We start from the raw sequence: 52,008 nt of genomic DNA, 5'->3' as shown, positions 1-52,008 counted from the left end.
GCTCCTGCGGAGACGGGGGCGGTGATGGTGGAGAAGACGGAGAGGACCTTCTGGACCTCGGTGAAGGGGGCGTTGGAGACGTAGACGAGGTCGCGGTTGCGCATGCGGAAGGCCTGGGTCAGGAACAGGCTGTTGGGATCGCGCATGTTGATGCGGTAGACCACCGGCACCAGGGGGGTGCCGAGCAGGGGGCTGCCGGGCTTGAGGCGGCGCACCACCGCGGCGGGCTCGAAGCGGAAGATGAAGGTGCCGGAGGGATCGGCCTGGAAGTCGGACAGGCCGCGCGCCTTGGCCAGCGCCTGGGCCAGCGTGATGCCCTCGGCCTGGAACGGGATCTCGGTGGAGTTGCCCAGGGCGCCCACCGCCAGGAAGGTCTGGGGATCGCGCACCAGGGTCAGGGTGTCGCCCGGGCGCAGGAAGATGTTCTCGGCCGGGTTCGACACCACCGTGGTCAGCGGCACCGTGGCGGTCTGCTGGCCGCGCGAGAGGCGCACGAAGGTCTCGTTGACGGCTGCGCGCACGCCGCCGGCGGTGGCCACCACGTCGAGCAGGCGGTCGCCCTTGCCCGAGAGCGGCACGCGGGCGCCGGCCACGACCTCGCCGGTGACGGTCACCGTCTGCGACACCGCCTTGGTGACCGAGACCAGCACCTGGGGCTGGATCGCCTTGCCGGCGAGTTCGGTCTCGATGAGGGCCTGCACGTCCTGGGGCCGGCGCCCGGCCACCTGGATGCGCCCGGCATAGGGCACGCTGATGGCCCCGTCCCGGGGCACCACCTGCTCGGGGATGAGGGCAGACTTGGAGCCGGCCGAGAAGCGGTCGGCCACCAGCGGCCCGGAGAACAGGCCGCCCGAGCCGGCTTCCCAGACCGAGATCGCCACGTAGTCGCCCACCCCGATGACGGGCTCGAGGGACGGGCGCCGGTCGCCGAAGGAGGCCAGCAGGCTGTCCAGCGCACGACCCCGCAGGGCCTCGATGGTCGCCGCCGACAGGTCGACGATCTCGTAGCGCGCGAACGTGCCCTCGCTCGTCGAAATGTCGGCCCCCTCCACAACCGCACCCGTCGTCGGTCCGGCCGCGGGAAGAAACGACGAGCAGCCCGACACCGTCAGGGCGGTGCCCAGAACGGTGCAGAGGGCCAGTGGCAGTGCGCGCATGCAGGATCGCCTGTCGGTTTCTCTCATGGGCTGCCTAGACCATCGCCGGGGCGCTGTCCGTGGCGGTGGGGTCACAGTCCGACGGCGAGCGGCCGACGGCCGACGGCCATCCCCGCTACTCACGCCTTTCACCGAGCGAAACGTGTGCCGGAAGATGCTTGAAAGGATCCCCGCGATGTGCGTTCTCGTCCGGACGTCCCGATTGAATTCGCGTAAACCTGGTTTCGGCAGAACCGCATTCGATGACATCGTCGTTCGACTACACACCACCCGGATTAGCCGAGGGTGTTCCGGGGTCGGTCGCGCGACGGCACATCTTCTATCTTCCAGGCTACGATCCGGAAGGCAGCAGCCGCTACCGGATGCTGTTCGTGCGCGAGCTGGCCCGCCACGCCAAGCGCTTCGGCGAGCCCAAGCGCACCGTCTCCGGGGCGACGCTGAGCGCGGACGGACTGGTGCAGAGCTGGCGCGTGGCAGCCCAAGCCGAGACGCGCGGGGCCGAGACCACCTACGACGTCCTCCTGTGGGACGACATCGTCCGCGAGGACTTCCGCCGCCGCCGCCCGATCAGCGTCGCCCTGCTGGTCGTCGGCACGCTCCAGTCCATCGTCTCCGGCCTGCTGCTGCGATTCTACCGGCTGAACTGGAAATACGGCAACGTCATCCTCTACCCGCTGGTGATGGTCCTGCTCCTCGGCCTGTGCACCCTGGCCATCGCGGCCTTCGTGCACGCCCATCTGGGGACGGCGTTCGGCCACAGCCTCGGATGGCCCCTCTGGGTCACGGTTCCGGCGGGCCTCCTCATCGGGCTCGCCTGGATCAAGGCGATGGAGGCGCTCCTCAACCGGGTGTTCTTCTGGCAGCTCCTGAACGATTGGGTCTTCAACTGGCAGCACGGCCAGGGGCGTCGGCCCGACTACGAGGGCCGGCTGGAGGCCTTCGCCGACCATGTGCTCGCCCGCTGCGCCGCCCTCTCGGCGGCCGGCGACGCCCCAGACGAGATCATGATCCTCGGCCACTCCTCGGGGGGCCTGAGCGCCGTCGAGGTGGCTGCCCGGGTGCTCGCCCGCGACCCCGGCCTCGGCACCGGCCCGTCCACGCTCGCCCTGGTCACCCTCGGGTCCGGACTTCCCCTCGTGGCGATGCAGGGCGCGGCGCGGGGCCTGCGCTGCGAGATCGCGAGCCTCGTGACCTCCCGGCGCCTCGTCTGGGTCGACTTCCAGGCGCCGCAGGACTGGATGAACTTTCCCGGCTTCAACCCGGTAGTGCATCTCGACCTCGACCTGCAGGGCCACGCGGTCGCCAACCCCCTGGTGCGCTCGGCGCGGTTCCGCGAGATCATCAGCACCGAGACCTACCGCAAGGTGCGCTGGCGGCCGTTCCGGATGCACTTCCAGTTCCTCCTCGCCAACGACCGGCGCGGGTACTACGACTTCTTCGCGATGACCCTGGGACCCCAGCGCCTGCGCGAGCGGGCCCTCGACCCCGTCCTGTCCGATCCCGATCCGCTCGGCCCCTGCTCGGACACGGCGCTCGCCTCCTGAGGGTCGAGGAGGGGCCGGCCTGGCCCGATCGGTGAAGGATGCCGGGCCGCTCCGATGTGGGCGCCGGGAGAGGAACGCGCGATGTCATCAGGCCAGAACCCGGCGCCGGGCCGCGCGCCCGTGGTCCTCGTGGTGATGGGCGTCTCGGGCTCGGGCAAGAGCACCGTGGCGTCCCGTCTCGCCGAACCGCTCGGCTGGGGTTTCGTCGACGGCGACAGCTTTCACACCCCCGAGCATGTGGCCAAGATGCGGGCCGGGCACCCCCTCGACGACGACGACCGCGCGCCCTGGCTCGCGGCGATCGGGGCCTGGATCGATACGCAGCTGCAGCGGCGCGCATCCGGCGTGGTGGTCTGCTCGGCCCTGCGCCGGGCCTATCGGGACGTGCTGGTGCGCGGCCGCGCCGGGGTGCGGATCGTCTACCTGGAGGGCGACCGCGCCCTGATCGAGGGGCGCCTCGCGCACCGGCAGGGGCACTTCATGCCCGCGGCCCTCCTCGACACCCAGTTCGCGATCCTGGAGCCGCCGGGGGTTGAGGAGAACGCCGTCGTGGTGAGCATCGACGCGGCGCCCGAGGCCATCGTCGCAACGATCGTGGCCCGGCTGGGTTTGGGAGAGGGTGCCCCGCAACCCTGAGACCCTGCCGGATTCCATGCCCCTGCCTCCCAATTCGACGCCCGCCGACATCGCCCTGGTGATCTCGGACGTGGACGGCACCCTGGTGACCACGGACAAGGCCCTGACCCCGGCGACCCATGCGGCCGTGCGGCGGCTGGCTGCGGCGGGGATCGCCTTCACCATCGCGTCGAGCCGCCCGCCCGTGGGGCTGAGGTCCCTGGCGGCCGAGCTCGGCCTCACCCTGCCGATGGGGGCCTACAACGGCAGCACCCTGGTCGCGCCCGACTTCACCATCCTGTCGGAGAAGCTGATCCCGGCCGAGGCCGCCCGCGAGGCCGTGCGGCGCTTCACCGAGGCCGGCCTCGACACCTGGGTGTTCGCGCGCGGGCAGTGGAACCTCACCGATCCGCACGGCGCCTACACCGACCTCGAGCGTCGGACCCTGCAGGTCGAGCCGAACGTGGTCGCGGACCTCGCGCCCCTCCTCGGGGAAGCCGCCAAGATCGTCGGCGTCAGCGCCGATGCGGCGCATCTGGAAGCGTGCGAGACCGAGATCGCCGCGGCGCTGACGGGTCGGGCCGACGTCCACCGTTCACAGGCCTACTATCTCGACGTGACGCCGCCCGGCTCCGGCAAGGCCGCCTTCGTCGATGCCATGAGCCGGCACCTCGGCCTCGACCGCGCGCGGATCGCGACCCTCGGCGACGCCGCCAACGACGTCCCGATGTTCGCCCGCAGCGGCTTCTCGGTGGCGATGGGCAACGCGGCGCCGGTCGTCCAGGCCGCGGCACGGGCCGTCACGTCCACGAATGATGCGGACGGCTTCGCGAAAGCGATCGACGAATTCATTTTGCGACGCTGACGCGGGTCCCGCGCCGGCAGCCTCGCGAATCCACGAGGTCCCTGGCAACATTGGCGAATCACGGCGGACACAATCCGGACACGGGCGCGCCGACTGTGCCATGTGCGACACAGCACATGGGGAAACGGCCACGCTCGGCCTCCCTGAGCCGCTTTCCGGCCTCAATTCGACCGGACCTTGACCGTCCAAGAACAAGGACGATCCGGGTCTCCGATGCACCAGCGCTTCCTGCTCCTCGCCGTCGCCGCGGTCGCCATGCCGTGCGGGATGCTCCCGCCCGGCGCGGCCCTGGCCCAGGGCACGGCGGCGCGGGACAACATCGATGCGCTGATCGAGCAGCAGGCCAAGGCCAACGGCGTGCCGTTGAGCTTCGTCCACCAGGTCGTGAAGCGCGAGAGCAACTACAACCCGAACGCCAAGGGCGGCAGCGCCCTCGGCCTCATGCAGATCAAGCACGCCACCGCGAAGGGCCTCGGCTACCAGGGGGATGCGGCCGGCCTGTTCGATCCGCGGGTGAACCTGCGCTACGGGATCGCCTACCTCGCCGGCGCCTACCGGGCCGCCAAGGGCGACATCGCCCAGGCCTACGCTTTCTACAACCGGGGCTACTATTACGCCGCCAAGCGTCTCGGAATCGAGACCAGCGTCCCCGACGACCTCGGAACGCCGAAATCCGGCGAGGCCTTCGCCAGCGCCTTCGCCCGCGCCGACAGCCCCGCCGTCATCGCCGCCAACACGGCGCTCGCCTACGCGCCGAGCCCCGCCGCCAACGGCGTCCCCTCCGAGACGGTCGAGGTGCCGCTGCCGCCCCGACGTCCCGCCTCCCTCGCGGGCCTCGCCAGGGTGGAGGTCGCCGCCCTGGCACCCGCCGACGCCACGTCCCCGGCCGCGATCAGCCCCCATCCCGGCATCGTTCCGGCGATGACTCCGGCCGGCGCGCAGGTCGAAGCCGCCTTCACGGAGACGATCGAGGTGCCGCTGCCGCCCCGCCGCCCGTCGGCTCCGGCGCTCGCCGCCGTCGGGCGTCCGGCCGTCGCGAAGAAGGCGCCGGTGGCCGGCACCGTGCTCGAGGCCTCGGCCCTCCCGGCCGCGCAGTAGGTCCCCCGGCCGCATCCGCCTGTCCCGGCATCGATGCGCATCCGGCCGAGGCGGCCTTCGCCCGATTCTCCGAGTTTCCCCCGTTCCCGGGACCCTAACCGCTTGCGTCGGAGCGCGCCTCGCCTCACATGGTGCAATGCGAAGTGGCGGGCTTCGGCCCGTTTCGGCATGATCATCGCAACGACCCAGAAGCGCTATCCCGATACCGGATATCCGCGTTGTTGCTTTTCGACGTAACCGAAGTGCCGAATCCGGGCACAATATTTCCACATCCGTGGTCATAGTTCCGGAACCGGCACCCTAGTGTAGTCATCAGCGCGCGGCCCCCTGGGCCGAACGCAAACCGAGGAAGCGGACGACGGCATGGCCGGCGCGGTAGAACAAGAATCGACCTTCCTGGCTGATCTCGGCCGGCGGGTTCGTCATGCCCGGACCGTGCGGGGCCTGTCGCGAAAGCTCCTTTCTCAGACCTCCGGTCTGTCCGAGCGCTACATCGCACAGCTCGAGAGCGGGCAGGGCAACGTCTCGATCATCCTGCTGCGCCGGGTGGCCAACGCCATGGGCGTGCGCCTCGACGACCTGATCGCCGGGCAGGAGACGCTGCCGGACTGGCACGTAATCCGGGACCTCCTCGGCAATGCCTCGCCGGAGCAGATCGCCCTGGCCAAGGGCATCCTGTCGGGCCAATCCTCGGCGAGCGGCGAGGCGCCGCAGCCCCGCGTCGCGGTGATCGGCCTGCGCGGCGCCGGCAAGTCGACCCTCGGCCGCCGGGTCGCCGACCGCCTGGGCTGGACCTTCGTCGAGCTCAATGCCGAGATCGAGCGCGAGAACGCGCTCTCGGTGAAGGAGATCTTCGCGATCTACGGCCAGGAGGGCTACCGCCGCCTGGAGCAGGCGGCCCTGCGCCGCCTCACCGAGCATCCCGGCCCTCTGGTGCTCGCCACCAGCGGCGGCATCGTCGCCGAGCCGCTGACCTACGACCTGCTGCTCCAGGCCTTCTTCACGATCTGGCTCCGCGCCCGCCCCGAGGAGCACATGCAGCGGGTGCGCGACCAGGGCGAGCTCACCACCACCGGCGACCACCCCTCGGCGATGCAGGAACTGCGTGCCGTGCTCGCCAGCCGCGAGCCCCTCTATGCCCGCGCCTCGTCCGTGGTCGACACCTCCGACGTGCCCGTGGACGTGATGGTCGACCGCCTCGCCGAAGCCATCGAGGCGCGATTCGGCACCCTCGATCACCGCCGCAGCGCCTGAGCGTTCGGACTCGACCTGTCCCCCGGACCCGCACGGACTTGATCGACCGTGCGATGCACACCAAGCTAAGGGACGAGCGGTCCGGCACCGGTCTCTCCTGCCGGACCCGACGACGACAGGCACAACCATCCCGGAGCGCCGCGGGGCGAGAGCAAAATCCCGCCCGCACGGCGCGACCCACGCGTCGCGTCACGGTATATTCCGGCGCGCCGCGACGAGCCCGGTCCAGAGGAGGACCCGATGTCCGCCAGCCCCTTCCCCATCGCCGCGAAAGCCCCCGAGCCGCTGGCCGTGTGCGATCCGATCTGGGCACGCCTGCGGACCGAGGCCGAGGCCATCGTCCGCGAGGAGCCGCAGCTCGCCTCCTTCATCGTGGCGACAATTCTCAACCATCCTTCCCTCGAGGGCGCGGTGGCGCACCGGGTCGCGGCCCGGCTCGGCCATGCCTCGCTGCCGGCCGAGCTCATCGCCCACGGCTTCGTCGAGGCGATCACCGCCGAACCGAGCCTCGGCCAGGATTTCCGCGCCGACATCGCGGCCGTGCTCGACCGCGACCCGGCCACCAGCCGGGCGATCGAGCCGGTGCTGTACTTCAAGGGCTTCCACGCCATCCAGGCCCACCGCCTCGCGCACTGGTACTGGGCGGCCGGGCGACGCGACCTCGCTCTCTACCTGCAGAGCCGGTCGTCGGAGGTGTTCCAGACCGACATCCACCCGCAGGCCCGGATCGGGCGCGGCATCTTCCTGGACCACGCCACCGGCCTCGTGGTCGGCTCCACGGCGGTGATCGAGGACGACGTGTCGATCCTTCACGCCGTCACCCTCGGAGGCACCGGCAAGCAGGGCAGCGACCGCCACCCGAAGATCCGCCACGGCGTGATGATCGGCGCCGGCGCCAAGATCCTGGGAAACATCGAGGTGGGGGCTTGCGCCCGCATCGCCGCCGGCTCGGTGGTGCTGCGCCCGGTGCCGGCCAACACGACCGTGGTCGGCGTGCCTGCCCGCGTGGTCGGCACCGCCGGCTGCGCCGAGCCCTCGCGGGCCATGGACCAGCTGGTCGCCATGGACCAGTTCATCCACATGGCCGACGGCATCTGAGGCGGACGCCGTCTCGCCGGGCAGCCCGGACAGGGACCCGGCTTGCCCATGCTCCGACGGCGTGGCAAGCGGGGACCAGCCCGGCTCTGGCCACCAACGCGGTCCGCCCGGACTCAGATGCCCTCGGGGCCGCCGCGCGCGATCGGCCATGAGCCGGAGGCCCCGACCGACCCGAACGCGAGAGGCGATCAGCGTGAACAAGACCGACATTGTGAAGGTGCAGGATTTCCTCCGCCGGACCTTCGCCAACACCAACATCCGCCTCGTTCCCCGTCCGAAGAAGGACGATTCGGCCGAGGTCTATATCGGCGAGGAATTCCTCGGCGTGGTTTCGGTCGACGACGAGGACGGCGACCGCTCGTTCAACTTCGCCATGGCGATCCTGGACATCGACCTCGAGGATTGAGGGCGCCCACCTGCCGCGGGGCCGTCCGGCCGCATCAGCCTGTGCGCGGATTTAACCCTGACGGCAGGAAACCCTTAACGTTTCGTAAACGACACGGCACAGTGCGCACCACATCGCCTCTCGATGGTGGAGCGTACGCGTCATGACACTCAGCCCCTCGGCCCTCGACTCCCTGCAGACACTCTGCGTCGGTCTCGCCCTCTCGGGCCTTCTCGCCAGCGCCTTCGAGCTGTTCACGGAGCGCCGCGCGAGCTTCAGCCTGCTCGAGCGCGGCGGCGTCACGGCCGTGGCGGCCCTGCCGATGCTGGCCTTCGGCGCGCCCTTCATCATCCTGCGCAACACCATGCGCGGACGCCGGCTGGAGCGCCGCCCGATCCCGTTCGTGATGGTCGCCACGATGATCGCTTGCGGCTGGAGCCTGATGTCGGGCCGTGTCGCCCTCGACCTTGCCCACATGATCGCGGGCGCCTGAAAAGACGTCCGCCTGATCAAAGCGGGCGCCGCATCGGCAGCCCGCGCGGCGCTCGAGGATCACAGAACTCCGCGATCCCGAAGGGATCAACCGGAGCTCGTATGAGAGGCCTTCGCGCCTCTTGAGGCGTTCGCACCAAGTCTCCGGGTCGTCGTCACGGCCGGAAGGCCGCGTCCGGGGCGGCCCGGCTTGGGCACCGCCCCGATGTGCCGCCTCAGCGGTTTGCGGTGGCCACCGGCGAGGCACCGCCGTTCAGGGTGATCCAGGCGAGACCGTCCTGGCCCTCGCGCTTGATGAAGGTGTAGCCGGTGCGCGGGCCTGACAGGACCGCATTGGTCTTGTTGTCGAGGATCAGGTCACCGCGATCGGTCCGGACCATCAGCACCGCGTGTCCCTCACCGATCTCGTCGATGACCACGGTCATGCGCAGGGCGCGGCGCGGCAGGCCGCGCTCCACCAGCATTCGGCGCTTCAGGAGCTGATAATCCTCGCAGTCGCCGAAGCCATCGTCGGGATAGTCCCAGCGATCGACCACGCCCCAGTGAGCCAGATCGGTGATCGGCTTGATCCGGGCGTTGACCCGGCGATTGACGCGGCCGAGGAGGTCGCGGATGCGCGGCGTCAGGGTGATGACGGCAGGCTGCGTCGTGTCGACCGTGCACTCCTCGGGCATCCGGGCGCAGAAGGCGGTCCAGGCGGCGACGGGCCGAGCCGGGACACCCTCCTCAAGCGCCGGGGCATCGGGCAGGGCGGCCACGGTCTGAGCCTCGGTGCTGGCACCGCCGATCAGCAGGATGGTGCCGACGAGGCCGAGCTGCGCGGTGCGGGCGAGGCGTCGCCAGAGGGCGCCACGCTCCCCGTGCGGCAGCCCCTCGACGCTTCGCAGTATCGCGTGCCGCATGCCGGTCGCCCTGCCATTCCCTGATGGAGCGACAAGGTTTGCACGGGAACGATCCAGGCTCAATCGGAAAGTTAAACCCGCGTTAACGCGCTGGCGCAGGCATTGGTTCCGCCTCGGTTCCGCAATACGAAACGATGCCCCTGTGGCCCGCCTCGCCCTCGGAACAGCCGGTACGCTCGAGCCCGCGCCCTCAGCGGTTGGCGGTGGTGACGGGCGAGGTGACTCCGCCAAGCGAGACCCATGCCACCGTATCGGCGGACTCGCGCTTGATGAAGACGTAGCCGGTCCGGTACCAAGCCAGCACCTCGGCGGTCTTGTTGTCGAGGATGAAGTCGCCGCGGTCGGTGAGCAGGGTCAGCACGGCGTGCCCCTCGCCCTTCTCGTCGATCACGACCGTCATCCGCATCGCCCGGCGCGGCAGGCCGGCCTCGGCCAGGAGTTTGCGCTTGAGGAGCTGATAATCTTCGCAATCGCCCGAGCCGTCCTCGGCGAGATCCCAGCGGTCCGGCACGCCCCAGTGCTCCTGGTCGGTGACGGCGACCAGGGACCTGTTCACCCGGCGGTTGACCGAGACGATGGTGCTCCAGATCGCGGGGGTGAGGGCGATGCGGTTCGGCTCGTTGGCATCGATCGCGCATTCGGAGGCGTAGCGCTGGCAGAAGGCGGCCCAGGCCAGCAGCGGCCTGGCCTCGGCCAGGGTCAATGCCGCCGGAGTGGGCGTGGGCAGGGCGGCCAGGGTCTGGGCCTGCGACGCGCCGGTCGTCAGCGCGGCGAGTGCCGCGAGCAGGATCAGCGCAATCGTCTTCGTCCGGTCCATGGCGGCGTCCTCAGGTCCTATGCCGCCAGGGTGCCGCCCCGGGACCTGTTCCGCGCTGAAGTCGATCCGCGCAATTTTATCGATCCGCGGGCGGGATCGTGGCTCTCGTGCGACAGGCCGAACGGGCCGTCTCGGCAATCTCGCGAAACGGCGCGATCCCGCCAACGCGCCGGTAACCGTGCTCGGAGAGGCGGCCTTCACGAAGCGGGGCCGGCGGGTCCGCCGTGACACCCGGGAGCGCCCTTGCTATGCCGCGGCCTGGGCGAGGGGGCGGAGCGTTCCCCACGGGACGGACGTCCCCGCCGAGCCCCGGACACGGAATTTTACGGCACCATGAACATCTTCGCCACCTTCGAGGCCCGCGTGCGCGGCGCCGTGCAGGCCCTCATCCAATCCGGGCAGCTGCCCGAGGGGCTCGATCTCGCCCGTGTGGTGGTGGAGCCGCCGCGCGATGCGAGCCATGGCGACCTCGCCACCAACGCCGCGCTGGTGCTGGCCAAGGAGGCGAAGACCAACCCGAAGGCCCTGGGCGAGATCCTGGCCACAGCCCTGCGCGCGGACCCGGACGTGACGGAGGCCAGCGTCGCCGGCCCCGGCTTCATCAACCTCCGGCTGGCCCCGGGCACCTTCCACGGCGTCGTCCGGGCAGCCCTCACGGAGGGCGAAGCCTACGGGCGCGGCGCCATGGCGGGGGGACGGGTCAACATCGAATACGTCTCGGCCAACCCTACCGGCCCGATGCATGTGGGCCACGGGCGCGGCGCGGTGTTCGGCGATGCCCTGGCCAACCTCCTCGTGGCGGCCGGGCGCGACGTGACGCGCGAGTACTACATCAACGATGCCGGCGCGCAGGTCGACGTGCTCGCCCGCTCGGCCTTCCTGCGCTACCGCGAGGCCCTGGGCGAGCCCGTCGGCCCGGTGCCGGAGGGGCTCTATCCGGGTGACTACCTCGTGCCGGTGGGCACCCGGCTGGCCGAGATCCACGGGCGCGCCCTCCTCGATCAGCCCGAGGCCGAATGGCTCCCCACGGTTCGGGCCTTCGCCATCGCGGCGATGATGGACCTGATCCGGGACGACCTCGCACGCCTCGGTATCCATCACGACGTCTTCTTCTCCGAAGCCTCCCTCAAGGCGGAGGTGCCGGTCCTGCTGGCGGAGCTGCGCGGGAAGGGCCTCGTCTACGAAGGGCGCCTGCCGCCGCCCAAGGGCCAGTTGCCCGACGACTGGGAGGACCGCGAGCAGACCCTGTTCCGCACGGTGGAATTCGGCGACGACGTCGACCGACCGCTGCTCAAGTCGGACGGCTCCTTCACCTACTTCGCGTCCGACATCGCGTATCACCGGACCAAGATCACCCGTGGCGCCAGCGACCTCATCGACGTGCTCGGTGCCGATCACGGCGGCTACGTGAAGCGCATGCAGGCCGCCGTGAAGGCGGTCAGCGACGGCCACGCCACCCTCGACGTGAAGCTGTGCCAGCTGGTGCGGCTTCTGCGCGCGGGCGAGCCCGTGAAGATGTCGAAGCGCGCCGGCGAATTCATCACCCTGCGGGAGGTGGTCGACGAGGTCGGGCGCGATCCGGTGCGCTTCATGATGCTCTACCGGAAGAACGACGCCACCCTCGACTTCGACCTCGCCAAGGTGGTGGAGCAGTCGAAGGAGAACCCGGTCTTCTACGTGCAGTATGCCCATGCGCGGTGCGTCTCGGTGTTCCGCCAGGCCGCGCAAGCGATGCCGGACGAGGATTTCTCCCGTGCCAGCCTGCTCGGCGAGGCGGACCTGTCGCTCCTCATCGATTCGAGCGAAGTCGAGGTCATGCGACTCGTCGCGCAATATCCCCGCGTCCTCGAGGCCGCGGCAACCGCGCATGAACCGCACCGGGTGGCGTTCTACCTCTACGAACTGGCCTCGTCGCTGCATGGTTTGTGGAACAAAGGCAAAGACTTGCCGCAATTACGGTTTATTAATCCTGACGACCGAAACTCCACACGGGCTCGATTGGCCCTCGTTGAGGCTTTGCGAGGCGTCGTCGCCTCCGGCCTCGCGGTGTTGGGCGTCACCGCGCCGGACGAAATGCGGTGAGGTGATCTCGGCGTGAAGAGGGATGCTGCCATGACGACGAACGCTTCGCGGGCGACGGTCGATTTCGACGCCTTTGCGCGGGATCTGCAGCAGCCTCCGGCGTCGGCCCAGGTTCCTGTCCAGGCTCCCGCTCCGGTCCAGGCTCCGGGCGCGGCCAAAGCCGACCCCCTGGCCGAGCTCGCTCGCATCGTTGGACAGGACGATCCGTTCCGGGCCCTGCTCCAGGCCCGCGATGCACGGACAGATGCGGCCGCGCGCGGCCGTATCGAGCCCAGTTTCGTGGATGCGCCGGCCCCGTCCCAGACCTACGCCCAGGCACCTGTCCATCCGGTCGCCCCGCACCCGGTCTCGCCCACGGATGCCTTCGACCAATACCTCGCATCCGTCGACAACGGCGCCTATGCCGACGCACAGAGCGGATACCCGGACCCGAACGCGGCCGAATTCGACCCTAACGACGCCGACGACCGCGGCCGCGCCCTCGAGCGGCCGCGCAAGCGCAGCCGCCTCGTTTCGGTGGGTGCCGGCCTCAGCGTCCTTGCTCTCTGTGTCACCGGCGCCCTGGCCTGGCGCGGCCTGCACGGCCATTCCGGCAATGGCGGCGGCGTCCCCACGATCCTGGCCGACACCGCGCCGTTGAAGATCGCGCCTCAGAAGTCCGACGGCGTCGAGATCCCTGACCAGAACAAGCAGATCTACGAGCGCGCTGCCAAGGACGGCCAGATCCGAATCGTCAATCGCGAGGAGCAGCCTCTCGACGTGGCCCAGGCCGCCCGTGCGGCCCTCGGGAGCGGCGAGGGTGGGGCGACCCCCGGCAGTGCTGCACCGACGGCCGCGCCCGCGCCTGCCCAGCAGGGCGGCCTCGCCGATTCCCTTGGTGAACCTCGCCGGGTCCGCACAGTCTCGGTCAAGCCCGACACCCCGCCGCCTCCGCCGCAGCGCGAGGCCTCCGCCGACGCGACGGCGACACCGACCTCGGTGATCCCGACCATGACCCTGCCGGGCGCATCCGGCGACGGCGCCGCTGCGAGCCCGTCCCTGCGCCAGCGTGCGAGCCGGCTGCCGCCGCCCATGGCGACGACCCCGGTGGCCGAGGCGCCCGCCGCGGCACCGCAGGAGCCTGCCCCGGCCCCGGCTCCGGCTCCGCGCGTCAAGGCGCCGCAGCGCGTCGCTTCCGTCGCACCCGAGGCGACGTCCGCCATCGCCGCGCCACCGCCGGTGACGGCGGCGCCCGCCGCCACAGCATCCGTGGGTGGCGGCGGCTACACCGTCCAGCTCGGCGTTCGTACCAGCGAGAGCGAAGCCCAGGCCGCCTTCCGTCAGATGCAGGGCAAGTACAGTCAGCTTTCCGGCCAGCCCGCCCTGATCCGTCAGGCCGAAGTGAACGGCAAGACGATCTATCGCGTCCGCGTCGGACCCCTCGGCAAGGCAGAGGCGGCCAGCCTCTGCACCCAGCTCCAGGGCGCCGGCGGCCAGTGCTTCGTGGCCAAGAACTGAGGTCCGACAGCGGAGACCGGGAGCCTCGGGCCGCCCGGTCACTCCGCGGGCGAACCATCCGGGCGCGTTCGGAGGCCGGTCGCCCTGTGGCCACAACGCCACGCGCCCGCGTTCCCGCACGCATCCCATTCCGTTCGACGTCGCCCGGCCTCATCCTGCTCGGGTAGGCATCGTGTCGATTCGTCGACAAACCCGTCTCGACCCCCGTCACGCCGCGCCGGCTCAACCCTCCGAGGACGCGTCCCCGATCATGACCTCCCGTGCCCTGATCCTCGGTTGCGCCGGCAAGACCCTCTCCGCGCAGGAGGCCGCCTTTTTCCGGGACGTGGCGCCCTGGGGCTTCATCCTGTTCAAGCGCAACATCGGCACGCCCGACGAGGTCCGGGCGCTCACCGACGCGCTGCGGGCCACGGTGGGCCGCTCCAACGCCCCGATCCTCATCGACCAGGAGGGCGGCCGGGTGCAGCGCATGGGGCCGCCGCACTGGCCGGCCTATCCGGCGGGTCGCCGCTTCGGCGGCCTCAACGGCTCGGCCGCGACCATCGCGCATCTCGGCGCCCGCTTGATGGCCCACGACCTCGCCAGCGTCGGCATCAACGTCGACTGCGCCCCCGTCCTCGACGTGCCGGTGGCCGGCGCCCACGATGTGATCGGCGACCGCGCCTACGCCACCGCACCTGATCGGGTGGCCGAGATCGGCCGAGCCGTCGCCGAGGGCCTGATGCAGGGCGGCGTGCTGCCGGTGATGAAGCACATCCCCGGCCACGGCCGCGCCGGCTGCGACAGTCACAAAGGTCTGCCCGTGGTCGAGGCGGACCTCGCCACGCTCAGCGGCCAGGACTTCGTGCCGTTCCGGGCGCTCGCCGACCTGCCGATGGCCATGAGCGCCCACGTCGTCCTGACCGCCCTCGACCCGGTCCATCCGGCGACGCAGTCGGCCATCGTGATCCGCGACATCATCCGAGGCGCCATCGGTTTCGACGGCCTTCTGATGACCGACGACCTGTCGATGCACGCTCTTCAGGGAACATTCCGCGCCCGCACCGAGGCGTGCTTCGCCGCCGGGATCGACGTCGGACTGCATTGCAACGGGGACCCGGACGAGATGCGCGGCGTCGCCGAAGGGGCTCCCGTCCTGGCCGGCGCGGCCCTGCGCCGGGCTGAAGCGGCCCTGGGCCGCCTCCCCGCCGGGCCGGACGCCTTCGACGTTCACGAAGCCCGGGCTCGCTTCCAGGCCGCCTTGTCCCTGGCCGCCTGAGTCCCTGATCGCCTGAACACCAGCGCCGGATCGGGCGACAAGGGTGCGGGACTGGTCTATGAACCGGCAGCGGGCCGGAACTTGCATGCCCGCGATGCGGCGATCGGAACGGAGCGCGCGTCACCCGCACTTCTTGTGCTCGGGGTGCCCGATCCTTAGGTTCGCCCTCAATCGACACACGAGACGGCGCCGCGCGGTGTTCTAGCTGCGGCGCGGGAGGTTGCCATGGGCAGCATGAGTATCTGGCACTGGATCATCGTCGCCGGCATCGTGATGCTGCTGTTCGGCCGCGGGAAGATCTCGGACCTGATGGGCGACGTCGCCAAGGGCATCAAGGCCTTCAAGAAGGGGATGGCCGAGGACGAGGCGCCGACCACCACGGCCGTGCCACCGCCGAGCGCAGGCGAGCCGGTGCGCACGCTGCCCCATCAGGGCGAGCCCACCACCGCCAATACGGTGTCGACCGACCGCAAGGTCGTCTGATCCGCCACACGAAGATGGGGCGCTGCGGCCGATCGCGGGTCTGGCGCACGGCGCCGCGACCTGCCATGGGCAGGACGCCGTTGATGGGCGGCTCACGGTCGCGGGACAGTCGACACCATGTTTGACATGAGTTGGGGCGAGGTGATGCTGATCGGCGGCGTCGCCCTCATCGTCATCGGCCCGAAGGATCTGCCGAAGGCCTTGCGCACGGTCGGCCAGATCACCGGCAAGATGCGCCGCATGGCCGGCGAGTTCCAGTCGCAGTTCAACGAGGCGATCCGCGAGGCGGAGTTCGACGAGATTCGCCGCGAGGTGGACGGGGTCAAGCGCTCGGCGAGCACGATGGGACCGACCTTCAACCCGGTGCAGACCATCCGCGACGAGCTGAAGGGCGCGGTCGACGGCCGGGTCGAGACGAAGACCACGCCCTCACCGGCTCAAGGTCTCGCCAACGTCGCCGACCAACTGGCCGAGCGGGAGAACACGATCCAGGCCCCGCCCGAGCGCGACGCGCATGCGGCCGGCCCGGTGGAATCGCTGCCCGACCTGCCGCCGCGGCCGGTGCCGGCCGGTCCCACACCGGCGACCCATGCCTGGACCGCCGAACCGCCGGTCGCCCCTGCCGACCCCTCTCCGAGCGCGTCGCCGCGTCCCGAGACGCCGGCCAAACCCCAGCTTGAATCCGGCCGATGATCAACGAGACCGACGAAGCCGAGATCGAAGCCTCGCGGGCCCCGCTCCTCGACCATCTCATCGAACTGCGCTCCCGGCTGATCAAGTCGCTGGCCGCCTTCGTGGTGATGTTCTTCGGGTGTTTCTTCTTCTCGCGGCACATCTACAACATCCTCGTCTACCCCTACGTCTCCGTGGTGGGCGTCGAGAACGCCAAGCTGATCGCGACCCATTTCCTCGAGCAGGTGTTCACCAACATCAAGCTCAGCGTTTTCGGCGCCGGCTTCCTGGCTTTCCCGGTCATCGCCACGCAGGTCTACGCCTTCGTGGCGCCCGGCCTCTACCGCAACGAGCGCCAGGCCTTCCTGCCCTACCTCGTCGCGACCCCGGTGTTCTTCATCCTCGGCGCGCTCGTGGTGTTCTTCCTGGCGATGCCGCTGCTGATCCAGTTCTCGGTCTCGCTGCAGCAGATCGGGCAGCCGGGCGAGGCGACCATCGCCCTCCTGCCGAAGGTGGACGAGTACCTCTCGCTCATCATGACGCTGATCTTCGCCTTCGGCATCGCCTTCCAGCTGCCGGTGATCCTGACCCTCCTCGGGCAGATCGGTGTGATCGACACGGCGTTCCTGCGCGAGAAGCGCCGCTACGCCATCGTCCTCGTCTTCGTGGCCGCCGCCGTGCTGACGCCGCCGGACGTGATCTCGCAGCTCTCGCTCGCAATCCCGATGCTGCTGCTCTACGAGGCGTCGATCTTCTCGGTGGCCCGCGTCGAGCGTCGCCGGACCGCCCAGCGCAAGGCCGAAGGGCTCGACGCGTAGGACTGGCCCCTACGAGGCCTCCACCCGCAGCGCCGGGGCCACCGGCGCGGCGGGGTCACGCCAGCGATTCAGCTCGGCGTCGATCGCACCTTGCGTCCCCCGCATGAACTCGGCACCGCTCAGGCCCGGGGGCAGGGGGGGCAGGTAGCTCACCGTGACGGCGCCGGGCCTGTGGCGGGCGCCGCCATGAGGCCAGTACAGGCCGGAATTCACCGCCACCGGCAGCACGGCGAGTCCGAGCTTGGCATAGAGCAACTCGACGCCGCGCTTGAACTGGACCGGCTCGGCGATGCCGCCGCGGGTGCCTTCCGGAAACATCAGCACCGAGCGGCCCTGCGCGATCGCCGCGCGGCTCTCGTCGATCATCACCCGCAGGGCCTGAGTGCCGTTGGCCCGGTCGATGATGATCATCGGCGAGCGGCGCAGGAACCAGCCGACGATGGGGATCGCCACCAGTTCGCGCTTGGCCACGATGGCGACGTTCGGCACCAGCACGAGGAAGGCCAGGGTCTCCCAGGCCGACTGGTGATTGGCCACGATGAGGCAGGGCTCGGAAGGGATACGGGCGCGTCCCTCCTCGACGTATGTCAGCCCGATGATGCGGGCGAGGCCGAACAGGATGCCGCGCGACCACAGCCGGGTGAAGGCGCGGATGGGTCGCGCGGGCGCGCCCAGCAGAGCGAGCACCGCCAGCGGTACGATGAACAGGGCGGTCCAGCCGGCCCAGTAGGCGTTGAAGAGCGCGGAACGGATGCGCGACACGGTGACGATCCCTCGATCTGGCCCAGGGTCCGCACGGATCGCGACCCCCAGCGCAGCATTTCCCGGCGACGGGCGCGGCGATCCGGTCTATGCCGGCCCGCCGCGCCGACGCGCGCACGATCCTTTAAACATTTTCCAGTTTCACGCGAGCCGAACGCCGTGCGCCTGACCGTCACCACCTGGAACATCAACTCGGTACGCCTGCGCATCGACTCGGTCCTGCGCTTCCTCGCCGAGGTGCAGCCCGACGTGCTCTGCCTGCAGGAGACGAAGTGCCCGGATGACGCGTTCCCCCTCAAGGCCCTGCGCGGCTCAGGGTATGAGCACGTCGTGTTCGCCGGCCAGAAGGGCTACAACGGCGTCGCGATCCTCTCGCGCTTTCCCCTCCTCACGCGCGACGTGATGGCGTTCTGCGAACGCCAGGACGCCCGCCACATCTCGGCGGTGCTGGGGCCGGAGGCGGGCAAGGCGGCTGGAATCGTGCTGCACGATTTCTACGTGCCGGCCGGCGGCGACGTGCCCGACCGCGGCCTCAACCCGAAATTCGCACACAAGCTTGACTTCCTCGACGAACTGCGCGCCTGGGGCGGGCGGCGGGTCACGGGTCCCGCGATCCTGGTCGGCGACCTCAACGTGGCGCCCCTGGAGCACGACGTCTGGTCGCACAAGCAACTCCTCGATGTGGTGAGCCATACGCCCATCGAGACCGAACGGCTCGAGACCCTGCGGGGCGAGGCGGGCTGGATCGATGCCGCTCGCCTGCTCGTGCCGGAGCCGACGAAGATCTACACATGGTGGAGCTATCGCTCCCCCGACTGGGCAGCGGCCGACAAGGGCCGGCGCCTCGACCATGCCTGGGTCTCCTCCGACCTCGCCGGCACGGTACGCGACATGACGGTCGCCCGCCACGTCCGGGGCTGGGACCGCCCCTCCGACCATGCACCGGTGACGCTGACCCTGGAACTCTGAGGGCTGTCACCGGCCGGTCATGCGCAAGGCGTAGGGGCGGCGTCTATCATCCCCGATGGACAGCCCGAGAGTCCGCATGAACCCCGCAGCACGGGCGGTCCGCCGCGAAACCAGCCTCGGCCTGACCCAGGCCGTGCATCGCAGCCGCGCCCTGTCGCGCGCCGGCCTGTCCGAACGGCTCTTCACCCTGGCCTTCAGCGGGCTGGTCTATCCCCAGATCTGGGAGGATCCGGCGGTCGACCTGGACGCCCTGGCGCTGGGGCCGGAGGACCACGTCGTCGCGATCGCGTCGGGCAGCTGCAACGTCCTCTCCTACCTCACCGCCGATCCGGCACGGATCAGCGCGGTCGACCTCAACGGGGCCCATATCGCCCTGGGGCGCCTCAAGCTCGCGGCCCTGACGCGGTTGCCGGATTCGGCGGCCTATCTGCGCTTCTTCGGGCGCGCCGACACGACCGACAACGTCGCCGCCTACGATGCGCGGATCGCGCCCCATCTCGACGCCTCCGCGCGGGCCTACTGGGAGGCCCGGCGCCTCGATGGTCACCGGCGCATCGCCGCCTTCTCGGAGAACGTCTTCCGGCACGGCCTTCTCGGACGCTTCATCGGAACCGGGCACCGGCTGGCGCGGCTCTACGGCTGCGATCTTTCCGCCGTTCTCAAGGCCCGCGACCGGGCCGAGCAGCGGACCCTGTTCGATGCCCATGTGGCGCCGCTGTTCGAGAAGCGACTCGTGCGCTGGCTGATCCGGCGCCCGGCCTCCCTCTACGGCCTCGGGATCCCTCCGGCCCAATACAGCGCCCTGGCCAAGGACCACCCGGGCGGCATGGTCGACGTGCTGCGCCACCGACTGGAGCGCCTCGCCTGCGATTTCGACCTCGGCGACAACTACTTCGCCTGGCAGGCCTTCGGGCGCGGCTACGCGCCGGGCTCCGACGCCGCCCTGCCGCCCTACCTCCAGCCGCGCCACTTCGAGACCCTGCGGTCCCGGGCCGGACGTGTGAGCTATCGCCAGCAGTCGATGACGGCGTTCCTGGCCACCAGCCCCGACCGGAGTGCGGATGCCTACGTGCTCCTCGACGCGCAGGATTGGATGAGCGACGCCGACCTGACCGCTCTGTGGACCGAGATCACCCGCACCGCCCGGCCGGGCGCACGGGTCATCTTCCGCACGGCTGCCGAAGAGCGCTGCCTGCCGGGCCGGGTGCCGGACCGGATCCTGGACGCTTGGGACTATGCCGAGGCCGAGAGCCGCGCAGGGCAGGCCCGCGACCGCTCGGCCATCTACGGCGGCTTTCACCTCTACCGCCTGCGTGCCGCGTGAGCGACGCCGCGCAGGCGATGGACCGGATGTACCGGCGCCAGCGCCACCTCTACGACGCCAGCCGCAAATTCTATCTCCTCGGACGTGACCGGACGATCGCGGAACTCGCCGTGCCTCCGGCCGGTGCGGTGCTGGAGATCGGCTGCGGCACCGGACGCAACCTCGTTTGCATCGCCCGAACCTACCCGGAGGTCGCCTGCTACGGCCTCGACGTCTCGGCGGCGATGCTCGCCACGGCGGCGCGCAGCGTCGTGCGTGCCGGGCTCGAGCCCCGCATTCGCCTCGCGCGCGGGGACGCCACGGCCTTCGACCCGCAGGCCCTGTTCGGGCGGGCACGCTTCGACCGGATCGTGATCTCCTACGCCCTGTCGATGATCCCGCCGTGGGAGCGGGTGCTGGCCGAAGCCGCCGGACACCTCGCGCCGGGCGGCCGGCTCCATGTGGTGGATTTCGGCGATCAGGCGGGCCTGCCATGGGCCGCCCGCAGTCTCCTCAACCGATGGCTCGCGGCCTTCGCGGTGACGCCGCGCGCAACCCTGCCGCAGGCGGTCGCGGCCGTGGCGTCCGCCTCGGACGCGGAGGCACGGGTGTACCAGCGCTTCCGCGGCTACTGCGTGCACGCGGTGATCACGCGCCGAGACGGCACGGTACCGTATCGGCGCCAGCAGATCGCAGATTGATTCAGCTGACTCCGGAACGCCCGGGCGCGACCCCGCATTGGGTTTCCGACATGGCGGCCGTCAGGCTGTCCCACCCCAAACGGAGGTCTCTCTATGCGCAAGCTCCTCGTCGCCTTCTTGCTCCCGAAGCTCGTCTCCTACCTGCGCCGGCGCTATTCCGGCCGCCCGAGCCCGCGCCACTATTCCTGAGTTTCAACGCGCCGGGACCTCCTACGGGCCCGGCGCTCCCGGCCGGCGCAGCCGCGCCGCCTTTCGGCCGTAGCCGAAGTAGATCGCCAGCCCCACGGCGAGCCACAGGACGAGCCGCAGCCAGGTGTCCCCGGGCAGGCCGAGCATCAGCCCGAGGCAGGACAGGATCCCGAGGATTGGCACCGCCGGCAGGCCCCGCACCCGGAAGGGGCGGTGATGCTCCGGATCGGTCCGGCGTAGGACCAGCACGGCGGTGCAGATCACGATGAAGGCGAAGAGGGTGCCGATGCTCACCAGTTCGCCGAGAAGATCGATCGGCACCACGCCCGCCACCAGGGCCGTCACCGCACCGATGGTGACTTGGCTGGTTGCCGGGGTGCGGAAGCGGGGATGCACCCGGGCGAAGGCTGGCGGTAACAACCCGTCTCGCGCCATCGCGTAGAAGATCCGCGCTTGCCCGTAGAGGGCCGCGAGCGCCGCCGTCGTGAGACCGAGGATCGCCCCGATCTTGATCGCCAGCGAGAAGGCGCCGAGCCCGATCACCTCCACCGCCTTGGCGATGGGATCGGGCACGTCGAGGGCCCGATAGGGGACGAGGCCGGTGAGCACCGCCGCCACCGCCACGTAGAGCAGGGTGCTGATGCCCAGCGAGCCCAGGAGCCCGATCGGCGCGTCGCGCTGGGGCCGGCGCGTCTCGCCGGCCGCGGTCGAGATCGTCTCGAAGCCGATGAAGGCGAAGAACACCACGCCCGCCCCGCGCAGGACCCCGCTCCAACCGAATTCACCGAATGTGCCGGTGTTCTCCGGCACCAAGGGCGACCACAGGCCCGTGTCCACGTGGGCGGCACCGATGCCCACGAAGGCCAGGATGATCGCGACCTTGATCGACACCATCACGGCGTTCACCCGGGCCGATTCGCGGTTGCCGCGCACCAGCAGCAGGGTCAACAGGGCGATGATGGCGGCCGCCGGAAGGTCGAACAACGCGGTCGCACCGCCGGGCAGGGCGCTGAAGGGGGCGGCCGTCAGGGAGGGGGGCAACTGCAGGCCGGCATCGCCGAGGAGCGATCGGGCATAGCCCGACCAGCCCACCGCCACGGTGGCGGCGCTCATGGCGTATTCGAGGACGAGGTCCCAGCCGATGATCCAGGCGCAGGCCTCACCGAGGGTTGCGTAGGCATAGGTGTAGGTGCTGCCCGGGGCCGGCACCATGGCGGCCAGTTCGGCGTAGCAGAGGGCGACGAATCCGCAGGCGATGCCGCCGAGCACGAAGGACAGTGTCAGGCCCGGGCCGGCATAGTTCGCCGCCGCGGTGCCGGTCAGAACGAAGATGCCCGCTCCGATGGTCGCCCCGACACCGAGGGCCACGAGGTCGAAGGCCGAGAGGGAACGCGGCAGTGGCGCCGCCTCGGCGCCCTCAGCGGCGGCCAGGATGTCCGCGACGGATTTGCGCGCGGTGAGGCTGTCGCCCATCATCGGCCAGACCTTCACAGGGAGGTGGATCGGTTGCGAGCCGGCGCAAGTCCCACGCCAGAGATTCCTCCGGGGTCATCCCGCATCGAACTGGGCCAGCCCGGTCGGGCGGCAACCTGTCCGCGTTGTCAGCCAGTCGCCCCTCTGGTAGGAATTCGGACAGCATCAAGAGTCAGGGCGATCCCTGACGCCAACCTGCCCTCCCGGGCAAGGTGGCATCCACCGGCAACCGGCGGGGATGTGGCCGGACCGGCAACCAAACGGGCTTCGCCATATCGTCGTTTCGGTCCCCGCGCTCCGATGCGCGCCGTGCCAGACGAGAGCGAGCCATGCCCCCCGAGCCCCAGCAATTCGCGAGCGACAACTACGCCGGCATCTGCCCCGAGGCCTGGAGCGCGATGGAGGCGGCCAACCGCGGCTCGGTCCCGGCCTATGGCGAGGATCCCTGGACGAAGCAGGCGGCCGACACGTTCCGGAGCCTGTTCGAGACGGAGGCCGCGGAGGTGTTCTTCGCCTTCAACGGTACGGCCGCCAACGCCCTCGCGCTGGCATCCCTCTGCCAGTCCTACCACAGCGTCGTCTGCTCGGCCTCGGCTCATGTCGAGACCGACGAGTGCGGCGCCCCCGAGTTCTTCTCCAACGGCTCGAAGCTGCTCGTGGTGGCGAGCCCCGACGGCAAGCTGAACCCGGCCCTGATCCGCGGCGTCGCCACGGGGCGCTCGGACATCCACTTCCCGAAGCCCCGGGTGGTGACGATCACCCAGCCCACCGAGACGGGCCAACTCTACAGCCTCGCCGAGATCGGTGCGATCGCCGCCACCTGCCGGGATCTCGGCCTGCGCCTCCACATGGACGGCGCGCGCTTCGCCAATGCCTGCGCCAGCCTCGGCTGCAGCCCCGCCGACATGACCTGGAAGGCGGGCGTCGACCTCCTCTGCTTCGGCGGCACCAAGAACGGCATGGCGGCGGGTGAGGCGATCCTGTTCTTCGATGCCGCGCTGGCCGAGGATTTCGGCTACCGCTGCAAGCAGGCGGGGCAGCTCGCCTCGAAGATGCGCTTCCTCTCGGCCCCTTGGGTCGGCGTGCTGGAAAACGGGGCCTGGCTGCGCCATGCGGCCCACGCCAACGCCTGCGCCCAGCGTCTCGCCGGAGCCGTAACGGACGTACCCGCCTTCGCACTGATGTTCCCGGTGGAGGCCAACGCGGTGTTCCTGCGCGCCGCACCCGAGCACCTCGAGGCCCTGCGCGCCCGGGGCTGGCGCTTCTACACCTTCATCGGCGGCGGAGCCCGCTTCATGTTCGCCTGGGATTCGGATCCCGCCCGGATCGACGCGCTGGCCGGGGACATCCGCACGGTGGCCGCCGCGGCGTGAACCATCCTGCCAGGCACCGGCGGGTGGCCGCGACACCCCGAGGGCTGGCGTCGGGGCAGGTTTCGTGTATGGTCCGCGCCGCTCCGACCCGTGCGAACGGGGCCGGGGCACAAGCTGCTTGTGGGCTTGACCGTGCTGGACGACATCCCGGCACCGGCCATCCACGAGCGTGGCGCGGCCCTCGCGACGAGACCGCCCTTTCCGAAAACCCGTACCGAAAGGCACTGCGATGTCGATCACGGCAGAGCGCAAGACCGCGCTCATCAAGGAATACGCGACCGGCGGCAAGGACACCGGTTCTCCGGAGGTCCAGGTGGCGATCCTCACCGAGCGGATCACCAACCTCACCGGCCACTTCAAGACCCACGGCAAGGACAACCATTCCCGCCGCGGCCTCCTGAAGATGGTCTCGCAGCGCCGCTCGCTGCTCGACTACGTCAAGCGCAAGGACGAGGCCCGCTACCGCAGCCTCATCGAGCGTCTCGGCATCCGCCGCTAAGCACGGCGTTCACGCGGCTCCGGGCCCGGCTCGGGGCCGCGTTTTGACAGTTCGGGCTTCCGGAATGGGTCCGGCCACCCGAAGACCCGGGCGACTTGAAGGCGGCTGCGCCGGGGACAGGATCGCGGGGGGCGTGTTTCGCCACGTCTCCCGCCATCTTGCCCTCGGGCAGCGCCGGGTTCGCCCGACCGCAGGAAGGCAAGACATATGTTCGACGTGCAACGTGAAGAACTGATGTGGGGCGATCGCAAGCTCGTCCTCGAGACGGGCAAGGTCGCCCGTCAGGCCGACGGCGCCGTGATGGCGACGTACGGCGAAACCTCGGTGCTCGCCACCGTCGTCTCGGGCAAGGAGCCCAAGGCCGGAATCGACTTCCTGCCGCTCACCGTGAACTACCAGGAACGCGCCTACGCCGCCGGCCGCATCCCCGGCGGGTATTTCAAGCGCGAGGGCCGTCCCTCCGAGAAGGAGACCCTGGTCTCCCGCCTCATCGACCGTCCGATCCGCCCCCTCTTCATCGGGGGATGGCGCAACGACACCCAGGTCGTCGTCACCGTGCTGACCCACGACCTCGAGAACGATCCCGACATCCTCGCGATGGTGGCGGCCTCGGCCGCTCTGACGCTCTCGGGCGTGCCCTTCATGGGCCCGATCGGCGCCGCCCGCGTCGGCTACGCCAACGGCCAGTACAGCCTGAACCCGCTGGTCGCGGACCTCGAAGCCTCCTCCCTCGACCTCGTCGTCGCCGGCACGCAGGACGCCGTCCTGATGGTCGAGTCCGAGGCCAAGGAGCTGAGCGAGGAGGTTCTGCTCGGCGCCGTGATGTTCGGCCACAAGCACTTCCAGCCGGTCATCGAGGCGATCATCCGCCTCGCCGAGAAGGCCGCCAAGGAGCCCCGCAACTTCTCCGCGCCCGAGAACGGCGACGTGGAGGCCGCGGTGCTGGAGGTCTGCGAGGCCGACCTGCGCGCCGCCTACAAGAACACCGTCAAGCAGGAGCGCTACGCCGCCGTCGACGCCGTGAAGGCGAAGGTGATGGCCGCCCTCTGCGCCGAGGGTGCCGAGAAGTTCCCGGCCGAGAAGGTCAAGGCCGCGTTCAAGGAAGCGCAGTCCAAGGTCGTGCGCTGGAACATCCTCGACACGGGCTCCCGCATCGACGGCCGCGACGTGCGCACCGTGCGCCCCATCGAATCGCAGGTCGGCGTGCTGCCCCGCGCCCACGGTTCGTCCCTGTTCACCCGCGGCGAGACCCAGGCCCTCGTGGTCGCCACGCTGGGTACCGGCGAGGACGAGCAGTTCATCGACGCGCTGGAAGGCACCTACAAGGAGACCTTCCTGCTGCACTACAACTTCCCCCCCTACTCGGTGGGCGAGACCGGCCGCATGGGCTCCCCGGGGCGCCGCGAGATCGGCCACGGCAAGCTCGCCTGGCGGGCCGTGCACCCCGTGCTGCCGCCGGCCCACGAGTTCCCGTACACGATCCGCGTCGTGTCCGAGATCACCGAGTCGAACGGATCCTCCTCGATGGCCTCCGTCTGCGGCGCCTCGCTGTCGCTGATGGATGCCGGCGTGCCCCTGCGCCGTCCGGTGGCGGGCATCGCCATGGGCCTCATCCTCGAGGGTGAGCGCTACGCCGTGCTGTCCGACATCCTCGGCGACGAGGATCACCTCGGCGACATGGACTTCAAGGTGGCGGGCACGGAAGCCGGCATCACCTCGCTGCAGATGGACATCAAGATCGCGGGCATCACCGAGGAGATCATGAAGGTCGCCCTGCATCAGGCGCAGGAAGGCCGCGTCCACATCCTGGGCGAGATGTCCAAGGCGCTCACCGACGCCCGTCCCGAGCTCGGCGAGTACGCACCGCGCATCGAGACCATGCAGATCCCCACCGACAAGATCCGGGAAGTGATCGGCACCGGCGGCAAGGTGATCCGCGAGATCGTCGAGAAGACCGGCGCCAAGATCAACATCGACGACACCGGCACGGTGAAGATCGCCTCCAGCGACGGCAAGGCCATCAAGGCCGCCTACAACTGGATCCGCTCGATCGTGGCGGAAGCCGAGCCCGGCATGATCTATGACGGCACCGTCGTGAAGACGATGGAGTTCGGCGCCTTCGTGAACTTCTTCGGCGCCAAGGACGGCCTCGTCCACATCTCGGAACTCGCCGCCGCGCGGGTCGCCAAGGTGACGGACGTCGTCAAGGAAGGCCAGAAGGTCAAGGTGAAGTTCCTCGGCCAGGACGACCGTGGCAAGATCCGCCTCTCGATGAAGGTCGTCGACCAGGAGACCGGCGAGGACATCACCGAGAAGCTCAAGGTCGAGCGCAACGCCGAGCAGGACCGCGCCCGCGGACCCCGCCAGGAGGCGTGAGCCAAGCCTTGGCCGGGTGCGCGAGCGCCCGGCCGAACGGTCCAAACGCGAAGAGCGCGGTCCCGACGGGACCGCGCTCTTCGCGTTTGAGTCCTATCGGTTGGGGCTCCTCGTTTAGGCCCTTGGACGGCCCTGGTCGCCCGCAGGCTCAGGCCGCCCGTTTCCGCAGGTGCGCGACCAGAACGGCGGCGGCACTGTCCGGGTCGCGATCATTCCAGATCGTGCACTCGGCCTCGACCGGCACGACGCGGTCGAGGCGGGTACGCAAGTTGCCGTCTTCGGGCCGGGCGCGGGCGGCAAGGCGGCGGGCCAGCACCGCGGGCGCGGCCGTGATGGTGACGACGCCGACATTCGGCAGGGCCTCGCGGGCCTGCGCTACGATCCGGCGGGAAACGTTGCAGATCACCACGCGCCCGGACCGCGCCTGATCCAGCGTCTCGCCGGGGATCGCGTAGCCGAGGCCGTGCGCACGCCAGTGCAGGGCGAAGGCGCCGGCGGCGACTCCCTCGGCGAAGGCGTCCTCCGTGAGCGCGACGTTGTCCTCGTGGGCCGAGGGTGACCGGGTCACGAGGCGGCGGGGGAAGACGAAGCGCGGGTCCGGGCCGAGCGCGTCCCGGGCCAGCCGGAGCAGAGTGTCCTTACCGGCGCCGCTGGGGCCGACCACGAGGACGAAGCCGCCGGGCATCACACCACCCGCTCGCCGGCCCGCCAGACCTGGCGCACCACGGGCACGCCGCGGGCGAGTCGGACGCGGACGAGGTCGGCGCGCAGGCCCGGTTCCAGGCGGCCGCGATCGGTCAGGCCGGTGGCGCGGGCAGGGTTGGCCGTCACGGTGGCGATGGCCTCCGGCAGGGTGATGGCGGGGACGCGCTCGGGCAGCCCGAAGGCCGCCATCATCAGGCTCGCCGGCACGTAGTCCGAGGACAGGATGCTGAGGGTCCCGGCCTCCGCCAGGGTGTGGGCCGCGACGTTACCGGAATGCGAGCCGCCCCGGATCAGGTTGGGCGCCCCCATCATCACCGTGATGCCGGCCGCGTGCGAGGCCTCGGCCGCCTCCAGAGTGGTGGGGAATTCGGCCAGCACCACGGCCTCGTCCCGCGACAGCGCGACGTCCTCCAGGGTGGTGTCGTCGTGGCTGGCGAGCGGAATGGCGCGCGCGTGGGCGAGCGCCACCAGGGCGGGCCGGTTCACCGCGTTGAGGGCGCGGCCGTCGCGCATCTTGCGCGCGGTGCTGAGCTTGATCTCCTCCAGGGAGCGGCCGCCGCGCCCGGCATACACGTAGTACTTGTCGACGTCGCGGAACTGGCGCTGGCCCGGCGTGTGGTCCATCAGCGACAGCAGGCCGATGGCGTAGCGCTCGGCGAAGGCGTGCACGGTCTCGACCACGTCGGTGGAGGGGATCTCGCAGCGCAGGTGCGTGCGGTGCTCGGCGCGGAACAGGCCGGCCTCCTGCGCCTCCGCCAGGGCGGCCGCCAGGAGTTCCAGCTCGGTGCCGAGGCCGCTGCCGTCCGGGTCGGTGCCGGCGCGCAGCGAATCGAACACCGTGGTGATGCCGGACGCCGCGATCTGCGCATCGTAGGCCAGTACCGCCCCGAGGGGATGCCAGCGCACGCCGGGACGGGGGGCGTAGTGGCTCTCCAGATGGTCGGTATGGAGTTCGACGAGGCCCGGGATGAGCGTGTCGCCGGCGCAATCGAGGCCGCGCTCGGGGGCACGCCCGGTGCCGATCTCGGCGATGCGCCCGTCCACCACGGCGAGCCAGCCGTCCTCGACCCGGTCGGGCAGGACGAGGCGCGCGTTCTCGAGGATCTCGACCCGGTCCGTCATGCTCTGTTCCCGATCCCGACTCATGCCGCCAGCGCCCCGCGGAAGGCCGCGACGTCGACGATGCGCGTCGCCACCGCTTCGCGCACCTCGGCATCGTGGAAGATGCCGAGGATGGCCGTGCCGGCGGCCCGCTTCCGGGCGATGAGGTCCACCACCACGGCGCGGTTCTGCGCGTCGAGGGAGGCGGTGGGCTCGTCCATGAGCAGGATCGGCCGGTCGGCGATGAGGCCCCGGGCGATGTTCACCCGCTGCTGCTCGCCTCCCGAGAAGGTGGCGGGCGGGAGCGCCCACAGGCGCTCGGGCAGGTTGAGGCGGGCCAGGAGATCGGCCGCCCGGGTGCGGGCCGCCTCGGGGGAAAGGCCGCCCTCGAGGCCGGCGGCCTCCACCACGGCGCGGGCGCCGACGCGGGGGATCACCCGGAGGAACTGCGAGACATAGGCGAGGGTGGTGCGGCGGAGCGCCAGGATCTCGCGCGGCGCGGCCGTGGCGAGGTCGACGATGCGGGCTCCGTCGTGGACCCGGATCGCCCCGGCGGCGCAGCGGTAATTGCCGTAGGCCATCTTCAGGAGGGAGGACTTGCCTGCACCGGAGGCGCCGCCGAGCACGACGCATTCGCCCGGATGGACCGCCAGGGTGACGCCGGCGATGACGGGCAGCGCGGCGCCGCCGCGCAGATGCAGGGTGAAGCTCTTGGCCACGTCCTCGAAGGCGAGGCGGGGAGGCGGGGGCGTCATGCGGCGAGCACCGAGGAGACGAGGAGCTGGGTGTAGGCGGCCTGCGGGTCGTCGAGGACCTGGTCGGTCAGGCCGGTCTCGATCACCCGGCCGGCCCGCATGACGAGGACGCGGTGCGAGAGCAGGCGCGCCACGGCGAGATCGTGGGTGACGATGATGACCGCGAGGCCGAGCTCGGCCACCAGGCCCCGGATCATGTCGAGGAGGCGGGCCTGGACCGAGACGTCGAGGCCCGAGGTCGGCTCGTCCATGAGGACGAGGCGGGGCGCGGTGACGAGGTTGCGGGCGATCTGCAGGCGCTGGCGCATGCCGCCGGAGAAGCGCGTCGGGGGGTCGTCGATGCGGTCGGGCGCGATCTCGACGCGGGCGAGCCAGTCGAGGGCGGTGGCGCGGATGCGGCCGTAATGGCGGTCGCCGACGCCCATCAGGCGCTCGCCGACATTGCCCCCGGCCGAGACCGCCATGCGCAGGCCCTGCGTCGCGTCCTGGCGCACGAATCCCCAGTCCGTGCGCATCAGCGCGCGCCGCTCGACGACGCTCAGGGTGTCGAGGTCGCGCGTGGCGCCGTCGCGCAGGCGGTAGGCGACGGAGCCCGCATCGGCCGCGACCTCGCCGGCGATGAGCGAGAGCAGGGTCGACTTGCCGGAGCCGGATTCGCCGACCACCGCCAGCACCTCGCCGGGGTCGAGGGTGAAGCCGATGCCGTCGCAGGCGAGGCGCCGGCCGTAGCGCTTGGTCAGGCCGTCCACGATCAGGAGCGGTTCCATCACGCACCCTCTCCGGTGTGGCCGTCGGCGCGGCGGGTCTCGCAATGGTCGGTGTCCGAGCAGACGAACATCCGCCCCCCGACGTCGTCGAGGACCACCTCGTCGAGGTAGACCCCGTCCGCGCCGCAGAGGGCGCAGGGCCGGTCGAAGCTCTGGACCCGGAAGGGGTGATCCTCGAAGTCGAGGCTGCGCACCCGGGTATAGGGCGGGATCGCGTAGATGCGCTTCTCGCGGCCGGCCCCGAAGAGCTGGAGAGCGGGGCAGTCGTCCATCTTGGGATTGTCGAATTTCGGGGTCGGGGAGGGATCCATCACGTAGCGGCCGGCCACCTCAACCGGATAGGCGTAGGTGGTGGCGATGTGGCCGTGGCGGGCGATGTCCTCGTAGAGCTTCACGTGCATGAGGCCGTATTCGGCCAGGGCGTGGAGCTGGCGCGTCTCGGTCTCGCGGGGCTCGAGGAAGCGCAAGGGTTCGGGGATCGGCACCTGGTAGACGAGGACCTGCCCCTCGGCGAGCGGCGCCTCGGGGATGCGGTGGCGGGTCTGGATCACGGTGGCGTGCGCCGTCCGCGTCGTCGTGGCGATCCCGGCGGTGGCGGTGAAGAAGCGCCGGATCGAGACCGCGTTGGTGGTGTCGTCGGCGCCCTGATCGATCACCTTGAGCACGTCGGCGGCGCCGAGGATCGCGGCGGTGACCTGCACGCCGCCGGTGCCCCAGCCATAGGGCATCGGCATCTCGCGGGCGGCGAAGGGCACCTGATAGCCCGGGATCGCGATGGCCTTGAGGATGGCCCGGCGGATCATCCGCTTCGTGCCCTCGTCGAGATAGGCGAAGTTGTAGCCGGTGCCGGCGGTGGCGGGGGCGGGGGCGGGAGCAGGACTTGGCGCGTTCATTCGGCGGCCTCCCGCAGGGGGGATTCGTCGGAAGCGGGCGCGGCCGCCCGGGCGGCGTGCTCGGCACGCAGGCGCCGGACCAGTTCGAGTTCGGCCTGGAAGTCGACGTAGTGCGGCAGCTTCATGTGCTCGACGAAGCCCGTCGCCTGCAGGCTGTCGCAATGGGCCAGGACGAATTCCTGGTCCTGGGCCGGCACCGCCACGGCCTCGCCGAGTTCGGCGGCCCGGAGCGAGCGGTCCACCAGCGCCATGGCCATGGCCTTGCGCTCGCCCTGGCCGAAGACGAGGCCGTAGCCGCGGGTGAATTGCGGCAGCACCGCGCCGTGGCCGTGGAACTGGTTGATCATCTGGCACTCGGTCAGCTCGATCGTACCGAGGCCGACGGGAAAGCCGAGCTCCTCGGGCGTGAACTCCAGTTCCACCGCCCCGACCCGGATCTCGCCGACGAAGGGATGGGTGCGGCCGTAGCCGCGCTGCGTCGAGTAGCCCAGCGCCAGGAGGAAGCCCTCGTCGCCCCGCGCCAGACCCTGCAGGCGCACCGCCCGGTCGGCGGGATAGTCCACGGGCTCGCGGGTGAGGTCGCCGATCGCGGCGCCTTCGTCCGGGGGCGAGGGTTCGAGGAGGCCGGCCTGGCCGAGAAGATCGGTGACCCGCGGGCAGGCGGCGGACTCGGGCTCGGCTTCGGTTCCGGATTCGGCCGCCGGTACCGGATCGAAGCCGTCCATGAGCGAAAAGTCCACGAGGCGATGGGTGTAGTCGAAGGTCGGGCCGAGCACCTGCCCGCCGGGCAGGTCCTTGAAGGTGGCGGAGATGCGCCGCGCCAGCGTCATCGCGCCGGTGTCGACCGGCTCGGTGGCGCCGAAGCGCGGCAGCGTGGTGCGGTAGGCCCGCACCAGGAACACCGCCTCGACCACGTCGCCCCGGGCCTGCTTCAGGGCGAGGGCGGCCAGGTCCGGGTCGTAGAGGGAGCCCTCGGTCATCACCCGGTCGACGAGGAGGCGCATCTGCTCGCGGATCTGCGCCACGGTGAGTTCGGGCACGGCCGGGTCGCCGCGCCGAACCTCGGCGAGCAGCCGGTGGGCGTTGTCGATGGCGGCCTCGCCGCCCTTCACCGCGACGTACATGGCAGCGCCTCCGAACCCGCACAATCGTCCGAACCCGGCACGGTCTCGGCGCCGACGGGGCGGGCCGAGCGCGGCAGCCCGGCGAGGCGGCCCGGCGCCACGAAGAAGCAGTCGATCCCCAGCGGGAAGCCCGCATGGTTCGCGGCCCAGCGCGCGGCCCAGTCGGCGGGCAGGGGCCCGGCCTCGAGCCGCGCCGTGCCGCGGATGCCCGGCCCCGCGAAGGCGAGCCCGGCGGAGGACTGGCCGGTGGAGGGCTGGCCGGTGGAGGGCTGGCCGGCCCCGTCGGAAAGGGTGTCGACGGCCAGGATCAGTGTGGCGGAGGCATCCGGGTAGGCGGGGGTGCCCCGTGCGAAATCCGTGAAGGCGGGGCAGCGGGCGGGATCGGCGATCAGCGCGAAGGCCGCCTGCCCGGGCGCCGCGACGATCGGCGCCCCGGTGTGGAAGCGCAGGAACCCGGCGACCGCCGGGTCCGCCCGCAGGGGCGCATCGAGCCAGACCGGCGTGTCGGCATCGGTGAGCGCCAGGGCCAGGGCCGCGAGCTCGGGGGTGAGGGGGGCGGGGGGCGCCAGGGCGGTGACCAGGGCGCGGATCCGGCCGGGCCGGCTCAGGGCCTCCATCGCGGCCCGAAACACCGCCTGGCCCTCGTGGACGGGATCGGCGAAGCCGCGGGCGAGGGCGAGAGCGTTGGCCATCAATCCTCTCCCCGCGCCAGGGTGAAGAAGTTGACCCGGGTGGCCGCCGTCTTGCGGGCGGCCTGCCGCGCCGCGTCCGCCCGGCGCCCTGCGATCTCCGCCAGGGCCGCCTCGAGGGCAGGCCGCGCCGCCGGGCGCTGCCAATGCGCATCGAGGATGGCGGCGAGGCGGGCGCGGGTCCGGTCGCGGCCGAGATGGTAGGCGAAGCCGGTCTCGCCGCCGGGCAGGCGCACCGCCGCCCGGGTCACCGCGGCCTCGCCGGCATTGAAGGGCCGTCCGTCGCCGCCGATCCGCCCGCGGACCATGACGAGGCCCGTCTCCGGCGCCCGCAGGTCCTCCGCCTCGGCCGCGGCGCCGGCCCGCGCCAGGGCGGCCCGCAATTCCTCGGCGGTGGCCTGCCCGGCCCGCGCCATCGCCTGCCGACGCGCGGCGGGGTCTGGCATCCCGGGCTCAGGTGGTGTTTGGCTGGCGCTCGGCATCGATCGGTCTCCAAACCTGTCTATATGTATAGACAATCGGATGAGCGGGCACAAGGGTTTTCGAGGACGGATGCGGGCGACCCAGGCGAGGCAGTCATGAAGAAGGCGGGCGACACCCGCGTGACGGCGCTCCAGCGCGGGGGCGGCCTGGCCGCCTGGCGGCAGATCGCCGACACCCTGGCGGGCGAGATCCGCGGCGGGAGCCTGGGCGCCGGGGCGCAGCTGCCGGCCGAATCGGCGCTCGCCGCGCGCTTCGGCGTGAACCGACACACGGTGCGCCGGGCGCTCGGCGTGCTCGCCGAGGGCGGTCTGGTGCGCACCACGCAGGGCCGGGGCAGCTTCGTGGAGCAGGGCCCGATTCCCTACCCGATCGGGCCCCGGACCCGCTTCTCCGAGATCGTCTCGCGCACCGGGCGCGAGGCCTGGGGCGACCTGATCGCGGCCGCCACCGTGCCGGCGGATGCGGACTGGGCCGATGCCCTGGGGATCGACCCCGGCGCGCCGATCCTCGAACTCCTCACCGTGCACCGGGCCGACGGCGCCCCGATCTCGACGGCCCGGACCTGCCTGCCGCTGCCGCGCTTCACCGGCTTCGACGCCGCCTACGCCGCCAGCGGCTCGCTCACCCGCGCCTATGCGGGCTTCGGCGTGGCCGACTACACCCGGCTCTCGACCCGGATCGGCGCCCGCCCGGCCAGCCCCGAGGAGGCGGAACGCCTGGACATCGCCCCCGGCCGGACCCTGATCGCCCTGTCCAGCGTGAACGTGGACGGCGCCGGCACACGCATCCAGGCCACGCGCAGCCTGTTCGCCGCCGACCGGGTGGAGCTGGTGGTGGAGTGAAGGGCCCTCCGGGGCGGGCGAAGCGCTGACGGCGAGGGGGAGGGAAAGGCGGACTTGACGGCCCGCCCGCCGCAGCCGCCCGGATGCGGTCGCGGCCTCAGGTCCCCGCGCGCTTCGTTGAGATCGCGGCCCGGGCGGTCTATGCACTGTGCCCATGGACCTCCAAGCTTCCGCGAGTCGCTCCCCGGCTCCTCTCGCCTGCAAGCGGCCGCTTCCCGGCAAGGCGGCGCCGTTCCTGCCCATGAGCCGCGCCGAGATGGACGCGCTCGGGTGGGAATCCTGCGACATCGTCCTGGTGACGGGCGACGCCTACGTGGATCATCCGAGCTTCGGCATGGCCATCATCGGCCGGCTGCTCGAGGCGCAGGGCTTCCGGGTCGGCATCATCGCGCAGCCCGACTGGCAATCGGCGGTGCCGTTCAAGGCCTTGGGCCGGCCGAGGCTGTTCTTCGGCGTCACCGGCGGCAACCTCGACTCGATGGTGAACCGCTACACGGCCGACCGTCGCCTGCGCAGCGACGACGCCTACACGGCGGGCGGGGAAGGCGGGGCGCGGCCGGACCGCTGCACCATCGTCTACACGCAGCGCTGCCGCGAGGCCTACAAGGACGTGCCGATCATCCTCGGCGGCATCGAGGCCTCGCTGCGCCGCATCGCCCATTACGATTACTGGTCCGACAAGGTGCGCCGCTCGATCCTGGCGGATGCGAAGGCCGATCTGCTCCTCTACGGCAATGCCGAGCGCGCCGTGGTCGAGGTGGCGAACCGCCTCGCGGCCGGCGAGGCGCCGCACGCCCTCGATTCCGTCCGGGGCGTCGCGCTGTTCCGCCGCGTGCCCGCGCATTACGCCGAGCTGCCCGCCGACGATCTCGATTCGGCCGACGAGGCCGCCTCCCGCCGCCCCGGCGAGACCGTGATCCGGCTTCCCGCCTACGACGAGGTCAAGGACGACAAGGAGGCCTATGCGCGCGCCTCGCGGGTGCTGCACCGGGAGGCCAATCCCGGCAACGCCCGCCCCCTCGTCCAGCGCCACGGCGACCGCGACCTCTGGCTGAACCCGCCGCCGATCCCGCTCTCCAGCGAGGAGATGGATGCGGTCTACGACCTGCCCTACGCCCGTGCGCCCCATCCCTCCTACGGCGACGCCAAGATTCCCGCCTGGGACATGATCAAGTTCTCCGTGACGATCATGCGCGGCTGCTTCGGCGGCTGCACCTTCTGCTCCATCACCGAGCACGAGGGCCGGGTCATCCAGAACCGCACCGAGGGTTCGATCCTGCGCGAGATCGAGCACATCCGCGACAAGACGCCGGGCTTCACCGGCGTGATCTCGGATGTCGGCGGGCCGACGGCGAACATGTACCGGATGGCCTGCAAGGACCCGAAGATCGAGGCGGCCTGCCGGCTGCCGTCCTGCGTCTTCCCCGACATCTGCCCGAACCTGAACACCTCGCACGACGACCTGATCCGGCTCTATCGCAAGGTCCGCGAGGTGGAGGGCGTCAAGAAGGTGATGGTGGCGTCGGGCGTGCGCTACGACCTCGCGGTGCGAAGCCCCGAATATGTCGAGGAGCTCGTGACCCACCACGTCGGCGGCCGCCTGAAGATCGCGCCCGAACACACCGAGCGCGGCCCCCTCGACCTGATGATGAAGCCGGGCATCGGCACCTACGACCGCTTCAAGGAGATGTTCGACGCCGCCGCCAAGAAGGCGGGGAAGAAATACTACCTGATCCCGTATTTCATCGCGGCGCATCCGGGCACGACCGACGAGGACATGATGAACCTCGCGATCTGGCTCAAGAAGAACGACTACCGGGCCGATCAGGTCCAGACCTTCCTGCCCTCGCCCATGGCGACCGCCACGACCATGTATCACACCGAGATCAACCCGCTGCAGGGCGTGCGGCGCGGCGGCAGCGAGCCGGTCGACGCGATCAAGGGGATGCGGCAGCGCCGGCTGCACAAGGCGTTCCTGCGCTACCACGACCCCGAGAACTGGCCCCTCCTGCGCGAGGCGCTGCGGGAGATGGGCCGGGCCGATCTCATCGGGCCGAGGCCGGACCAGCTCGTGCCGTTCTCGCAGCCGCCCGGAACCGGACTCGGCAAGGCGCGAGGCCAGCAGCGCCCCATGCGGCATCCGGGCGCGCCGCGCTTCACCACCAAGGGCGTGCCCCTGCGGAAGTGACGGTCCGGCGCGCGCGGCAACCGGGTGCTCCGGGGGCGGCCGTCGCGGGTCCGCGACCGCGCGCGGACAGACGGAAAGCGCCCCGCCGCAATCGTCGGACCTCGGCGACCCCGCTACCGCGCCGCGCCGCCGATCAGGGTCCGGCGCAGGCGCCCCGAGACGGCGTCGATGATCGCCACGGTCACGAGGATCATCAGGATCAGGAAGGCGACCTGGCGCAGTTCGAGGACGCGGATCAGCTCGCTGAGATACTGGCCGATGCCGCCCGCGCCGACGATGCCGATGATGGTGGCCGAGCGGGTGTTCGACTCGAAGAAGTAGAGCACCTGGCTGCCGAGCACCGGCAGCACCGCCGGGATCAACCCGAAGCGGATGCGGTGCAGCTCGGCGCCGCCGGAAGCGGAGACGCCCTCGGCGGCCTTGCCGTCGACGGTCTCGACCGCCTCGGAGAACAGCTTGCCGAGCGCCCCGAAATCCGCGCAGGCGATGGCGAGCGCCCCGGCGAAGGGGCCGAGCCCGACGACGTTGATCCAGATCAGCGCCCAGATCAGCACGTCGACCGAGCGCACCACGTCGAGGCCGCGCCGGACGGTGAAGTGCACGAAGGGGTTCGGCACGACGTTGCGGGCGGCGAGGAACGCCACCGGAAACGCCAGGAGCGCGGCCGTCAGCGTGCCGATGAAGGCGATGCCGAGGGTCTCGGCCAGGGCCTGCAGGAAGGTCCAGGCCCGGCCGCCGGCTTCGGGGGGCAGCATCAGCAGGCTGAATTCGCCGAGGCGCCCGAGCCCGGCGAGGAGGCGGGTGGCGGAGAAATCGAGGCGGACCATCGCGGTGCCCGCCAGGGCGACGAGGGCGGCGAGGGCGAGGACCGCCAGGACGCGCCCCCGCCAGGCCGGCCGGAAGCTGTCGGGAAAGCGCCGCCGCAGGGCGGCGATCTCGGCGGGGCCGAGCTCGGCCGGATCGCGTTCCGGACCTGTCATCGCAGCCCCCCGAGAAGCCCGTGGCGCAGGCGTTCGGTGCAGAGGTCGATCGCCATCACGGTGAGGATGATCAGGACCAGGATGGCGCTGACGTCGGCGTAGTAGAAGTTGCGGATCGCCACGAGGAGTTCCTGCCCGATGCCGCCGGCTCCGACGAAGCCCATGACGCCGGCGCCGCGCACGTTGATCTCGAAGCGCAGCAGCCCGTAGGAGACGAAGTTCGACAGCACCTGCGGCAGCACCGCGAAGCGCAGGGTCTCGATCCGCCCGGCCCCGGCGGCGGTGAGGCTCTCCACCGGCTTCAGGTCGATGTTCTCGACGACCTCGGAGAACAGCTTGCCCAGCGCCCCGGTGGTGTGGATCGCCAGCGCCAGCACGCCCACCATCGGCCCGAGGCCGAAGGCGATGACGAAGATCAGCGCGAACACGATCTCCGGCACGGTGCGGCAGAATTCCAGGCCGCGCCGCACGAGGAAACAGGCCGTCCGGCTGCCGGCCACGTTGGCGGCGGCGGAGAAGCACAGCACGAAGCCGCCGAGCGCCCCCAGGAGGGTGCCGAGATAGGCCATCAGCAGGGTCTCGCCCAGGAGACCGAGCCATTTCGGCCCGCCCCAGTACCATTCGGCGAGGTCCCCCGGCAGGTTCGCCAGGCTCAGGTGGGGCAGGATCTGGGCGATGTAGTCGGTGAAGCGGCCGAGATTGGCCGCCAGCACGAGGGGGCGCACCTCGGCGGCCTGGGCGGCGAGCCCGGTGAGGACCACGAGCGCGGCGAGGCCGGCCCAGGTCCGGCGCCGGGTCGCGGCCACGGCCGCGCCGTAGGCCCCCGCCAGGGCGGCGGCCCGGTCCGGGGGCAGGGGCGTGATCCGCTCAGGCATCGGCGGTCACAGGCGGATCGGGACGGGTCCGCTCAAGACTTGCGGCGCTGGTCGTCGTTGAACTTCAGCATCTCGATGATCGGCTGGTAGTCCTTCAGGGTCACGGGGGTGAAATCCTGGTCCTTGCCGTCGGAGAGCCGGTCGAAGGCGGCCCTGTCGGCCTTGGGCATCGCCACGAGGGCGTCGCGGATCTTCGCCTTCAGGTCGTCGGGCAGGCTCGCCAGCATGGCGAAGGGACCCTCGGGCAGGAAGTCGGACTTGAACACCACGCGGAAGTCGTTCTGGCCCATCGCGGTGCCGTCCGGCTTCTTGAGCATGCCCTTGGTGGCCATCCGGGTGACCATGGTGTCGGTGTCGGAGTTGTAGAGGTTGGCCGCCGCGTCCACGGTGCCCTGCACCAGGGCGAGGACGGCGTTCTCGTGGCTGCCGGCATAGACCGTCTTGCCGAAGACCGTGTCGACCGGGTGGCCGGCCTTGTGCAGGAAGAAGCGCGGCGCCTGGTTGCCGGAGGTGGAGTTCGGGTCGACCAGGGCGAGGTTCTTGCCCTTCAGGTCCTCGATCGACTTGTACGGGCTGTCGGCGCGCACGTAGATCACCGAGTAGTAGCCCGAGGCGCCGTTGTCGTGCTTCTGGTTGACGATGGGCTCGATCCTGACGCCGGTCATCACCGCGCGGGCGAAGGAGGCGGGGCCGTAGAAGGCGAGCTGGGCATTGCCGGCGCGCTGGCTCTCGATCACCGCGGCGTAGTCGTTGGCGATGCGCAGCTTCACCGGCACGCCGAGGGTCTTCGACAGGTAGGCGGTCATCGGCGCGTAGCGATCGGTGGTGCCCGACGCGTTCTCCGCCGGGATCACCGCCAGGGTCAGCTCCGGATAGGTCGCCTTCCAGTCCTGCGCGGCGGCCGGGAGGGCGAGGAGGGCGAGCGCGAGGGCGCCGGCGAGGGATCGACGGGTCAGCATGGGAAACTCCCGGAGGGGTGGGTGAGGGATCGGGCCGAAGGATCAGGCTAAAGGGTCAAGCGACGAGGGCGGCGGGATAGGCCCGGGGCCGCACCGGCTCGGGGGCATCGAGGACCTCGCCGGCCTCCAGCCCGTAGAGCTGGCGGGCGACCGCCTCGGTGAGGTCGGCGGGCGTGCCGTCGAAGACGAGGCGGCCGTCGGCCAGGCCGACGAGGCGGTCGCAGTAGCCGCGGGCCAGGTCGAGGGAATGCAGGTTGCACAGCACGGTGAGGCCGTGGCGCCGGTTGGCCTCGGCCAGGGCGTCCATGACGATGCGGGTGTTGCGCGGGTCGAGGGAGGCGACGGGCTCGTCGGCGAGGATGAGGTCGGGGGCCTGCATCATCGCCCGCGCGATGGCCACGCGCTGCTGCTGGCCGCCGGAGAGCTGGTCGGCCCGGTGACCGGCGAAGTCGCCCATGCCGAATTCGTCGAGGGCGGCCAGCGCCAGGGCACGCTCCCGTTCGGACCAGAGCTTGAGCAGGGAGCGGTGCCGGGGCACCTCGGAGAGCCGGCCCATCAGGACGTTGCTCAGCACGTCGAGGCGGCCGACGAGGTGGAACTGCTGGAAGATCATCGCGCAGCGCGCCCGCCAGCGCCGCAGGTCGCGCCCGCGCAGGGCCGTGACGTCGAGCCCCTCGAACAGGATGCGACCGCCGGTCGGCTCGGCGAGGCGGTTGATCATCCGCAGCAGGGTCGACTTGCCGGCGCCCGAGCGCCCGATCACGCCGACGAACTGGCCGCGGGGGATGGAGAGCGAGACGCCGTCCACCGCGCGACGGTCGCCGTAGTGGCGGGCAAGACCTTCGAGGATCAGCATGGAGGTCTCCGGCGGTTCAGGTCGAACGCCGGTAGACCCGCCCCACGCGACAGCAGAATGACTATTCTCCGGCTAACCAATAGCCGGCACTATTGTGCTTCGCCCTCGTGGCGCTCCAGGAATGCTTCGATCGACAGGGCGCGGAAGTCCGGCAGCGCCCGGCCCAGGCGCGCATGGTCCCAGTCCCACCAGGCCAGCGCCTGCAGGCGCTCGGCGATCGCCTCCGGGAACCGGCGGCGCACCACGCGGCCGGGATTGCCGACCACGATGGTGTAGGGCGCCACGTCCCGGGTCAGGATCGTGCCCGCGCCGACCACCGCCCCGGTGCCGATGCTGCGCCCGGGCAGGACCACCGCGCCGTGCCCGATCCAGACGTCGTGGCCGATGCGCACGGGCAGGGCCCGGCGCCGAGCGAAGAAGGCCGCCTCGTCCGCCTCGCCCGGCCAGTAGGCGCTGGCCCGGTAGGTGAAGTGGGATTGCGAGGCCCGCTCCATCGGGTGGTTGCCGGGATTGATCCGCACATGCGCGGCGATGGAGCAGAACTTGCCGATGGTCGTGTAGTTCGCCTGCCCGTCCTCGACGATGTAGGAATAGTCGTCGAGGCTCGTCTCGCTGAGGCGCGTGCGCGCGCCGACCTCGGTGTAGCGGCCGAGGCGGCAATCCGTGAGCCGGGCCGTGGGATGGACGGCCGGTTCGAGGCCGAGGCGATCGGAGACCATCGCGCGATCCAGTCCAGTCAGGCGGAGAAGGGGAGGCGGCGCAGGAGGCGGAACGGCGCCGCGCCCTCCTGGACGACCACGCTCAGCGCGTCGATCGCGAGGTCGGGCAGCCCCGCGGCAGCCTCGGCCAGCAGGGGCAGGGCCGTCGCCCGATCCTCCCGCCCGAGGGGTCCGGTGAGCGTCATGTGAAAGCGGAAGGCCTCGAAGACGTGCGGATAGCCCCAGCGCTCCAGCAGCGCCCGGCCGCGGGGGTCCAGGCGCTCGGGGCGGCGGCGGGCGCGCTCGGCCTCGGTGAGGGGCGCCCGCAGGGGATCGAGGGCCGCGACGCACTCGGCGGCGAGCAGCCCGAGGGCGGGCGGGGGTGCGGCCGGCACCAGGGCGGCGAAGGCCCCGAGGGCGGCCACCCGCAGGGGGCCGACGGGCAGCGGGCTCCGGTGCGCCGCCAGGGCCTCGGCCGCCGCGAGGAGGTCGGCCTCGGTCGCGCCCGGGGCGAGGCGCATCGGCGCCTTCAGGGTGGCGTGGAAGCCGTAGAGCCGCGGCTCGGCGGTGTGGGCGGCCAGGATCGCCCGGAGCGCCTCCGGGCCGGGGGCCGGGCCGGGGCCGAGAATCGCGTCGCCGAAGGCGGCCAGCGCCGAGCCGGGGGCGGGCGTGACGTAGAGGGCGTATCGGGCGGGTCGGTCCAACGGGGTCGTGTCCTGGCTGCACGCAGAATCTCGGCGGCACGCCGAATCCTGGCGGCACGCCGAATCCTGGCGGCACGCGAGGTGCCGAAGCGCGCATACTATCCGCGCCCGACGGCGATATGACAGGGTGGGCGCCGCACGCGGCGCGATGAGGCGATCCCGGTGTCCGCTCGCAGGCACAGATACTCCCCGGCCTCGCACGCCCTGTCCCTGTCGGCCGCCATGCTCGTGGCCGGCGGGACCGGCGCGACGGCCATGGGCGAGGCCACCGCGCGCCGCTTCACGGCGGCCTACGGTCTCAGCTTCCTGAACCTGCCGGCGGGCGAGGCCAGCCTCGCCGTCGAGCGGGCGGGCGAGCGCTACGCCCTCGAACTCGATGCGGGCCTGCGCGGCCTCGCCGGCTTCTTCTTCGACGGGGCCGGCAAGGCCACGGTCGCCGGTTCGGCGACCCGCGCCGGCGCGGTGACCGCCACCTTCCGGATCGACAGCCGCTACGGCGGCAAGCCGATCGCGGTGGCGCTCGACCTCGCCGGCGGGCGCGTGCGCAGCGCCAGCGTCGAGCCGCCTCCGACCCCACGCGCGGACCGGGTCCCGGTGGCGCCGGAGGACAAGGTCGGCGTGGTCGACCCCCTGACCATGCTGACGCTCCCTCTCGGAGCCGCCCCCCTGGATCCGGGCCTGTGCGACCGGCGCATCCCGGTCTTCGACGGAGCGAGCCGGGCCGACCTCGTCCTGTCGCGCGGCAGCCTCGTGACGGTGACGGAGGGCGCCTATCGCGGCCCCGCCCTCGACTGCCGGGTGCGCTGGGTGCCGATCTCCGGACACCGTTCCGGCGGGAGCAACGTCCGCCGGATGGCCGCCAACGACGACATGCGGGTGCGCTTCGCCCCGATCCTCGACGGGACGCTGCTGCTGCCGCTGTCGATCACGGTCGCCACCGGATGGGGCACGGTGCGGATCGAGGCGACGCGCTGGGGCGGGGCGGCGCCGGCCGGCCTGGAGGCTCCGGCGGCGAAGCCCGGCGTGACCGTGCGCCTGCCCAACGCCCGCTAGCCGCGGCAACGGTTTCCCGCCGTCGCGGGTTCTCCCTCCGGTCAGCGCGGCCATCGTGATCGAGGAGGTCGCATGCGCGTCGGAAGCCCGAAATCGGCCCAGCTCTTCACCGCCTTCGCCTCGAAGGTGGCGCGCGCCGCCGGGCGCCCGGCGACCTTCGCGGTCAGCATCGCGCTGATCCTGGTCTGGGCGGTGACGGGGCCGCTGTTCGGCTTCTCCGACACCTGGCAGCTCATCATCAACACCGGCACCACCATCGTGACGTTCCTGATGGTGTTCCTGATCCAGAACACCCAGAACCGCGACGGCGCGGCGATCCAGGCCAAGCTCGACGAGCTGATCCGGGCCAGCGCCGCGCAGAACCGCTACATCGGCATCGAGAGCCTGACCGAGGAGGAGCTCGACGCCCTGCGGGCGCGCTGTGCGAAGCGGGCGCCCCTGGACGACCTCGAGGCGGCCGCCTGCGCGGCCGAGGCGGAGGCCCACCGCAAGGCCGAGGCCGCCGCCGCGCGGGCCGGCGGCCTGACCGCCTATCCGCGCTGATCCGGTTCCCGGAGCGGAGGCGAAGCGGCGCAAGACACTCGATAACGGAAACGCCGCGCAGCGAAGGTCCCCTGCAGCGAAGGCGCCGTGCCGCGCCGCACCCTGGCGGTGGAACGCCCGATCCTCCGCCGCGTTCGCCCCGCGACGCAGCACAGGAGACGCCAGCATGGCCAACGCGATGATCCACGACATCTTCAGCGGCACCCCGAACCTCACCACCACGGAGCGCGCCGTCTCGGTGGTGCTCGGCCTCGGCATCGCCGCGGCCGCCGCCCAGCCGCGCCCGAACAAGTGGCTCAGCCTCGCGGCCCTCGTGGTCGGCGCCGGCCTCGCCATCCGCGGCGCCACCGGCCACTGCGCCGTCAAGGCCGTGACGGAGGCCTGAACCGGCCCCGCGCCCGGTGCCAGAACGTCTCGGGCATCGGGCGGCTCTCGATCGGACACGAAAAAGGGGCGCCTCGGTGAGGCGCCCCTTTCGGTTCAGACGTCGATTTGGTGCGGGATTACAGCGTGGTGGTCGAGCGGCGGCCCTGGATGAAGCCGTAGATCGCCAGCACGACGATGGCGCCGACGACCGCGCCGATCAGGCCCGCGCCCTGGTTCGGGCCGTACCAGCCGAGCGCCTGACCCAGGAAGGTGGCCACGAAGGCGCCGACGATGCCGAGGATCGTGGTCAGGATGAAGCCGGCCGGCTCGTTGCTGCCCGGCATGATGAACTTGGCGATGACACCGGCCAGAAAGCCGATGATGATGGTCCAGATGATACCCATGAGCTGATCCTCGAACTTGGCCGAACCCTCTGGGTCGGACGTCACTGGCGGTAGCGGCGGGCTTCTCAGCCTTGGCCTTAACGCATGGGGTGAGAACGCCGCATCCGTGGGATGAGTTGCGCTGCACGAAGCGACTTTGTCGCGTGGCGCGCCAAGACCGTCCGGCACGGCCGGATTCCCGCGCGCAGGGCGGCGGACCTCTTTACGTTCGGGTCCCCGGCGCGGCACAACGCTTGCCCCGAGCCGGGATGCGCGTGGCGTCCCAAGGCCGATCCGCGAAGAGGCACGTTTCCCCACCATGACGACGATCCAGCGCTTCGAATCCGGTCCCCGCATGAGCCAGGCCGTCACCTACGGCGACATGGTGTTCCTCGCGGGCCAGGTGGCCGGCACGGTGGTGGGCGCCGGCGTCACCGCGCAGACCCAGGAGATCCTCGGCGAGATCGACCGCCTGCTGGCGGCGGCCGGCACCGACAAGAGCCGCATCCTCACCGCCACGATCTACCTCGCCGACATCGCCACCTTCGCCGAGATGAACGCCGCCTGGGACGCCTGGGTGGCCAAGGACAACCCGCCGGCCCGCGCCACGGTGGAGGCCAGGCTCGCCGCGCCCGAGTACCTCGTCGAGATCGTCGTGGTGGCCGCCAAGGGCAAGGCATGATCCGAGCCGGCACCCGCCGCGCCCTCCTGTGCGGGGGGCTGGTCGCCGGGGCGCTCGCCGCCCTGGCGCTCGGCCTGCCCGGGGCGCGGGCCGAGACGCCCGCGCCGAAGGGCGAGCGCGTGGTCAACATCTACAACTGGTCGGACTACATCGACCCGAAGATGCTCGACGCCTTCACCCGGGAGACCGGCATCAAGGTCGTCTACGACACCTACGACAACAACGAGATCCTCGAGACCAAGCTGCTGGCCGGGCGCTCGGGCTACGACGTGGTGGCGCCCTCCGGCCCGTTCCTGCAGCGGCTGATCCGGGCGGGGGTGTTCCAGCCCCTCGACAAGGCCCGGATCCCGAACCTCGTGCATGCCTGGCCCGAGATCGCGGCGCGGCTCGCCACCTACGACCCCGGCAACACCTACGCCGTGGACTACATGTGGGGCACCACCGGCATCGGCGTGAACCTCGCCCTGGTGCGCGAGCGCCTGGGGGCGAGCCAGCCCCTGAACACCTGGAGCCTCGTCCTCAATCCGGGCCTGATGGCCAAGCTCAAGGATTGCGGGGTGATGCTGCTCGATTCCCCCGAGGACCTGATCCCGAGCCTGCTGCCGTTCTACGGCTTCAAGCCGGATTCCAAGCGCTGGGACGACATCACCCAGGTCACCGACGCCCTGTTCAAGGTCCGCGGCTCGGTGCGCAAGTTCCACTCCTCGGAATACATCAACGGGCTGGCCAACGGCGACCTCTGCCTGGCGGTCGGCTATTCCGGCGACGTGATGCAGGCCCGCAAGCGCGCCGAGGAGGCCAAGAACGGGGTCGAGATCGGCTATGTCATTCCCCGCGAGGGCGCGCTGATGTGGTTCGACGCCTTCGCGATCCCGAAGGACGCCCCCCATCCCGCCGAGGCCCACGCCTTCCTCGACTACATGATGCGGCCCGAGGTGGCGGCGGCCAACACCAACTTCGTCTCCTATGCCAGCGGCAACGCGGCGGCCCGGAAGTTCGTCAAGCCCGAGATCCTGGGCAATCCCGGCATCTACCCGGACGAAGCGACGATGCAGCGCCTCGCCAGCAACACCGCCTGGGACGACCGCACCCAGCGCTTCGTCACCCGGAGCTGGACCCGGGTGCGGACGGGGCGCTGAGGCACCGGCAACACGCAGCCGGTGCAAACGAGAACGGCGGCCCCGAGGGACCGCCGTTCTTCGGTTCGGCGCATGCGCCTGAGAATCAGTTGCTGGCGAGGTGAGGCATCGGGTCGACCGGGGTCGCGCCCTTGCGGATCTCGAAGTGCAGCTGGGGCGAGGTCACGTTGCCCGAAGCGCCGGACTTCGCGATGGTCTGGCCGCGCTTGACCTTCTCGCCGGGGCGCACGTCGAGCTCGCCGTTATGGGCGTAGGCCGAGACGTAGCCGTTGGAGTGGCGCACCAGGACGAGCTTGCCGTAGCCCTTCACGTCGGAGCCGGCATAGGCGACGGTGCCGTCCTCGGCCGCCTTCACCGCGGTGCCCTCGGGCACCGAGATGTTGATGCCCTCGTTGCCGGAGGTGCCGTAGCCCGAGATCACCCGGCCCTTGGCGGGCCAGCGGAACGACTGCTCCGGAACCGAGCTGGTGGTGGCGGGCTCGGCCTTGGGGGCCTCGACCGCGGCGACCTTCACGGGCGCCTTGCTGGCTTCCGCGGTCTTGGCCTCGGCGACCTTGGCCTCGGCGACCTTGCGGGCCGCGTCCTTGGCGGCCTCGGCCTTGGCCTGCTTGGCCGCCTCGGCCTCGGCCGTCCTGCGGGCCGCCTCGGCCTTCTTCGCTGCGTCCTTGGCGGCCTCCTTGGCCGCGTCGGCCTTCACCTCGGCCTTGGCTTCCTTGATCTCGATCTTGCGGACCGGCTTGTCCTCGGCCTTGGCGACGGCCTGCCCGGGACGAACATGGGCCTTGCGGGCGTCGGCAGCCTTGGTCTCGGCGACCTTGGCGGCCTCCACGACCCTGCGCGCCTCGGCGAGCTTGGCGGCGCTCGCCGCCTTGTCCGCGGCCTTGCGGGCCTCGGCGGCCTTGCCGGCCTCCAGGGCCTTGCGGGCTTCGGCGAGCTTGGCCGCCTCGGACTCGCGCCTCGCCTCAGCCTTGGCCTCGGCAGCCTCCGCCTCGCGGCGGGCGTCGGCGGCGCGCTTCTCGGCGGCCCGGTCGATCAGCTTCGGGGCCGGTGCGGCGGGCACCGCGCGGGTGCTCATGCGGGCCGCGTCGGGGTTCATGCCCGAGACCGCGGAGGCGGTCATTCCGCCCGAGACCGGCTCGGTGGAGGCCAGCCGGGTGGTCTGGGCACGGGCCGGGGCGGGGGCCGCCGCCATCGGGCGGGGCGACATGGCAGCGGGCGACACGGCCGCGCCCGGGGCCCCGAGGGCCTGGGACTGGATGCGGCTGGTGCGCACCACCGGCGCCGGGGCGATCTCGCCGTCGGGCAGGCTGCCCGTCGCGGCGGGCTCGCTCGACAGGTTGGAGGCAAACGGATTGCCGAAGGGATCGCCCAACCGGGACGCATCCGAAGAACAGGCGGCCGCGCCGCCCCCAATCACGCCGATGAGCGCGAAACGCGACAGCGTCCTCAACCCTCGACCAGTCCCGCGAACCCGCATCGACGCACCTGTTTGCCTGACGCAACTTGATGACGTCATTCAAACCGGATTCAGGTTAAGCAACCGTTCCGATTCACCACGTTTGCGCCACGAAGGCACCCTCGCTGGAACCTTCCGCCCTAGAGGACGCGGGCGCGGCCGGGGGTGAGGGGTGCCAACCGGACGGCCGCGCCCGGACGCGGCTCCAGGGTGCCGTCCGGGGTCCGGGACCAGGTGACGAGGCCCGCCGCCTCCGGCCGCCCGACCGGGGCGACGAGGCGCCCGCCGGGGCCGAGCAGGGCCGAAAGGTGCTCGGGAATCGCCGGGACCGTGCCGTTGAGGAGGATGCCGTCGAAGGGCTCCGCCCCCCGCAGGGTCGCCGGGTGCAGGCCGTCCCCGAGGGTGATCGTCGCCAGGAGCCGGTCCTCCGGCACGAGGTTGTCGCGGGCGTCGTCCGCCAGGGTGGCGTAGCGCTCGACGCTGTGGACATGGGCGGCGCCGAGGCGCAGCAGCAGGGCCGTGACGTAGCCCGAGCCGGTGCCGATCTCGAGGATGCGGGCGCCCGGGCGCAGGGCCAGCGCCTTCAGCATCGCCGCCACCGTGGTGGGCGCCGTCATGGTCTGGCCGCAGGCCAGCGGCAGGGCGAGGTCGCGCCGGGCGAGGTCCCGGTGATGGGCCGGGGCGAAGCGCTCGCGCGGCACCCGCTCCATCGCCCGCAGGGTGTCGGTGTCGCGCACGCCGCGGCCGCGCAGGGCCATGACGAAGGCGGCATCCTCGATCGAGCCCTCGTGCATCATGGCTGGATCTCGACCGGTTCCGGGTCCGTCGGGCTACTGCGAAGAGCCCTTGTCCGAGAACCCTTTGTCCGAGAACCCTTTGTCCGAGAACCCTTGCGCGAAGCGCGTCAGGCTCGGCTCGTCGGTGAGGTCGAGGCGCAGCGGCGTGACGGAGATGCGCTTCTCGGCGATGGCCTTGAGGTCGGTGCCGTTGCCGGGCTGGAACGTCGCCTTGGCGAAGGCGAGCCAGAAATAGGGGTTGCCGCGCCCGTCCTGGCGGGCGTCGATGGCCAGCAGCGCCTGGTTGCGGAAGCCCTGCGCGGCCACCGCCGTGCCCTGAACCTCGTGCGGCTCGCAATCGGGAAAGTTCACGTTGATCACGATCCCGGGCTCGATCCCGATCTCGAGGATCCTGCGCACCACGGCGGGGCCGTGCTCGGCGGCGGTCTGCCACTTGATGGCGCCGCGCCCGCCGGCGCCGTAGGCCTGGCTCAGCGCGATGGAGCGCACGTTGAGGATGGTGCCTTCCATGGCCGCCGCGATGGTGCCCGAATAGGTCACGTCCTCGGCGACGTTCTGGCCGCGATTGACGCCCGAGAGCACGAGGTCGGGCCCGTGCTCCTTGAGGATGTGGCGCACGCCCATGATCACGCAGTCGGACGGCGTGCCCTTCACGGCGAATCGCTTCTCCGCGACCTGGCGCAGGCGAAGCGGATCGTTCAGCGAGAGCGAGTGCGAGACGCCGGACTGGTCGGTCTCCGGCGCCACCACCCAGACGTCGTCCGAGATGGCCCGGGCGATCCCCTCCAGGGTCTCGAGACCCGGCGCGTGGATGCCGTCGTCGTTGGTGACGAGAATGCGCATCAGCTCTTGATCCCCTCGATCCGCTCGATCCCGCCCATATAGGCCTTCAGCACCGACGGCACCGTGACGCTGCCATCCGGGTTCTGGTAGTTCTCCATCACGGCGATGAGCGCGCGGCCCACCGCGACGCCGGACCCGTTGAGGGTATGGACGAATTGGACCGCCTTGCCGTCCCGGGCACGGACGCGCGCGTTCATCCGCCGCGCCTGGAAGTCGCCGCAGACCGAGCAGGACGAGATCTCGCGAAACGTCTCCTGGCCCGGCATCCAGACCTCGATGTCGTAGGTCTTCTGGCTCGCGAAGCCCATGTCGCCGGTGCACAGCGTCATGATCCGGTAGGGCAGGTCGAGCTTCTTCAGCACGGCCTCGGCCGAGCCGAGCATGCGCTCGTGCTCGTCCGCCGATTGCTCGGGCGTGGTGATCGAGACGAGCTCGACTTTGTTGAACTGGTGCTGGCGCAGCATGCCGCGGGTGTCCCGCCCCGCCGAGCCGGCCTCGGCCCGGAAGCACGGGGTGAGGGCGGTGAAGCGCAGGGGCAGTTCTTCCTCGCGGAGGATGGATTCGCGGACGAGGTTGGTGAGGGGGACCTCGGCGGTGGGGATGAGCCAGTGCTCGCCCGCCTGGAACTGGTCGTCCCGGAACTTCGGCAGCTGCGCCGTGCCGAACATCGCCTCGTCGCGCACGAGGATCGGCGGCGCCACCTCGGTATAGCCGTGCTCACCCGTGTGCAGATCGAGCATGAACTGCCCGAGCGCCCGCTCCAGCCGCGCCAACTGGCCCTTCAACACCACGAAGCGGGCACCGGACATCCGGGCGGCGGCCTCGAAATCCATCAGGCCGGAGGCCTCGCCGATCTCGAAATGCTGGCGGCCCGTGGCAAGCTGCGGGCGGTGCGCTTTGAACGCACGGTACTCGACGTTGCCGTGCTCGTCGGCGCCCTCCGGCACCTCCGGGTTCGGGCGGTTCGGGATCGCGGCGAGGCGGTCGTCGAGGGTCTTGGCGGCCTCGGTCTGAGCGGCCTCCAGCGTCGGCGCCTCGTCCTTCAGGCGGGCGACCTCGGCCATCAGTTCCTGCGCCCGGGCCTCGTCCTTGGCCTTCTTGGCGCCACCGATCTCCTTGGCGAGCGCGTTGCGGCGCTCCTGGTTGGCCTGGGCGGCCGAGATCGCGGATTTGCGCGCGTCGTCCAGGGCGATCAGCGCGGCGGCGAGCGGCGCCAGGCCGCGGCGGCGCAGGGCCTCGTCGAAGGCGTCCGGGTTCTCGCGGATGGCGCGGATGTCGTGCATGGGCTGGGCTCGTACGATGCGAGCCCGACGCTTAGCCGCATCGGCACGGGCGCGACAAGGTCGGGTCGGCCATGCCGGCCCCGCTCATGGGACCGAATCTCAGACGAACCACGCCGTCATTCCGGGACTGCGAAGCAGGGCCCGGAATCCAGAACCGCTGCCGTGCCCGATATGGCACCGTCGGCGGTTCTGGATTCCGGGCTCGCCCTCGGCGACCCGGAATGACGACGCGGGCGGCAAAACCGGCGCCTTGGAATTCGGGCCGGGACACCAGGGGCGATTCGATCCCGACGCGCTACTGCGCGCGGATCTGGCGCTCGGCCGCCTTGTCCTCGCTGCGTCCGTAATTGATGAAGAACAGGTTGCCCTCGACGGGGCGGCCCTTCTGCAGGTTCGCGAGCTGCACCGTGGTCTGGTAGCCCTGCGGATCGGTGATCCGCCACTGGCTCAGGGTCTTGACCTCGGGGTCGAAGAACAGCTGGATCTTCGAGGTGCCGCCGAGCGTCGAGCGGTCCTCCAGGGAGATCCGCAGGCCGCCCGGATCGTTCGCCACGTCGGTGACGGAGAGGTCGCGGGCGAGGTCGATCTTCTCGCGCAGCAGGAATTTCAGGGGCGTCTGCGAGATGAAGTAGAGGTCCTGCGTGCCGAGCTTGCGGTCCTTGACCGCCACCGAGGTGCCGTCGGCCACGATCTCCAGGGGCGAGGGCTGGTCGTAGTCGAAGCGCAGGCGGCCGGGCTTGGCGAGGGTCAGCTTGCCGCCGATCCGGCGTCCGTCCGGGCCGACCTGGACGAAGTTGCCGGTGAGGGTGGTCATGCCGTTGAAGTAGGCGTTGGCCTGCGCGATCACGGTGGCGTCGTCCGCCTCCGGCGCGAGCGCCGCGGCGGCGGGCGCGCCCACGGCCGCGACCTTGGCGCCCTTCGCGTTCGCGTCGAGGGCCTTGGCCTCACCCTTGGGGGCCTTCCCCTCGGCCTTGGCGGCCTTGTCCGCGGCCGCCTTGTCGGACGGCTTGGCGGCCTTCGGCGCCTGGGCGACGGGCTTCTTCGCGGCAGCGGCCGGGGGAGGGGACGCCGGGGCGGGCTCCGGCTCGGGGGCCGGGGCCGGCTGCTCCTTGCGGCCGAAGAGGCCGTCGAGGAACGAGGAGACCTGGGCGGCGGCCGGCTGCGGCTGGGCGAGGCTGGCCGCCAGGACGAACAACGGACCGGCGGCGAGGCGGTGACGGCGGCCGATCATCGGGACGCTCCCTTGAGGCGATGCGAAGGCGTGCGGGTGGTGCCCGCTTAGAAGCCCGCCCTGTGGCGAATATGCGACGGGTGGGGCGGCGTATGCCCCACCCGGAGGGTCCGGCTCAGTCGTCGTAGTCCATCATGCCGGAGGCGGCGTGGCCGCCCTCCATCAGGATCTCGCGCTTGCCGGCATGGTTGGCCGGGCCGACGATGCCCTCGATCTCCATCCGCTCCATGATCGAGGCGGCGCGGTTGTAGCCGATCTGCAGGCGGCGCTGGATGTAGCTCGTCGAGGCCTTGCGGTCGCGCATCACCACCTGCACGGCCTGGTCGTAGAGCTCGGCGCCGGGATCGATGCCGCCGGTGCCCGCATAGGCGCCCGCGTCGAAGATCGGAGCGTCGATGTCCTCGATCTCGGCGGCCTGGGCCTTCTCGGCCCGGTCGGCCTTGTCGGCCTTCGAGCCCTTGGCGGGCTTCTCGTCGCCGCTGCCGTCGTCGGCCGTGACGGCCTCGAGATAGGAGGGCCGGCCCTGGCGCTTGAGGTGGGCGACCACGCTCTCGACTTCCGAGTCCGAGCAGAACGGCCCGTGCACGCGCGTCGTGCGCCCGCCGCCGGCCATGAACAGCATGTCGCCCTGGCCCAGCAGCTGCTCGGCGCCCATCTCGCCGAGAATCGTGCGGCTGTCGATCTTCGATGTGACCTGGAAGGAGATCCGGGTCGGGAAGTTGGCCTTGATCGTACCCGTGATCACGTCGACCGAGGGACGCTGGGTCGCCATGATCAGGTGGATGCCGGCCGCGCGCGCCATCTGGGCCAGGCGCTGGATCGCGCCCTCGATGTCCTTGCCCGCCACCATCATCAGGTCGGCCATCTCGTCGACCACGATCACGATGTAGGGCAGCGCCGAGAGGTCCATCTCCTCCGTCTCGTAGACGGC

53 protein-coding genes and 1 riboswitch are annotated in these 52,008 nt (G+C 71.1%); of the genes, 27 read left to right on the top strand and 26 right to left on the bottom strand.

Features of this window, described 5'->3' with window-relative positions:
- A partial coding sequence (locus ACLBWX_RS19620) for a polysaccharide biosynthesis/export family protein (RefSeq protein WP_447678668.1) occupies positions 1-1,157 on the bottom strand: 1,157 nt, incomplete at its 3' end.
- 242 nt (positions 1,158-1,399) lie between these two features.
- On the opposite strand from ACLBWX_RS19620, the gene ACLBWX_RS19615 reads away from it, so the two are divergent.
- The 8 genes from ACLBWX_RS19615 to ACLBWX_RS19580 all read left to right on the top strand — a co-directional run bounded on the left by ACLBWX_RS19615 (position 1,400) and on the right by ACLBWX_RS19580 (position 8,509).
- The gene (locus ACLBWX_RS19615) at positions 1,400-2,701 is read left to right on the top strand and encodes an alpha/beta hydrolase (protein ID WP_447678667.1); all 1,302 of its coding nucleotides are present in this window, start codon (positions 1,400-1,402) and stop codon (positions 2,699-2,701) included.
- Between the two features lie 81 nt (positions 2,702-2,782).
- A complete protein-coding gene (locus ACLBWX_RS19610) occupies positions 2,783-3,337 on the top strand; it encodes a gluconokinase (RefSeq protein ID WP_447678666.1) in 555 nt (184 codons plus the stop codon).
- A gap of 16 nt (positions 3,338-3,353) precedes the next feature.
- The gene (locus ACLBWX_RS19605) at positions 3,354-4,181 is read left to right on the top strand and encodes an HAD family hydrolase (RefSeq protein ID WP_447678665.1); all 828 of its coding nucleotides are present in this window, start codon (positions 3,354-3,356) and stop codon (positions 4,179-4,181) included.
- 213 nt (positions 4,182-4,394) lie between these two features.
- Positions 4,395-5,279 (top strand): transglycosylase SLT domain-containing protein, encoded by an 885-nt coding sequence (locus ACLBWX_RS19600; RefSeq protein ID WP_447678664.1) that lies wholly within the window; start codon positions 4,395-4,397, stop codon positions 5,277-5,279.
- Positions 5,280-5,606: 327 nt separating this feature from the next.
- The gene (locus ACLBWX_RS19595; RefSeq protein ID WP_447678671.1) at positions 5,607-6,533 is read left to right on the top strand and encodes a helix-turn-helix transcriptional regulator; all 927 of its coding nucleotides are present in this window, start codon (positions 5,607-5,609) and stop codon (positions 6,531-6,533) included.
- A 240-nt stretch (positions 6,534-6,773) separates the two neighbouring features.
- On the top strand, positions 6,774-7,631 hold the full coding sequence (gene cysE / locus ACLBWX_RS19590; protein WP_447678663.1) for a serine O-acetyltransferase: 858 nt from the start codon (positions 6,774-6,776) through the stop codon (positions 7,629-7,631).
- Between the two features lie 193 nt (positions 7,632-7,824).
- Positions 7,825-8,037: a DUF3126 family protein gene (locus ACLBWX_RS19585; protein WP_447678662.1), complete on the top strand. Its 213-nt coding sequence runs from the start codon at positions 7,825-7,827 to the stop codon at positions 8,035-8,037.
- Between the two features lie 142 nt (positions 8,038-8,179).
- Positions 8,180-8,509 (top strand): DUF6949 family protein, encoded by a 330-nt coding sequence (locus ACLBWX_RS19580; RefSeq protein ID WP_447678661.1) that lies wholly within the window; start codon positions 8,180-8,182, stop codon positions 8,507-8,509.
- A 214-nt stretch (positions 8,510-8,723) separates the two neighbouring features.
- Here ACLBWX_RS19580 and ACLBWX_RS19575 read toward each other — a convergent pair whose 3' ends face one another.
- Together ACLBWX_RS19575 and ACLBWX_RS19570 are read right to left on the bottom strand one after the other, a co-directional pair.
- Entirely contained in the window at positions 8,724-9,410 is a 687-nt protein-coding gene (locus ACLBWX_RS19575; protein ID WP_447678660.1) for a transglutaminase-like cysteine peptidase, read from the bottom strand.
- Between the two features lie 190 nt (positions 9,411-9,600).
- Positions 9,601-10,227, bottom strand: coding sequence for a transglutaminase-like cysteine peptidase (locus ACLBWX_RS19570; RefSeq protein ID WP_447678659.1), 627 nt, complete (start codon positions 10,225-10,227; stop codon positions 9,601-9,603).
- Positions 10,228-10,560: 333 nt separating this feature from the next.
- Here ACLBWX_RS19570 and argS point away from each other — a divergent pair, with 333 nt between their 5' ends.
- The 6 genes from argS to tatC all read left to right on the top strand — a co-directional run bounded on the left by argS (position 10,561) and on the right by tatC (position 17,037).
- Positions 10,561-12,309 (top strand): arginine--tRNA ligase, encoded by a 1,749-nt coding sequence (gene argS, locus ACLBWX_RS19565; protein WP_447678658.1) that lies wholly within the window; start codon positions 10,561-10,563, stop codon positions 12,307-12,309.
- Positions 12,310-12,339: 30 nt separating this feature from the next.
- The gene (locus ACLBWX_RS19560; protein ID WP_447678657.1) at positions 12,340-13,806 is read left to right on the top strand and encodes an SPOR domain-containing protein; all 1,467 of its coding nucleotides are present in this window, start codon (positions 12,340-12,342) and stop codon (positions 13,804-13,806) included.
- 250 nt (positions 13,807-14,056) lie between these two features.
- Positions 14,057-15,064, top strand: a complete 1,008-nt coding sequence (gene nagZ, locus ACLBWX_RS19555) for a beta-N-acetylhexosaminidase (protein WP_447678656.1) — start codon at positions 14,057-14,059, stop codon at positions 15,062-15,064.
- A 225-nt stretch (positions 15,065-15,289) separates the two neighbouring features.
- Entirely contained in the window at positions 15,290-15,547 is a 258-nt protein-coding gene (locus ACLBWX_RS19550) for a twin-arginine translocase TatA/TatE family subunit (RefSeq protein WP_447678655.1), read from the top strand.
- Between the two features lie 117 nt (positions 15,548-15,664).
- Positions 15,665-16,240, top strand: coding sequence for a Sec-independent protein translocase protein TatB (gene tatB, locus ACLBWX_RS19545; RefSeq protein ID WP_447678654.1), 576 nt, complete (start codon positions 15,665-15,667; stop codon positions 16,238-16,240).
- Positions 16,237-17,037: a twin-arginine translocase subunit TatC gene (tatC, locus tag ACLBWX_RS19540; RefSeq protein ID WP_447678653.1), complete on the top strand. Its 801-nt coding sequence runs from the start codon at positions 16,237-16,239 to the stop codon at positions 17,035-17,037. The genes tatB and tatC overlap by 4 nt, the downstream gene beginning before the upstream one ends.
- 9 nt (positions 17,038-17,046) lie before the next feature.
- On the opposite strand, the gene ACLBWX_RS19535 is transcribed toward tatC, so the two are convergent.
- Complete coding sequence (locus ACLBWX_RS19535) at positions 17,047-17,799, bottom strand: lysophospholipid acyltransferase family protein (protein WP_447678652.1); 753 nt, start codon at positions 17,797-17,799, stop codon at positions 17,047-17,049.
- 159 nt (positions 17,800-17,958) lie between these two features.
- Between ACLBWX_RS19535 and ACLBWX_RS19530 the strand changes: the two genes are divergently transcribed.
- From ACLBWX_RS19530 to ACLBWX_RS19520, 3 genes are all read left to right on the top strand, one after another.
- A complete protein-coding gene (locus ACLBWX_RS19530) occupies positions 17,959-18,768 on the top strand; it encodes an exodeoxyribonuclease III (RefSeq protein ID WP_447678651.1) in 810 nt (269 codons plus the stop codon).
- Positions 18,769-18,844: 76 nt separating this feature from the next.
- Positions 18,845-20,092 (top strand): DUF3419 family protein, encoded by a 1,248-nt coding sequence (locus ACLBWX_RS19525; protein WP_447678650.1) that lies wholly within the window; start codon positions 18,845-18,847, stop codon positions 20,090-20,092.
- A 26-nt stretch (positions 20,093-20,118) separates the two neighbouring features.
- The gene (locus ACLBWX_RS19520; RefSeq protein WP_447678670.1) at positions 20,119-20,772 is read left to right on the top strand and encodes a class I SAM-dependent methyltransferase; all 654 of its coding nucleotides are present in this window, start codon (positions 20,119-20,121) and stop codon (positions 20,770-20,772) included.
- A 210-nt stretch (positions 20,773-20,982) separates the two neighbouring features.
- On the opposite strand, the gene ACLBWX_RS19515 is transcribed toward ACLBWX_RS19520, so the two are convergent.
- The gene (locus ACLBWX_RS19515; protein WP_447678649.1) at positions 20,983-22,437 is read right to left on the bottom strand and encodes an amino acid permease; all 1,455 of its coding nucleotides are present in this window, start codon (positions 22,435-22,437) and stop codon (positions 20,983-20,985) included.
- Between the two features lie 154 nt (positions 22,438-22,591).
- A riboswitch (SAM-I-IV-variant riboswitch) is annotated at positions 22,592-22,704 on the top strand.
- A gap of 59 nt (positions 22,705-22,763) precedes the next feature.
- Between ACLBWX_RS19515 and ACLBWX_RS19510 the strand changes: the two genes are divergently transcribed.
- From ACLBWX_RS19510 to pnp, 3 genes are all read left to right on the top strand, one after another.
- Positions 22,764-23,807 carry a threonine aldolase family protein gene (locus ACLBWX_RS19510; RefSeq protein WP_447678648.1) on the top strand — a complete coding sequence of 348 codons (1,044 nt, stop codon included), beginning with the start codon at positions 22,764-22,766 and terminating at the stop codon, positions 23,805-23,807.
- 229 nt (positions 23,808-24,036) lie between these two features.
- Positions 24,037-24,306 carry a 30S ribosomal protein S15 gene (gene rpsO / locus ACLBWX_RS19505; protein WP_055950756.1) on the top strand — a complete coding sequence of 90 codons (270 nt, stop codon included), beginning with the start codon at positions 24,037-24,039 and terminating at the stop codon, positions 24,304-24,306.
- A gap of 207 nt (positions 24,307-24,513) precedes the next feature.
- Positions 24,514-26,682, top strand: coding sequence for a polyribonucleotide nucleotidyltransferase (gene pnp / locus ACLBWX_RS19500; RefSeq protein ID WP_447678647.1), 2,169 nt, complete (start codon positions 24,514-24,516; stop codon positions 26,680-26,682).
- A gap of 148 nt (positions 26,683-26,830) precedes the next feature.
- Here pnp and phnN read toward each other — a convergent pair whose 3' ends face one another.
- Genes phnN through phnG form a run of 8 tightly spaced genes read right to left on the bottom strand, consistent with a single transcriptional unit; the run spans position 26,831 to position 33,162 of the window.
- Positions 26,831-27,367 (bottom strand): phosphonate metabolism protein/1,5-bisphosphokinase (PRPP-forming) PhnN, encoded by a 537-nt coding sequence (phnN, locus tag ACLBWX_RS19495; protein WP_447678646.1) that lies wholly within the window; start codon positions 27,365-27,367, stop codon positions 26,831-26,833.
- The gene (locus tag ACLBWX_RS19490) at positions 27,367-28,509 is read right to left on the bottom strand and encodes an alpha-D-ribose 1-methylphosphonate 5-triphosphate diphosphatase (RefSeq protein WP_447678645.1); all 1,143 of its coding nucleotides are present in this window, start codon (positions 28,507-28,509) and stop codon (positions 27,367-27,369) included. The genes phnN and ACLBWX_RS19490 overlap by 1 nt, the downstream gene beginning before the upstream one ends.
- 20 nt (positions 28,510-28,529) lie before the next feature.
- On the bottom strand, positions 28,530-29,243 hold the full coding sequence (gene phnL / locus ACLBWX_RS19485) for a phosphonate C-P lyase system protein PhnL (protein ID WP_447678644.1): 714 nt from the start codon (positions 29,241-29,243) through the stop codon (positions 28,530-28,532).
- Complete coding sequence (gene phnK, locus ACLBWX_RS19480; protein ID WP_447678669.1) at positions 29,240-30,010, bottom strand: phosphonate C-P lyase system protein PhnK; 771 nt, start codon at positions 30,008-30,010, stop codon at positions 29,240-29,242. The genes phnL and phnK overlap by 4 nt, the downstream gene beginning before the upstream one ends.
- Complete coding sequence (locus tag ACLBWX_RS19475; RefSeq protein ID WP_447678643.1) at positions 30,010-30,903, bottom strand: alpha-D-ribose 1-methylphosphonate 5-phosphate C-P-lyase PhnJ; 894 nt, start codon at positions 30,901-30,903, stop codon at positions 30,010-30,012. Before ACLBWX_RS19475 ends, phnK begins: the two co-directional genes overlap by 1 nt.
- The gene (locus tag ACLBWX_RS19470; RefSeq protein ID WP_447678642.1) at positions 30,900-32,027 is read right to left on the bottom strand and encodes a carbon-phosphorus lyase complex subunit PhnI; all 1,128 of its coding nucleotides are present in this window, start codon (positions 32,025-32,027) and stop codon (positions 30,900-30,902) included. The genes ACLBWX_RS19475 and ACLBWX_RS19470 overlap by 4 nt, the downstream gene beginning before the upstream one ends.
- Positions 32,012-32,719 (bottom strand): phosphonate C-P lyase system protein PhnH, encoded by a 708-nt coding sequence (phnH, locus tag ACLBWX_RS19465; protein WP_447678641.1) that lies wholly within the window; start codon positions 32,717-32,719, stop codon positions 32,012-32,014. Before phnH ends, ACLBWX_RS19470 begins: the two co-directional genes overlap by 16 nt.
- Positions 32,719-33,162 carry a phosphonate C-P lyase system protein PhnG gene (phnG, locus tag ACLBWX_RS19460; protein ID WP_447678640.1) on the bottom strand — a complete coding sequence of 148 codons (444 nt, stop codon included), beginning with the start codon at positions 33,160-33,162 and terminating at the stop codon, positions 32,719-32,721. The genes phnH and phnG overlap by 1 nt, the downstream gene beginning before the upstream one ends.
- A gap of 132 nt (positions 33,163-33,294) precedes the next feature.
- Between phnG and phnF the strand changes: the two genes are divergently transcribed.
- Positions 33,295-34,041 (top strand): phosphonate metabolism transcriptional regulator PhnF, encoded by a 747-nt coding sequence (phnF, locus tag ACLBWX_RS19455; RefSeq protein ID WP_447678639.1) that lies wholly within the window; start codon positions 33,295-33,297, stop codon positions 34,039-34,041.
- 154 nt (positions 34,042-34,195) lie between these two features.
- Positions 34,196-36,229: a YgiQ family radical SAM protein gene (locus ACLBWX_RS19450; protein ID WP_447678638.1), complete on the top strand. Its 2,034-nt coding sequence runs from the start codon at positions 34,196-34,198 to the stop codon at positions 36,227-36,229.
- Positions 36,230-36,342: 113 nt separating this feature from the next.
- Here ACLBWX_RS19450 and phnE (ACLBWX_RS19445) read toward each other — a convergent pair whose 3' ends face one another.
- The 6 genes from phnE (ACLBWX_RS19445) to ACLBWX_RS19420 form a co-directional block, all read right to left on the bottom strand.
- Positions 36,343-37,209 (bottom strand): phosphonate ABC transporter, permease protein PhnE, encoded by an 867-nt coding sequence (phnE, locus tag ACLBWX_RS19445; protein WP_447678637.1) that lies wholly within the window; start codon positions 37,207-37,209, stop codon positions 36,343-36,345.
- On the bottom strand, positions 37,206-38,084 hold the full coding sequence (gene phnE / locus ACLBWX_RS19440) for a phosphonate ABC transporter, permease protein PhnE (RefSeq protein WP_447678636.1): 879 nt from the start codon (positions 38,082-38,084) through the stop codon (positions 37,206-37,208). The genes phnE (ACLBWX_RS19445) and phnE (ACLBWX_RS19440) overlap by 4 nt, the downstream gene beginning before the upstream one ends.
- A gap of 32 nt (positions 38,085-38,116) precedes the next feature.
- Positions 38,117-39,043 (bottom strand): phosphonate ABC transporter substrate-binding protein, encoded by a 927-nt coding sequence (gene phnD / locus ACLBWX_RS19435; RefSeq protein ID WP_447678635.1) that lies wholly within the window; start codon positions 39,041-39,043, stop codon positions 38,117-38,119.
- 55 nt (positions 39,044-39,098) lie between these two features.
- Positions 39,099-39,899 (bottom strand): phosphonate ABC transporter ATP-binding protein, encoded by an 801-nt coding sequence (phnC, locus tag ACLBWX_RS19430; protein WP_447678634.1) that lies wholly within the window; start codon positions 39,897-39,899, stop codon positions 39,099-39,101.
- A gap of 89 nt (positions 39,900-39,988) precedes the next feature.
- Positions 39,989-40,618, bottom strand: coding sequence for a DapH/DapD/GlmU-related protein (locus tag ACLBWX_RS19425; RefSeq protein WP_447678633.1), 630 nt, complete (start codon positions 40,616-40,618; stop codon positions 39,989-39,991).
- Between the two features lie 17 nt (positions 40,619-40,635).
- Positions 40,636-41,301, bottom strand: a complete 666-nt coding sequence (locus ACLBWX_RS19420; protein WP_447678632.1) for a DUF1045 domain-containing protein — start codon at positions 41,299-41,301, stop codon at positions 40,636-40,638.
- A gap of 162 nt (positions 41,302-41,463) precedes the next feature.
- On the opposite strand from ACLBWX_RS19420, the gene ACLBWX_RS19415 reads away from it, so the two are divergent.
- The 3 genes from ACLBWX_RS19415 (at position 41,464) to ACLBWX_RS19405 (ending at position 43,282) form a co-directional block, all read left to right on the top strand.
- A complete protein-coding gene (locus ACLBWX_RS19415) occupies positions 41,464-42,354 on the top strand; it encodes a DUF3108 domain-containing protein (protein ID WP_447678631.1) in 891 nt (296 codons plus the stop codon).
- A gap of 72 nt (positions 42,355-42,426) precedes the next feature.
- Positions 42,427-42,897, top strand: coding sequence for a low affinity iron permease family protein (locus ACLBWX_RS19410; protein ID WP_447678630.1), 471 nt, complete (start codon positions 42,427-42,429; stop codon positions 42,895-42,897).
- A gap of 166 nt (positions 42,898-43,063) precedes the next feature.
- On the top strand, positions 43,064-43,282 hold the full coding sequence (locus ACLBWX_RS19405; RefSeq protein WP_056185312.1) for a YgaP family membrane protein: 219 nt from the start codon (positions 43,064-43,066) through the stop codon (positions 43,280-43,282).
- Between the two features lie 118 nt (positions 43,283-43,400).
- Here ACLBWX_RS19405 and ACLBWX_RS19400 read toward each other — a convergent pair whose 3' ends face one another.
- A complete protein-coding gene (locus ACLBWX_RS19400) occupies positions 43,401-43,667 on the bottom strand; it encodes a GlsB/YeaQ/YmgE family stress response membrane protein (RefSeq protein ID WP_108040045.1) in 267 nt (88 codons plus the stop codon).
- A gap of 298 nt (positions 43,668-43,965) precedes the next feature.
- On the opposite strand from ACLBWX_RS19400, the gene ACLBWX_RS19395 reads away from it, so the two are divergent.
- Together ACLBWX_RS19395 and ACLBWX_RS19390 are read left to right on the top strand one after the other, a co-directional pair.
- Entirely contained in the window at positions 43,966-44,328 is a 363-nt protein-coding gene (locus tag ACLBWX_RS19395) for a RidA family protein (RefSeq protein ID WP_447678629.1), read from the top strand.
- The gene (locus ACLBWX_RS19390) at positions 44,325-45,467 is read left to right on the top strand and encodes a polyamine ABC transporter substrate-binding protein (RefSeq protein WP_447678628.1); all 1,143 of its coding nucleotides are present in this window, start codon (positions 44,325-44,327) and stop codon (positions 45,465-45,467) included. Before ACLBWX_RS19395 ends, ACLBWX_RS19390 begins: the two co-directional genes overlap by 4 nt.
- An 85-nt stretch (positions 45,468-45,552) precedes the next feature.
- On the opposite strand, the gene ACLBWX_RS19385 is transcribed toward ACLBWX_RS19390, so the two are convergent.
- The 6 genes from ACLBWX_RS19385 to ACLBWX_RS19360 all read right to left on the bottom strand — a co-directional run.
- Complete coding sequence (locus ACLBWX_RS19385) at positions 45,553-46,944, bottom strand: M23 family metallopeptidase (protein WP_447678627.1); 1,392 nt, start codon at positions 46,942-46,944, stop codon at positions 45,553-45,555.
- Between the two features lie 119 nt (positions 46,945-47,063).
- Positions 47,064-47,720 carry a protein-L-isoaspartate O-methyltransferase family protein gene (locus ACLBWX_RS19380; RefSeq protein ID WP_447678626.1) on the bottom strand — a complete coding sequence of 219 codons (657 nt, stop codon included), beginning with the start codon at positions 47,718-47,720 and terminating at the stop codon, positions 47,064-47,066.
- A 33-nt stretch (positions 47,721-47,753) separates the two neighbouring features.
- The gene (gene surE, locus ACLBWX_RS19375; RefSeq protein WP_447678625.1) at positions 47,754-48,563 is read right to left on the bottom strand and encodes a 5'/3'-nucleotidase SurE; all 810 of its coding nucleotides are present in this window, start codon (positions 48,561-48,563) and stop codon (positions 47,754-47,756) included.
- On the bottom strand, positions 48,563-49,846 hold the full coding sequence (gene serS / locus ACLBWX_RS19370) for a serine--tRNA ligase (RefSeq protein ID WP_447678624.1): 1,284 nt from the start codon (positions 49,844-49,846) through the stop codon (positions 48,563-48,565). Before serS ends, surE begins: the two co-directional genes overlap by 1 nt.
- 295 nt (positions 49,847-50,141) lie before the next feature.
- Positions 50,142-51,077, bottom strand: a complete 936-nt coding sequence (locus ACLBWX_RS19365; protein ID WP_447678623.1) for a LolA family protein — start codon at positions 51,075-51,077, stop codon at positions 50,142-50,144.
- Between the two features lie 115 nt (positions 51,078-51,192).
- The coding region (locus ACLBWX_RS19360) for a DNA translocase FtsK (protein WP_447678622.1) at positions 51,193-52,008 on the bottom strand (816 nt) is incomplete at its 5' end.

This window comes from Methylobacterium sp. M6A4_1b, from assembly GCF_053345175.1.
The sequence above is the reverse complement of the archived record's forward strand: the minus strand, read 5'-3'. Positions and strand labels throughout refer to the sequence as shown.

Excerpts from the sequence above, each read along its gene's own strand:
- ACLBWX_RS19615 (WP_447678667.1), top strand. The coding sequence starts at position 1,400 with ATGACATCGTCGTTCGACTACACACCACCCGGATTAGCCGAGGGTGTT.
- ACLBWX_RS19610 (WP_447678666.1), top strand. The coding sequence starts at position 2,783 with ATGTCATCAGGCCAGAACCCGGCGCCGGGCCGCGCGCCCGTGGTCCTC.
- ACLBWX_RS19605 (WP_447678665.1), top strand. The coding sequence starts at position 3,354 with ATGCCCCTGCCTCCCAATTCGACGCCCGCCGACATCGCCCTGGTGATC.
- ACLBWX_RS19600 (WP_447678664.1), top strand. The coding sequence starts at position 4,395 with ATGCACCAGCGCTTCCTGCTCCTCGCCGTCGCCGCGGTCGCCATGCCG.
- cysE (WP_447678663.1), top strand. The coding sequence starts at position 6,774 with ATGTCCGCCAGCCCCTTCCCCATCGCCGCGAAAGCCCCCGAGCCGCTG.
- ACLBWX_RS19580 (WP_447678661.1), top strand. The coding sequence starts at position 8,180 with ATGACACTCAGCCCCTCGGCCCTCGACTCCCTGCAGACACTCTGCGTC.
- ACLBWX_RS19575 (WP_447678660.1), bottom strand. The coding sequence starts at position 9,410 with ATGCGGCACGCGATACTGCGAAGCGTCGAGGGGCTGCCGCACGGGGAG.
- ACLBWX_RS19570 (WP_447678659.1), bottom strand. The coding sequence starts at position 10,227 with ATGGACCGGACGAAGACGATTGCGCTGATCCTGCTCGCGGCACTCGCC.
- argS (WP_447678658.1), top strand. The coding sequence starts at position 10,561 with ATGAACATCTTCGCCACCTTCGAGGCCCGCGTGCGCGGCGCCGTGCAG.
- ACLBWX_RS19560 (WP_447678657.1), top strand. The coding sequence starts at position 12,340 with ATGACGACGAACGCTTCGCGGGCGACGGTCGATTTCGACGCCTTTGCG.
- nagZ (WP_447678656.1), top strand. The coding sequence starts at position 14,057 with ATGACCTCCCGTGCCCTGATCCTCGGTTGCGCCGGCAAGACCCTCTCC.
- ACLBWX_RS19550 (WP_447678655.1), top strand. The coding sequence starts at position 15,290 with ATGGGCAGCATGAGTATCTGGCACTGGATCATCGTCGCCGGCATCGTG.
- tatB (WP_447678654.1), top strand. The coding sequence starts at position 15,665 with ATGTTTGACATGAGTTGGGGCGAGGTGATGCTGATCGGCGGCGTCGCC.
- tatC (WP_447678653.1), top strand. The coding sequence starts at position 16,237 with ATGATCAACGAGACCGACGAAGCCGAGATCGAAGCCTCGCGGGCCCCG.
- ACLBWX_RS19525 (WP_447678650.1), top strand. The coding sequence starts at position 18,845 with ATGAACCCCGCAGCACGGGCGGTCCGCCGCGAAACCAGCCTCGGCCTG.
- ACLBWX_RS19520 (WP_447678670.1), top strand. The coding sequence starts at position 20,119 with ATGTACCGGCGCCAGCGCCACCTCTACGACGCCAGCCGCAAATTCTAT.
- ACLBWX_RS19515 (WP_447678649.1), bottom strand. The coding sequence starts at position 22,437 with ATGATGGGCGACAGCCTCACCGCGCGCAAATCCGTCGCGGACATCCTG.
- ACLBWX_RS19510 (WP_447678648.1), top strand. The coding sequence starts at position 22,764 with ATGCCCCCCGAGCCCCAGCAATTCGCGAGCGACAACTACGCCGGCATC.
- rpsO (WP_055950756.1), top strand. The coding sequence starts at position 24,037 with ATGTCGATCACGGCAGAGCGCAAGACCGCGCTCATCAAGGAATACGCG.
- pnp (WP_447678647.1), top strand. The coding sequence starts at position 24,514 with ATGTTCGACGTGCAACGTGAAGAACTGATGTGGGGCGATCGCAAGCTC.
- phnN (WP_447678646.1), bottom strand. The coding sequence starts at position 27,367 with ATGCCCGGCGGCTTCGTCCTCGTGGTCGGCCCCAGCGGCGCCGGTAAG.
- ACLBWX_RS19490 (WP_447678645.1), bottom strand. The coding sequence starts at position 28,509 with ATGACGGACCGGGTCGAGATCCTCGAGAACGCGCGCCTCGTCCTGCCC.
- phnL (WP_447678644.1), bottom strand. The coding sequence starts at position 29,243 with ATGACGCCCCCGCCTCCCCGCCTCGCCTTCGAGGACGTGGCCAAGAGC.
- phnK (WP_447678669.1), bottom strand. The coding sequence starts at position 30,010 with ATGGAACCGCTCCTGATCGTGGACGGCCTGACCAAGCGCTACGGCCGG.
- ACLBWX_RS19475 (WP_447678643.1), bottom strand. The coding sequence starts at position 30,903 with ATGAACGCGCCAAGTCCTGCTCCCGCCCCCGCCCCCGCCACCGCCGGC.
- ACLBWX_RS19470 (WP_447678642.1), bottom strand. The coding sequence starts at position 32,027 with ATGTACGTCGCGGTGAAGGGCGGCGAGGCCGCCATCGACAACGCCCAC.
- phnH (WP_447678641.1), bottom strand. The coding sequence starts at position 32,719 with ATGGCCAACGCTCTCGCCCTCGCCCGCGGCTTCGCCGATCCCGTCCAC.
- phnG (WP_447678640.1), bottom strand. The coding sequence starts at position 33,162 with ATGCCAGACCCCGCCGCGCGTCGGCAGGCGATGGCGCGGGCCGGGCAG.
- phnF (WP_447678639.1), top strand. The coding sequence starts at position 33,295 with ATGAAGAAGGCGGGCGACACCCGCGTGACGGCGCTCCAGCGCGGGGGC.
- ACLBWX_RS19450 (WP_447678638.1), top strand. The coding sequence starts at position 34,196 with ATGGACCTCCAAGCTTCCGCGAGTCGCTCCCCGGCTCCTCTCGCCTGC.
- phnE (WP_447678637.1), bottom strand. The coding sequence starts at position 37,209 with ATGACAGGTCCGGAACGCGATCCGGCCGAGCTCGGCCCCGCCGAGATC.
- phnE (WP_447678636.1), bottom strand. The coding sequence starts at position 38,084 with ATGCCTGAGCGGATCACGCCCCTGCCCCCGGACCGGGCCGCCGCCCTG.
- phnD (WP_447678635.1), bottom strand. The coding sequence starts at position 39,043 with ATGCTGACCCGTCGATCCCTCGCCGGCGCCCTCGCGCTCGCCCTCCTC.
- phnC (WP_447678634.1), bottom strand. The coding sequence starts at position 39,899 with ATGCTGATCCTCGAAGGTCTTGCCCGCCACTACGGCGACCGTCGCGCG.
- ACLBWX_RS19425 (WP_447678633.1), bottom strand. The coding sequence starts at position 40,618 with ATGGTCTCCGATCGCCTCGGCCTCGAACCGGCCGTCCATCCCACGGCC.
- ACLBWX_RS19410 (WP_447678630.1), top strand. The coding sequence starts at position 42,427 with ATGCGCGTCGGAAGCCCGAAATCGGCCCAGCTCTTCACCGCCTTCGCC.
- ACLBWX_RS19405 (WP_056185312.1), top strand. The coding sequence starts at position 43,064 with ATGGCCAACGCGATGATCCACGACATCTTCAGCGGCACCCCGAACCTC.
- ACLBWX_RS19400 (WP_108040045.1), bottom strand. The coding sequence starts at position 43,667 with ATGGGTATCATCTGGACCATCATCATCGGCTTTCTGGCCGGTGTCATC.
- ACLBWX_RS19395 (WP_447678629.1), top strand. The coding sequence starts at position 43,966 with ATGACGACGATCCAGCGCTTCGAATCCGGTCCCCGCATGAGCCAGGCC.
- ACLBWX_RS19390 (WP_447678628.1), top strand. The coding sequence starts at position 44,325 with ATGATCCGAGCCGGCACCCGCCGCGCCCTCCTGTGCGGGGGGCTGGTC.
- ACLBWX_RS19385 (WP_447678627.1), bottom strand. The coding sequence starts at position 46,944 with ATGCGGGTTCGCGGGACTGGTCGAGGGTTGAGGACGCTGTCGCGTTTC.
- ACLBWX_RS19380 (WP_447678626.1), bottom strand. The coding sequence starts at position 47,720 with ATGATGCACGAGGGCTCGATCGAGGATGCCGCCTTCGTCATGGCCCTG.
- surE (WP_447678625.1), bottom strand. The coding sequence starts at position 48,563 with ATGCGCATTCTCGTCACCAACGACGACGGCATCCACGCGCCGGGTCTC.
- serS (WP_447678624.1), bottom strand. The coding sequence starts at position 49,846 with ATGCACGACATCCGCGCCATCCGCGAGAACCCGGACGCCTTCGACGAG.
- ACLBWX_RS19365 (WP_447678623.1), bottom strand. The coding sequence starts at position 51,077 with ATGATCGGCCGCCGTCACCGCCTCGCCGCCGGTCCGTTGTTCGTCCTG.